This window comes from Roseomonas sp. E05, assembly GCF_030063475.1.
Lineage (GTDB): Bacteria > Pseudomonadota > Alphaproteobacteria > Acetobacterales > Acetobacteraceae > Pseudoroseomonas.
Genome location: NZ_JASIRT010000040.1, coordinates 1 through 44,930 on the forward strand (window position 1 = coordinate 1; position 44,930 = coordinate 44,930).

General features: G+C 70.9%; 36 protein-coding genes and 1 pseudogene. 25 read left to right on the top strand and 12 right to left on the bottom strand.

What is annotated here, in order from left to right; all coding sequences use genetic code 11:
- Positions 1 to 293: 293 nt before the first annotated feature.
- The 4 genes from QMO56_RS23730 to QMO56_RS23745 all read right to left on the bottom strand — a co-directional run bounded on the left by QMO56_RS23730 (position 294) and on the right by QMO56_RS23745 (position 3,467).
- Positions 294 to 1,454 carry a c-type cytochrome gene (locus QMO56_RS23730; protein ID WP_283529740.1) on the bottom strand — a complete coding sequence of 387 codons (1,161 nt, stop codon included), beginning with the start codon at positions 1,452 to 1,454 and terminating at the stop codon, positions 294 to 296.
- Positions 1,455 to 1,505: 51 nt separating this feature from the next.
- The gene (locus QMO56_RS23735; protein WP_283529742.1) at positions 1,506 to 2,300 is read right to left on the bottom strand and encodes a sulfite exporter TauE/SafE family protein; all 795 of its coding nucleotides are present in this window, start codon (positions 2,298 to 2,300) and stop codon (positions 1,506 to 1,508) included.
- A 127-nt stretch (positions 2,301 to 2,427) separates the two neighbouring features.
- On the bottom strand, positions 2,428 to 2,802 hold the full coding sequence (locus QMO56_RS23740) for a helix-turn-helix transcriptional regulator (protein WP_283529743.1): 375 nt from the start codon (positions 2,800 to 2,802) through the stop codon (positions 2,428 to 2,430).
- Positions 2,799 to 3,467 carry a peroxiredoxin gene (locus QMO56_RS23745; RefSeq protein ID WP_283529744.1) on the bottom strand — a complete coding sequence of 223 codons (669 nt, stop codon included), beginning with the start codon at positions 3,465 to 3,467 and terminating at the stop codon, positions 2,799 to 2,801. Before QMO56_RS23745 ends, QMO56_RS23740 begins: the two co-directional genes overlap by 4 nt.
- Before the next feature lie 242 nt (positions 3,468 to 3,709).
- On the opposite strand from QMO56_RS23745, the gene QMO56_RS23750 reads away from it, so the two are divergent.
- From QMO56_RS23750 to QMO56_RS23765, 4 genes are read left to right on the top strand one after another with little or no spacing between them, the layout of a single operon-like run.
- The gene (locus QMO56_RS23750) at positions 3,710 to 5,014 is read left to right on the top strand and encodes an FAD/NAD(P)-binding oxidoreductase (RefSeq protein WP_283529745.1); all 1,305 of its coding nucleotides are present in this window, start codon (positions 3,710 to 3,712) and stop codon (positions 5,012 to 5,014) included.
- On the top strand, positions 5,011 to 5,937 hold the full coding sequence (locus QMO56_RS23755) for an MBL fold metallo-hydrolase (protein WP_283529746.1): 927 nt from the start codon (positions 5,011 to 5,013) through the stop codon (positions 5,935 to 5,937). The genes QMO56_RS23750 and QMO56_RS23755 overlap by 4 nt, the downstream gene beginning before the upstream one ends.
- A gap of 31 nt (positions 5,938 to 5,968) precedes the next feature.
- Entirely contained in the window at positions 5,969 to 7,414 is a 1,446-nt protein-coding gene (locus QMO56_RS23760) for a bifunctional UDP-sugar hydrolase/5'-nucleotidase (RefSeq protein WP_283529747.1), read from the top strand.
- A 33-nt stretch (positions 7,415 to 7,447) separates the two neighbouring features.
- Entirely contained in the window at positions 7,448 to 8,233 is a 786-nt protein-coding gene (locus tag QMO56_RS23765) for a transcriptional initiation protein Tat (RefSeq protein ID WP_283529748.1), read from the top strand.
- A gap of 17 nt (positions 8,234 to 8,250) precedes the next feature.
- Here the strand turns inward: QMO56_RS23765 and QMO56_RS23770 are convergent, their stop codons facing one another.
- On the bottom strand, positions 8,251 to 9,030 hold the full coding sequence (locus QMO56_RS23770) for a TlpA disulfide reductase family protein (protein WP_283529749.1): 780 nt from the start codon (positions 9,028 to 9,030) through the stop codon (positions 8,251 to 8,253).
- Between the two features lie 255 nt (positions 9,031 to 9,285).
- Between QMO56_RS23770 and QMO56_RS23775 the strand changes: the two genes are divergently transcribed.
- The 6 genes from QMO56_RS23775 (at position 9,286) to QMO56_RS23800 (ending at position 16,497) form a co-directional block, all read left to right on the top strand.
- Complete coding sequence (locus QMO56_RS23775) at positions 9,286 to 9,951, top strand: response regulator (RefSeq protein WP_283529750.1); 666 nt, start codon at positions 9,286 to 9,288, stop codon at positions 9,949 to 9,951.
- Entirely contained in the window at positions 9,948 to 11,348 is a 1,401-nt protein-coding gene (locus QMO56_RS23780; protein ID WP_283529751.1) for an ATP-binding protein, read from the top strand. Before QMO56_RS23775 ends, QMO56_RS23780 begins: the two co-directional genes overlap by 4 nt.
- 116 nt (positions 11,349 to 11,464) lie before the next feature.
- Entirely contained in the window at positions 11,465 to 13,555 is a 2,091-nt protein-coding gene (locus QMO56_RS23785) for a protein-disulfide reductase DsbD (RefSeq protein ID WP_283529752.1), read from the top strand.
- 34 nt (positions 13,556 to 13,589) lie between these two features.
- Positions 13,590 to 14,261 carry a DsbA family protein gene (locus QMO56_RS23790; RefSeq protein ID WP_283529753.1) on the top strand — a complete coding sequence of 224 codons (672 nt, stop codon included), beginning with the start codon at positions 13,590 to 13,592 and terminating at the stop codon, positions 14,259 to 14,261.
- A gap of 242 nt (positions 14,262 to 14,503) precedes the next feature.
- Positions 14,504 to 14,911: a hypothetical protein gene (locus tag QMO56_RS23795; RefSeq protein WP_283529754.1), complete on the top strand. Its 408-nt coding sequence runs from the start codon at positions 14,504 to 14,506 to the stop codon at positions 14,909 to 14,911.
- Positions 14,912 to 15,264: 353 nt separating this feature from the next.
- Positions 15,265 to 16,497 (top strand): acyltransferase family protein, encoded by a 1,233-nt coding sequence (locus tag QMO56_RS23800; protein WP_283529755.1) that lies wholly within the window; start codon positions 15,265 to 15,267, stop codon positions 16,495 to 16,497.
- Positions 16,498 to 17,048: 551 nt separating this feature from the next.
- On the opposite strand, the gene QMO56_RS23805 is transcribed toward QMO56_RS23800, so the two are convergent.
- A complete protein-coding gene (locus QMO56_RS23805) occupies positions 17,049 to 17,498 on the bottom strand; it encodes a protein tyrosine phosphatase family protein (protein ID WP_283529756.1) in 450 nt (149 codons plus the stop codon).
- A 61-nt stretch (positions 17,499 to 17,559) separates the two neighbouring features.
- On the opposite strand from QMO56_RS23805, the gene QMO56_RS23810 reads away from it, so the two are divergent.
- From QMO56_RS23810 to QMO56_RS23840, 7 genes are all read left to right on the top strand, one after another.
- On the top strand, positions 17,560 to 17,919 hold the full coding sequence (locus QMO56_RS23810; protein ID WP_283529757.1) for a metalloregulator ArsR/SmtB family transcription factor: 360 nt from the start codon (positions 17,560 to 17,562) through the stop codon (positions 17,917 to 17,919).
- A 65-nt stretch (positions 17,920 to 17,984) separates the two neighbouring features.
- The gene (locus QMO56_RS23815) at positions 17,985 to 18,890 is read left to right on the top strand and encodes an MBL fold metallo-hydrolase (RefSeq protein WP_283529758.1); all 906 of its coding nucleotides are present in this window, start codon (positions 17,985 to 17,987) and stop codon (positions 18,888 to 18,890) included.
- Positions 18,891 to 18,896: 6 nt separating this feature from the next.
- Positions 18,897 to 19,319, top strand: coding sequence for a YeeE/YedE family protein (locus QMO56_RS23820; RefSeq protein ID WP_283529760.1), 423 nt, complete (start codon positions 18,897 to 18,899; stop codon positions 19,317 to 19,319).
- A 5-nt stretch (positions 19,320 to 19,324) separates the two neighbouring features.
- On the top strand, positions 19,325 to 19,762 hold the full coding sequence (locus tag QMO56_RS23825) for a DUF6691 family protein (protein WP_283529761.1): 438 nt from the start codon (positions 19,325 to 19,327) through the stop codon (positions 19,760 to 19,762).
- 274 nt (positions 19,763 to 20,036) lie between these two features.
- On the top strand, positions 20,037 to 20,822 hold the full coding sequence (locus tag QMO56_RS23830; RefSeq protein WP_283529762.1) for an IS5 family transposase: 786 nt from the start codon (positions 20,037 to 20,039) through the stop codon (positions 20,820 to 20,822).
- Positions 20,823 to 20,877: 55 nt separating this feature from the next.
- Positions 20,878 to 20,997, top strand: coding sequence for a DUF1264 domain-containing protein (locus QMO56_RS23835; RefSeq protein WP_283529763.1), 120 nt, complete (start codon positions 20,878 to 20,880; stop codon positions 20,995 to 20,997).
- 323 nt (positions 20,998 to 21,320) lie between these two features.
- The gene (locus QMO56_RS23840) at positions 21,321 to 21,938 is read left to right on the top strand and encodes a YajG family lipoprotein (protein ID WP_283529764.1); all 618 of its coding nucleotides are present in this window, start codon (positions 21,321 to 21,323) and stop codon (positions 21,936 to 21,938) included.
- A gap of 110 nt (positions 21,939 to 22,048) precedes the next feature.
- Here the strand turns inward: QMO56_RS23840 and QMO56_RS23845 are convergent, their stop codons facing one another.
- Positions 22,049 to 22,564: a thermonuclease family protein gene (locus QMO56_RS23845; protein ID WP_283529765.1), complete on the bottom strand. Its 516-nt coding sequence runs from the start codon at positions 22,562 to 22,564 to the stop codon at positions 22,049 to 22,051.
- A gap of 47 nt (positions 22,565 to 22,611) precedes the next feature.
- Between QMO56_RS23845 and QMO56_RS23850 the strand changes: the two genes are divergently transcribed.
- The 5 genes from QMO56_RS23850 (at position 22,612) to QMO56_RS23870 (ending at position 35,517) form a co-directional block, all read left to right on the top strand.
- Positions 22,612 to 23,691, top strand: coding sequence for a hypothetical protein (locus QMO56_RS23850; protein ID WP_283529766.1), 1,080 nt, complete (start codon positions 22,612 to 22,614; stop codon positions 23,689 to 23,691).
- Positions 23,688 to 24,344: an RES family NAD+ phosphorylase gene (locus tag QMO56_RS23855; RefSeq protein ID WP_283529768.1), complete on the top strand. Its 657-nt coding sequence runs from the start codon at positions 23,688 to 23,690 to the stop codon at positions 24,342 to 24,344. Before QMO56_RS23850 ends, QMO56_RS23855 begins: the two co-directional genes overlap by 4 nt.
- Positions 24,345 to 25,238: 894 nt before the next feature.
- Entirely contained in the window at positions 25,239 to 29,432 is a 4,194-nt protein-coding gene (locus QMO56_RS23860; protein WP_283529769.1) for a sigma factor-like helix-turn-helix DNA-binding protein, read from the top strand.
- 12 nt (positions 29,433 to 29,444) lie between these two features.
- Complete coding sequence (locus QMO56_RS23865) at positions 29,445 to 34,712, top strand: DEAD/DEAH box helicase (RefSeq protein WP_283529770.1); 5,268 nt, start codon at positions 29,445 to 29,447, stop codon at positions 34,710 to 34,712.
- 124 nt (positions 34,713 to 34,836) lie between these two features.
- Positions 34,837 to 35,517: a bifunctional 2-polyprenyl-6-hydroxyphenol methylase/3-demethylubiquinol 3-O-methyltransferase UbiG gene (locus tag QMO56_RS23870; protein ID WP_283529771.1), complete on the top strand. Its 681-nt coding sequence runs from the start codon at positions 34,837 to 34,839 to the stop codon at positions 35,515 to 35,517.
- 35 nt (positions 35,518 to 35,552) lie between these two features.
- Here QMO56_RS23870 and QMO56_RS23875 read toward each other — a convergent pair whose 3' ends face one another.
- From QMO56_RS23875 to QMO56_RS23895, 5 genes and pseudogenes are all read right to left on the bottom strand, one after another.
- The gene (locus QMO56_RS23875) at positions 35,553 to 36,152 is read right to left on the bottom strand and encodes a plasmid pRiA4b ORF-3 family protein (protein WP_283529772.1); all 600 of its coding nucleotides are present in this window, start codon (positions 36,150 to 36,152) and stop codon (positions 35,553 to 35,555) included.
- Positions 36,109 to 37,737 (bottom strand): annotated as a pseudogene (gene tnpC, locus QMO56_RS23880) (IS66 family transposase). The gene QMO56_RS23875 and the pseudogene tnpC overlap by 44 nt, the downstream one beginning before the upstream one ends.
- Positions 37,738 to 37,797: 60 nt before the next feature.
- The gene (gene tnpB, locus QMO56_RS23885; RefSeq protein ID WP_283529773.1) at positions 37,798 to 38,145 is read right to left on the bottom strand and encodes an IS66 family insertion sequence element accessory protein TnpB; all 348 of its coding nucleotides are present in this window, start codon (positions 38,143 to 38,145) and stop codon (positions 37,798 to 37,800) included.
- Positions 38,142 to 38,540 carry an IS66-like element accessory protein TnpA gene (gene tnpA, locus QMO56_RS23890; protein ID WP_283529775.1) on the bottom strand — a complete coding sequence of 133 codons (399 nt, stop codon included), beginning with the start codon at positions 38,538 to 38,540 and terminating at the stop codon, positions 38,142 to 38,144. Before tnpA ends, tnpB begins: the two co-directional genes overlap by 4 nt.
- Positions 38,541 to 38,591: 51 nt before the next feature.
- Complete coding sequence (locus QMO56_RS23895) at positions 38,592 to 39,209, bottom strand: ABC transporter transmembrane domain-containing protein (RefSeq protein ID WP_283529776.1); 618 nt, start codon at positions 39,207 to 39,209, stop codon at positions 38,592 to 38,594.
- Between the two features lie 1,088 nt (positions 39,210 to 40,297).
- Between QMO56_RS23895 and QMO56_RS23900 the strand changes: the two genes are divergently transcribed.
- The 3 genes from QMO56_RS23900 to QMO56_RS23910 all read left to right on the top strand — a co-directional run bounded on the left by QMO56_RS23900 (position 40,298) and on the right by QMO56_RS23910 (position 44,833).
- Positions 40,298 to 42,130, top strand: a complete 1,833-nt coding sequence (locus QMO56_RS23900; RefSeq protein WP_283529777.1) for an Eco57I restriction-modification methylase domain-containing protein — start codon at positions 40,298 to 40,300, stop codon at positions 42,128 to 42,130.
- A gap of 2 nt (positions 42,131 to 42,132) precedes the next feature.
- Positions 42,133 to 44,526 (top strand): hypothetical protein, encoded by a 2,394-nt coding sequence (locus QMO56_RS23905; RefSeq protein WP_283529778.1) that lies wholly within the window; start codon positions 42,133 to 42,135, stop codon positions 44,524 to 44,526.
- Positions 44,527 to 44,593: 67 nt separating this feature from the next.
- Entirely contained in the window at positions 44,594 to 44,833 is a 240-nt protein-coding gene (locus tag QMO56_RS23910; RefSeq protein WP_283529780.1) for a hypothetical protein, read from the top strand.
- Positions 44,834 to 44,930 lie beyond the last annotated feature (97 nt).

A 44,930-nucleotide genomic window follows, 5' to 3' on the forward strand; every position in this document is an offset into this window, starting at 1 on the left:
ACGCCAGGCGCCTCCACTCGGCGCTTGGCTACCGGTCACCCGAAGAGTTCGAACACCAACTGGTCCGGCAGGTGGCTTAGTTCTGACCCATCGTGGTCCAGCCTCAGGGGTTCACTCCATTCCCGGGTCAGGTCTCAGCGAAAATCAACAGTGCGACGCGGCAGAGGAGGCGTGGCGCCGCAGTTCCCGCTGTCAGGACGCAAGCATGCAAAGGGGCCGGGGTGCAGACGGCGGTGACATCATTCCCGCGGGAGGTGTTCGCATCCACACCTGTGCGTAGCCACCGGATGCCGTCAGGGTCCTGCCGCCCGCACCTGGTCCGCGTTGGCCTTTAGCCAATCCTGGATCGGCTTCCACGGCCCGAGCTTGTGCTGCTCGGGCGAGAACGGCCCGACGAAGGGCGCGTATCCCGCGTCGACCGGCTTCTTCGAACGGTCCGGGTAGTCGGCCTCCAGATTTGCGCGATGCGGCCGCGGCTGCGCGTTCACGAAGGCCATGACGTCGTAGGCGTCCTCGGCCGAGATCTGCGGCTGCTCCCAGGTGGTGCCGAGGGGCATGTTGGCGTGCACGAAGCGCGCCGCCGTCATGGTGCGCCCCATGCCGGCGCCGTCGTTGTAGCTGTCCGGTCCCCAGAGCGGCGGGAACTGGTAGCGCCTGCCCTGTTCCGCGGCGTCGGCCGCTTCAAGCCGCTGGCCCTGCCCGTCGGCGCCATGGCAGACCGCACAGGTCTCGGCGAAGACTTTCCGGCCGCGCTCCGGGTCGGCGGCGCGGTCCAGCAGCGGCAGGGCAGGCGCGCCGCGCCCCTGCAAGGACTTACCGACCTGCTGCGGTCCGCTGATGTAGCGGATGTAGGTGATGATCGCCTTCATCTCCGGCCCGTCCGCCGGCAGCGCATGGCCGTTCATGCTGCGCTCCATGCAGCCGTTGACGCGCTCCTCCAGGGTGCGGACCTCGTTCTCGCGGCCGATATACTGCGGGAAGACGCCCCAGACCCCGGCCAGCGGCAGGCCGTACTGCTGCGTGCCCGCCTGCAGGTGGCAGGACTGGCAGGTGAGCCCGTTCCCGGCGAAGCGCATCGCGGGGTCCGGCGCATCCGGCCCGATGAGGGACGAGGTCTTCGCGATCAGATCGCGGCCGCGGCGCACCGTCTGGGCGAAGATGTCGTCGGCGGGCAACGTGTCCGGATCGGGGACCGCCCAGGCGGACGCCGCGGGCGGGGTGACCGGCGCGAGGGGCCGGGCTGCCGTCTGGGCGCGCGGCTGGGCCTGGGTGCGCGGCGCAGCCGGGGTTGCCGCCGGGGAGGGCGCCGGGGAGGGTGCCGGGGAGGGCGCCCCCTGGCGCAGGGCGCTCGGCACCTCGATGTGCCGCCCGGGCGTCGGCGGGCGAACGGCAAGCACGGCCGCGCCAGCGACGATGGCGCCGACGGAGATCGTGATGAGGGAAGGCGTGCGCATCGGGTGTTTCCTCGGCTTCTGAGTCCGTGCGGGCGGATGCCCGATTGCGCCTCAGGGGGCGAACCCGAAGGCGGAGGCGTTGCGGTAGAGCATGTAGGCGGCGACGACGAAGACCAGTGCGGCGAAGATCCGGTTCAACGCGGCCTTGCGGGAGCCGAGACGGCAGGCCAGCTGCATGCCGAGATAGCCGCCCGCGAGGCCCCCGGCGATGTACTCCGCCGCGACGACCCAATCGACCAGCCCGGAGAAGGCGTAGCTGACCGCCGTGGTCAGGCCGAAGGCGCCAACCGCGAGCAGGGAGGAGCCGACGGCGGAGAGCATCGGCATGCCCGTCGAGAACAGCAGCCCCGGCACGATCAGGAAGCCGCCGCCGATGCCGAAGAAGCCGGAGAGCAGGCCGACGCCGAGCGCGCTGGCCACGACAAGCGCCGCCCGGCGCCCCGCGCCCTGGCCTTCCTGCGCGCCGGATGAGGCAGGCCTCCCGTGCCCCCGGCGGAGCATCAGCACGCCGACGGCGACCATCAGCACGGCAAACAGAAAAAGCAGGCGCTGGCCATCGAAGCTCTTGCCGAACCAGGCGCCGACCGCGGCCCCCGCCACGCCGACGGCGGCGAACAGGACGGCGTCGCGCCAGCGGACATTGCCGGCGCGCGCGTGGCCCGCGAAATTGATGAAGGCGTTGGCCGACACCGCGAGCGCGCCGGTGCCGATGGCCATGTGGGGCTGCAACCCGACGACATAGAGCAGCAGCGGCGTCGCCATGATGGAGCCGCCGCCGCCGATCAGGCCGAGGGTGAAGCCCACCAGGCTGCCGGAGAGCACGGCCAGGACGGATTGCAGCAGCATGGTCAGGCTCCAGTGGCCGCCCGAGGCGCGGCTGGCTCTATGAGGATGCGCGGCCGCTTCCCCGCACCCGCCGCGGCGCCAGGCGAGGGCGCGGCCAGCGGCCCAGGGAAGCGGGTGGGCCGGGCGCTCATCGCGCCACCCGGACCACGGCGAAGCTGGCCGCCGCCACGGGGTGACGGGGCGGCCGCGGCGCCGGGGGCACAGGCGCCGGGGCGGCGCCGCCCAGACCGTGCAGGAGGCTCGCCAGCAGGTGCCGCGGCCGCCCCGGCGCGACCTGGTAGAACACCGCGCGGGATTCCCGGCGCGCGACAAGCAGCCCGGCATCCCGCAATTCGCCAAGATGCTGCGAGAGGTTGGGCTGCTTGAGCTCCAGCTCCTCCTCGAGCTGCCCGACCGAGCGCTCCCCGCCGAGCAGGTGGAGGGCGATGCGCAGACGGGCCGGGTTGGCGAGCACCCGCAGCAGGGCGGCGGCCTCGGCGATGCCGGTGGTGTCGGGGATCATCGGCCGCGCCCCCTCGCCTTCTTCGGCAGCGGCCCTGTCCGGAAGTACCAGTCGCCCCCCTGCTCCTGGGGGCCGAAGGCTGCCTCGGGGGTCAGCTCGGTCGGCAGGATGACGTCGTCGCCCGGCTGCCAGCCCTCGGGCGTCGAGACGTCATGCGCGTCCGTGGTCTGCAGCGCCGCCACCAGGCGCAGAAGCTCCGCCACGTTCCGCCCCGTGGTCATCGGATACCAGCTGATGGCGCGGATGGTGCCGGCGGGGTCGATCACGAAGGCGGCGCGCACCATCGCGGCGTCGGGCGCCTGCGGGGCGATCATGCCGTAGGCACGGGCGATCGCCATCGAGGGGTCCTCGACGATCGGGAACGGCACCTTGACGCCGAACTGCGCGTGGATGCTGCGGATCCAGGCGAAATGGGAGAACAGGCTGTCGACGGACAGGGCCAGCAGCGCGCAGCCCAGCGCCTCGAAGCGGTCGGCGGCGCGGGAGAAGGCGATGAATTCGCTGGTGCAGACCGGCGTGAAGTCGGCCGGATGGGAGAACAGCAGCAGCCAGCCGCCGCGATAATCGGCCAGGCTGCGATCGCCCATGGTGGTGCGCGCATGGAAGTCCGGCGCAGGGTCGTGGAGCAGCGGCGGTCCGGCATGCTGTGGAATTGACTCGCTCATGTCCTGTCCTTGGCCTGGAGGAAGGCGGGAGCGACCGGCAGCCCGCCGCACCCCAGACACAACCTTTCCCCGCGCACCTCAAGCCCGGCGGCCCCGCCCCCGGCGGCAGCGTGCCGGGGCGTCGCACCGTCAGGGGCGCCACCAGATAATAAGTCAGTTAAGCTATATAACAAGTATTGAACTCCTAACTATTGCCTCCAGGTAAGCGCCCGGCATTGCCCGCAACGGACCAGGAGGACGGCATGGACACCATCCAGGGGCTGGAAGCCCGCTCCGGCGCGAATGGAAGCCCGTCAGGCGCGACGGAGAGAGCCGCTGCCGTGCTGATCGTCGGCGGCGGCGCTGCCGGGATCACCGTGGCCGCCGCGTTGCGCCGCCACCGCCCCCAGCTGCCGGTGACGCTCGTCGAGCCCTCCGGCACCCATGCCTATCAGCCGGGCTGGACCCTGGTGGGCGCGGGCGTGTTCAGCCTGGCCCAGACGCTCCGGCGCGAGGAAACGCTGATCCCGAAGGGCATCACCTGGATCAGGGCGGCCGTGGCCGCCTTCCATCCGGACGAGAACCAGGTGGAGTTCGCGGACGGACGCCGCCTCGCCTACCGCCATCTGGTCGTCTGCCCTGGCCTGCAGCTCGACTGGGACAAGGTCGAGGGGCTGCGCGCGACGCTCGGCAGCCACGGCGTGTGCAGCAACTATTCCGCCGCCTCGGCCGAATACACCTGGAAGTGCCTCCAGGAGTTCCGCGGCGGGACTGCCCTGTTCACGCAGCCGCCCATGCCCATCAAGTGCGCGGGCGCGCCGCAGAAGATCATGTACCTCGCCGCCGACCGCTGGCGCCGCCACGGCCTCCCGCGCCCGGCCGAGATCGAGTTCTGCCTGGCGGGGGATGCCCTATTCGGCGTGCCGTTCTTCGTGCCGCCCCTGCAGCGGGCGGTCGACGACTACGGCATCGGGCTTCGCTACCGCCACACGCTCAAGGCGGTGCACGGCCCCAGCCGGACGGCCCATTTCACGCTGACCGACGCCGAAGGGAGGACGCGCGAGGTCGAGAAGCGCTTCGACCTGATGCACGTGACCCCGCCGCAGAGCGCGCCGGACTTCGTCAAGGCAAGCCCGCTGGCGAACGGCGCCGGCTGGGTCGAGGTGGACCCGGCGACGCTGCGGCACGCGCGCTACGCGAACGTGTTCTCCCTCGGCGACGCAGCCGGAACCTCCAATGCCAAGACGGCGGCCGCGGTGCGCCTGCAGGCGCCTGTCGTCGTGCGGAACCTGCTCGCGGCGATCGACGGCAGGCCGCCCGAGGCGTCCTACGACGGCTACGGCTCCTGCCCTCTCATCACCGGCTATGGCAAGGTGGTGCTGGCCGAGTTCACCTACGGCGGCGAGGTCACGCCGAGCTTCCCGCTCGACCCGCGCAAGCCGCGCCGCAGCGCCTGGCTGCTGAAGACGAAGCTCCTGCCCTTCCTGTACTGGAACATGATGCTGCGCGGCAGCGAGTTCGGCGTGAAGCACCGAGCGCGGCGCTTCGCGGAGGCACACCCGGCATGAGGGACGCGCCCGCAAGCCCAGCCACCGGCCAGGCGGCCGCGGCTCCCGGCAGGCCGGAGGTGACCGCCTTCTTCGACAGCCGCACCTTCAGCCTGCAATATGTCGTGGCCGACCCGCGGACCGGCGCCTGCGCCGTCGTGGACCCCGTGCTGGACTTCGACGAGAAGTCCGGCGCCACCGCGACGCGCTCGGCGGACGCCATCCTCGCCTTCATCCAGGAGCGCGGCCTCAGCCTGGAGTGGATCCTCGACACCCACCCGCACGCCGACCACTTCTCGGCGGCGGGCTACCTCAAGGACGTGACGGGGGTGCCGACGGCGATCGGCGAGCACGTCGTCAAGGTCCAGCGGCTCTGGAAGGCGCTCTACAACCTCCCCGACAGCTTCCAGGCCGACGGCTCCCAGTGGGACCGCCTGTTCGCGGACGGCGACCGGTTCCGGATCGGCGCGCTGGACGCCGCGGTGATGTTCTCGCCGGGGCACACCATGGCCTCGGTCACCTACCTCGTCGGCGACGCCGCCTTCGTCCACGACACCCTCTTCATGCCGGACAGCGGCAGCGCGCGGGCCGACTTCCCCGGCGGCGACGCCCACACCCTGTGGCGCAGCATCCAACGCATCCTTTCGCTCCCCGAGGCAACGCGGCTCTTCACCGGGCACGACTACCAGCCGGGCGGGCGCCCAGTCGCATGGGAGAGCACCGTCGCCCGGCAGAAGGCGGAGAACGCCCATGCCCGCGGCCAGGACGAGGCGGCCTTCGTGAAGCTCCGCACGGAGCGGGACCGGACACTGCCGATGCCCAGGCTGATCCTCCAGTCGCTCCAGGTGAACATCGCGGGCGGCAGACTCCCGGGACCCGAGGACAACGGGCGCCGCTACCTCAAGATCCCGCTGGACGCCCTGGGCGATGCGCCCTGGGACTGACCGCGACATCAACGACGACACAGAGAAAGCCATGGCCTCCGGAAGCGTCACCCTCCTCCAGCTCAACGACGTCCACGGCTATCTGGAACCGCATCCCGAGCTGGTCTGGCAGGGCGACGCGGCCACCTTCCCGCGCCTCGGCGGCTATGCCCGCATCGCCACGCTCCTGCGCCGCCTCCGCGAGGAGCGCCCAGGGGCGGTCGTCGCGCTGGACAACGGCGACACTTTCCACGGAACCTATCCCGTGGTCCTGAGCAAGGGGCAGGCCCTCGTCCCCATCCTGAACGCCCTCGGGCTGGACGGCATGACCGCGCACTGGGACTTCGCCTACGGGCCACAACGGCTCAAGGCCCTGGCTGGGCAACTCTCCTATCCGCTCCTCGCCATCAACTGCTTCGACGAGGCGACGGGGGAGTTGGCGTTCCAGCCGACGCGGATGGTCGAGCGCGGCGGGCTGCGGGTCGGCATCGTCGGCATCGCGGCGACCATCGTCGACAAGACCATGCCGCCGCACTTCAGCACGGGCGTCCGGCTGACGCTGGGCCAGGACGAGCTGCCCGGCCACATCGCCCGCCTGCGCCAGCAGGAAGGGGCGGACCTCGTCGTTGTCCTGTCCCATCTCGGCTTCCCGCAGGACATGAAGCTGGCGGCCGCCGTGCCCGGCATCGATGCGCTGCTGAGCGGGCACACCCACAATCGCATGGAGCGCCCGGCCTGGGTGAACGGCACACCCGTCATCCAGTCCGGCTGCCACGGCGCCTTCGCCGGGCGGCTCGACCTCCAGGTCGTGGACGGGAAGGTCACCGAGGTGGAGCACCGGCTCGTCGCCCTCGACGACACGCTTCCCGAGGACCCCGCGGTGAAGGCGCTGGTGGACGCGGCCCTGGCCCCGCACCGCGCCTTGCTGGACGAGGTGGTTGGCCACACCGAGGAGGCCCTGCACCGCGCCACGATGTTCCGCACGCCAATGGACGACCTGCTGCTGGACGCCATTGCCGAGGCAGCGGGAACGGACCTCGCCTTCTCGAACGGCTGGCGCTACGGCGCCGCCGTGCCGCCCGGCCCCATCACGGTCGGCGACCTCTGGAACATCATCCCGCCCAACCCACCGGTTTCCGTGGTCGAACTCACCGGTGCGGAACTCCTCGCGATCCTGGAAGAGAACCTCGAGCGCACCTTCGCCGCCGATCCCTACGCGCAGATGGGCGGCTACGTGAAGCGCTGCCGCGGCCTGCTGCTCCACGCGAAGCTGGAGAACCCGGCCGGGCAGCGGGTGGAGCGGCTCTTCGTGGGCGGTGAGCCGGTCGATCCCGGGCGGACCTACACCGCCGCCTTCGTCACCGCACAGGGCGTCCCGGGGAAGTACGGCCGCGGGCGGCGGAACCTCGGCATCCACGCCGTCGAGGCACTGCGCCGCCACCTCGGCGCCCGCGCCTCCATCGCGCCGGGCGGCAGGCAAAGCGTCATTCCGGTCTGACGGCGCCCGGCGCACGGCATCAGGAGAAACACGATGAACAGCACACAGACCCGCCGCCACGTCCTGGCCGGGATCGGGTTCGCCGCCGCCGCGGCGGCTGCCCCGTCCTTCGGCGCGCGAGCCGAGGCGCCGTCCGCGCGCTGGCTCCCGGACGGGGCCGGGGCGCTGCGGGAATTGACGGAGCGCCTCGCCTCACTTCCGCGGCGACGCGACTTCCGCTCAGTGCCCATGATCCTCGACGATCCCTCGCAATGGGACCACGAGGCGCTGCAGGCGGTGATCGCCTACCGAGGCGGACCGAAGCAGGCCTGGGACAACACCGATCTCGGCGGCGCCTGGCTGAACCTGATGCGCAACGCGCTGAACGCGCAGGTCTGGTCCTTCCGGCACCCGGACTTCCTCGCCGTCTCGGTCACCCACGGCAGCGCGGACCTCGCCCTGCTGGACCAGGCGATGTGGGACAAGTACCAGCTCGCCAAGCTGGCGGGCGGCGGGTTCCAGTCGAACACGCTCATCGCCGAGCCGCAGGGGCCCGCGCCGGACCTCCGCGACCACCAGAACCCGCAGGGCGCATATTCGAGCCGCTTCACCTCGATCCCCGCACTGCAGCGCCGGGGCGTGGTGTTCATGGCCTGCCACAACGCGCTCTGGGAAACCGCCTCCAAGCTGGCCACCATGGGGACGAACCCCGACACGGCCGACGTGCCGGCCTTGGCCGCGGAACTCACCAATCACCTGGTGCCAGGAGTCATCCTGACGCCGGGTGCCGTCGGCACGCTGCCGGAACTGCAGCAGGCGGGGTTCCACTACGCCAAGTAGGAGCTGGGACGGCCGCTTCAGGGCTCCTGCAGGATCGAGGCGGTGTAGCCGGCGAGGAGTTCCCGCGAGACCTCGCCCAGGTGCAGGTGACGCATGCGGCCGTCGCCGCCGAAGAACAGCGTGACCGGGATGCCGCGCACCTCGAAGTGACGGGAGACCTCGGAGGTGGAGTCCAGCACCACGTGCCGCAGGTCCAGCTTGGCGCTCGCGAGATATTCGCTGATCCTGTCGCGGGCCTCCCCCTGGTTGACGAAGAGGAAGTCCACGCCCGGCGTCGCGCGCGCGGTCTCCGCCAGCAGCGGCATCTCGCGGCGGCAGGGCGGGCACCAGGTGGCCCAGAGGTTCAGGACGCGTGGCCTCCCGTTGGTGGCGGAGAGCACGATGGGAGGCCCGCCGAGTTGCTCCAGGGTGAGCGCTGGCAGGGGGCGCGCATCCCCGGCGCTGGCATTGGCGAGTTGCAGCGTCACCGTCCAGACAAGAAGCCCGATGGCGGCCGGCAGCACCGCCCAGCCCCTGTCGCTGACGCCCGGCAGCCGCCGCAGGGTGAGCGCGACGACGACAGGGATGGCCCAGAGGAAGGAGAACCCGCCCTGCCAGGCGGCGAAGGCGCGCAAGGGTTCCTGCGCGAAGCTGCCGAGATGCTCGATGACATGCCCGAGCCGCGCGGCGGCAACCCCGCCCAATGCGGAGGCGCCGGCCCAGGCGGCGATATGCTCGCCTTTGCGCCTCGCGATGACCGAGGCCACCAGCAGGAAGGCGCCGATCCCTAGGAGGGCGGCAAACCGGTCTGCCGCCATGACGAGGGGCCCAAGGGAAACGATCCCCATCCCTCAGCTCCCCTGCATCCGGTGCCGGATGGCTGCGGCTTTCCCATCCGCGCGCAGGAATGCCCTGGCGCAAGCGTCACGCAGAAACTGCCGCAAGCCTTGATCCTCCGATGCCATCCGCGCGCCACGTCCGCCATGGCCCGCCGCCCGGCAAGTGGGGGGCCGACCTTAAGGTGGCCTTAAGCCAAGCCCCCCATCCACCCCCCAACGAGAGAGGACCCGACCGTGCGCATCCTGCTGGTCGAAGACGACGAGCTGTTGCTGGACGGCATCAAGGCCGGATTGTCGCTGCATGGCCTTGAGGCCGAGGCGGTCGGCACCTGCGAGGATGCGCGCGCCGCGCTGCGCGCCAGCCGCTTCGAGGCCGTGGTCCTTGACCTGATGCTGCCGGACGGCTCGGGCCTTTCGGTCCTGCGCGAGATGCGCGGGCGCGGCGACACCACCCCCGTGCTCCTGCTGACCGCGCGGGACGCCGTGGACGACCGGATCGCCGGGCTCGACACCGGCGCGGACGACTATCTCGGTAAGCCTTTCGATCTCGACGAAGTCGCCGCGCGGCTGCGCGCCATCACTCGCCGTGCCCAGGGGCGTTCCACCCCCCTGCTCACCTGGCGCGATCTCACGCTCGACCCAGCCCGCCGCTCGCTGGAGCGGGAGGGCCGGCCCGTCGCTCTCTCCCGCCGGGAGTTCGCCATCCTGGAGGCGCTGATGGAACGTCCCGGCGTTATCCTGTCCAAGGACCGGCTGCAGGAACGGCTCTATGGCTGGCAGGAGGAGGTGGAGAGCAATGCTCTGGAGGTGCACGTCCACAACCTCCGCGCCAAGGTTGGGCGGGACGTCGTCCAGACCGTGCGCGGCCTCGGCTACCGGCTTGGGGGCGAAGTCCTGTGAGCTCGATCAGGGCTCGGCTCTTCCTGCTCCTCACCGCGGCGACCGGCCTGGTCTGGCTGTTGGCGGCGGCCTGGATCTTCATCAGCACGCAACGGGAACTCGGGCGCACGCTCGACGCCCGCCTGGTCGAGGCGGGTCGCATGGTCGCCTCCCTTGTGGCGGGGCAGCAGATCGATCCCGGCACCGCGGCGCAGGTCTCGCCGCCGCCGCAGAGCGGCTACGCGCGGCAGCTCTCCTGCCAGATCTGGTCGCTCGACGGCCGCCTGCTCGGGCGCTCCTCGGGCGCCCCGGACGCGGAGCTCACGACCTCCGGTAGCGGCCTTTCCGAGACCGTCATCGACGGCGAACGCTGGCGGGTCTTCGCGGTCGAGGATCCGGCGCAGCGCGTGCGGATCCTGGTGGGCGACAACCTCAAGGTCCGCGACCGCCTGGTCCGCGACGTGATCCTCGGCCTGCTGCTTCCCGCCGCGCTGGTTCTCCCGGTGCTCGCCGGTCTGATCTGGCTCGGCGTTGGCCGTGGCTTGGCGCCCCTGCGCCGCCTCGCGGACGCCCTGGGCAGCCGCGACGCCGAGGACTTCGGCCCCGTCCGGGTCGCCGCGGACGCTCCCGAGATCCGTCCCGTGCTGCACGCGCTGGACGGGCTCTTCGGGCGGGTGACGGAGGCGCGGGAGCGGGAGCGGCAGTTCATCGCCTTCGCCGCCCACGAACTGCGGACGCCACTCGCAGGGCTGCGGACGCAGGCGCAGGTCGCCCTGGCCGCGCGGGACGAGGCCATGCGGACGCAGGCCCTCCGGCAGATCCTGGTGGCGGTGGACCGGACCTCCCGACTGGTGCGGCAACTGCTCGACCTCTCACGGCTCGAAGCCGAGAGCACGACCCCGCCGGCCGAATGGGTGGATCTCGGCGCGCTTCTGGCCGCGCTCGGCCAGGAGCTGGCGTCCCCGTGCAAGGTTCGCGACGTCACGCTGGCGATGGAGCCGGACCTGGGCGGCGTGCAGGTGCTGGCGAACGAGGCGCTGCTCTTCACCGCGCTGCGCAATCTCGCGGAGAACGCCGTGCAGCACAGCCCCTCCGGGGGGCGCGTGACCTGGTCGCTGCGCGTGGAAGGAGCGGAGGCCGCGCTCGCGATCGAGGACGAGGGACCGGGCATCCCCGCCGACGAGCTTGAGATGGTGCGGCGGCGCTTCTTCCGGGGACGGCAGCGCAACGGGACGGGCACCGGCCTGGGCCTCTCCATCGCGGAGCTCGCGCTGCGGCGCTGCGGGGCGGCGTTGCGGCTGCGCAACCGCCCGGGAGGCGGGTTGCGGGCGGAGGTCGTGATCGAGGCGGCGCGCCTGCAACTGTCCGCAGTGGCACCGGAGCCGGAGAAATCCATCAAAGGTTGGCAGGAATCATGAAGCTTCTATCTGGCGCCGGTAGGCCGCCCGCCACGCGACCCGCCCCGGGGCGCCGCGAAGGCCGCGTTTGGCCCTCATGGGCCGTTGCGCTGGCGCTGTCCGCCCTGCTGGGCTGCGTGTCCTCCCTCGTGCCGCAAGCCGCCACAGCCGCCGAGCCGGTGGTTTCGCCGGGCGCCACGGTCCGACTGCTTGAGGGCGGGGCGGACACGTCCGGCACGGCGCGGTTTGGCCTGGAGATCGACCTTGAGCCGGGCTGGAAGACCTATTGGCGCTCGCCCGGCGAGGGCGGCTTCCCTCCCGAGATCGACTTCACTGGATCGACAAACCTGACCGACGCAACGGTGCTGTGGCCCGCGCCCCACCGACAGACCTTCCTTGGTTTCGAGACGATCGGCTACGGCGGCAAGCTCGTCCTGCCCATCGACGCCCGCCTTGCTGACCCGGCCGCCCCCGCCCGCCTGGACCTGAAGGGCGCACTCTACGTCTGCAGCGACATCTGCACCCGCGTGGACATCGCCTTCGACGCCGTCGTCCGGGCAGGCGTGGCGGGTGAGCCAAGCGCCGCAGAGCGCATCGCGGCGTTCCGCAGCAAGGTGCCGGATGACGGCGCCGCCAGTGGGATGGCCATCGCGGGAGCGGGTTTCGTGCAGACCCCTGCCGGACCGGCGCTCCAGGCCGTGGCGACAGCGCGGGACGCCTTCAGGGCGCCGGACCTCCTCGTGGAAACCGACCCGCCGCTGGCCTTCGGCGCGCCCCAGGCGCGCTTCGCGGATGACCGGCGCCGCGTCGAGCTCACCCTGCTCCTGGCGCAGCCGCTTCCGGCCGGAGCGACACTGGCCGGGACGTCCGCCCGCCTGACGCTCCTCGACGGCGAGCGGGCCATGGAAGCGAGGGAACCCATCTCCGACGGGCCGATGGTCGGAGGCGATGCGGGAGGCTGGCAGCCGGAGGGGGGGCCTGGCCTCGTGGCTCTGGCCGGCATGCTGGCCACCGCGCTGCTCGGCGGCCTGATCCTGAACCTCATGCCCTGCGTGCTGCCGGTCCTGTCGCTCAAGCTGATCTCCGTCGCGCGGCACGGCGGGACGGCGCCGCGCGAGGTCCGCCTCGGCTTCCTCGCCTCAGCGGCGGGAATCCTCGCCTCCTTCCTCGTCCTCGCCACGGCCATGGCGGGCCTGAAGGCGGCGGGCGCCGCCGTCGGCTGGGGCATCCAGTTCCAGCAGCCGCTGTTCCTTGTCCTATTGGTGCTGCTCCTCACACTGTTCGCGCTGAACCTGCTCGGGGCCTTCGAGATCCCTCTGCCCCGCCGTCTGGCGGACCTGATCGGCGGGCGGGGCTTTGGCGCAGGCGGATCGCTCGCCGGTCACTTCGCGACCGGCGCCTTCGCTACGCTCCTGGCGACGCCCTGCTCGGCTCCCTTCCTCGGCACCGCCGTGGGCTTCGCTCTGGCCCGGGGACCGGTGGAGATCTACGCGGTCTTCGCCGCCCTCGGCCTGGGGCTCGCCCTGCCCTACCTGCTGGTCGCCGCCCTTCCCCGCCTGGCCGCGCGGCTGCCGAAGCCCGGCCGATGGATGCTGGCCCTGCGCAGGCTCCTCTCCGTTCCGCTGGCGCTCACGGCGGCCTGGCTGCTTTCGGTCCTCGCCGCGCAGGTCGGGTCTGCCGCGGCTTTCCTTGTCGTGGCGCTGATGGTGGCACTGGCCCTGACCCTCTGGGGCGCGGGCGGCGGCCAGGCGCGGAGCGGCCGCCTCGCCGCCCTGACGGTGGCCGCCCTCGCCGCGGCCGCCTTCCTGACCCCGCTCGCAGCCAGCCGCGGCCCTGCCGCCGCCGACGCGGCGCCGCGGGCCGCCGCGGGGTTAGACTGGGTCCGCTTCGACACGGGCGAGATCGGCCGCCGGGTCGGGGCGGGCGAGGTGGTGTTCGTGGACGTCACCGCGGACTGGTGCATCACCTGCAAGGTCAACGAGCGCGTCGTCCTCGCCGACGCGGCGGTGGGCCGCCGCCTCGCGGCCGGGGATGTCACCCCCATGCTCGCCGACTGGACCCGGCCGGACCCCGCGATCACCGCCTACCTCCAGGGCTTCGGCCGCTACGGCATCCCGTTCACCGCCGTGTACGGGCCAGCGGCGCCGGACGGCATCGTCCTGCCGGAGCTGCTGACGAAGGAGCGCGTCCTCGAGGCACTGGATGCCGCCGCTGGCCGCCCGTCCTGATTCCATCACCACCGACAACAGGAGGACGCACCGCATGAAGCGTCGCACCATCGTCTCCACCGCCCTGGGCGGCACCGCGCTCCTCGGCGCATCGGCCGCCTGGCTTTTCAGCCGCCCCGGGGCGCCCGCCGCCGAGGCGGCCACGCCCCCGCCGCAGGGCGGGGAGATGGGCCTGGGGGACCTGGTCCGCGGCCCGGGCGCCGTCGTGCTCGGCAATCCGGCGGGGGACGTCACCATCATCGAGTTCTTCGACTACCGCTGCCCCTACTGCCGCCGGATGCATCCCATGCTCAAGCGCCTCCTTGCGGAGGATCACGGCATCCGCTTCGTCGCGAAGGAATGGCCGGTCTTCGGCGGGCCGTCGGTGACCGCCGCGAAGATCGCCTTAGCGGCGGATTGGCAGGGCAACTACGCGGCGGTGCACCAGGCGCTGATGGAGCATGAGGGCACGCTCGACGAGGCGAAGGTGCGGGCGCTGGCGGAACAGGCGGGCGCGGACATGGCGCGGATGGATGCCGACCTGTCCGGGCGCGGCGCCGAGCTGGACGCCATGCTCGGGCAGGTGGCGGCGCAGGCGCATGCCCTGGGCCTGCGGGGGACGCCCTCCTTCATCATCGGCACCTACCTGGTGCCGGGCGCGCTGGCCTACGACGACCTCGTGCAGGTCGTCGGCGAGGCACGGACGAAGGCGCCGTCGCGGGGGTAAGAGGGGGGTGGCCCCGGGATGCCGGGGCCCGTGGGCGCGGCCGCAGGCCGCCCCTCCTCCCAGGCTGTCATGGCGAGGCCTCCCGTGGTGGCCTTCTTGGGGATTCCTTTGATGCGATCCGTAGCTTACGAGCGCGGCGAAGGACCGCCCTCCCTGAGATCCTGGCGCGGAATGCCGTGCCCGATGTACGGAGCCAAGCAGCGCTGTACGGCCAAGATGGTTGTGAAGCAGGCGTGCCGAACTTGTCGCGTAAAACCGCCAACTCCTATAGACCAGCCATGGGCATGACCCTTCTCCGGCGCCTGCTGCTCGTGCTGACCGCCCTGGCCTTCGTGCTGGGAGTGGCGCTGCCGGGCGTTGCGCTGGCGGTACCTGAAAAGGTCGCGGCGGGTGGCCTGACATCGGCCGGAAGCGCTGCTCAGCCTCACGATCCCTGTTGCGGCGAGGCTCCCTCCGGTCCGGCCGGGAGCAAGATGATGTCCTGCGGCGGCGCGGCCTACGCGGGCGCCATGGCTGACGTCGCCTTCCCGCCGCTCCCCGACCGCCGGTCCTTTGCCGTGCTTGAGTATCCGACACAGGCCTATCCGGGCTTGGCGGGCCTGATTCTTCCGCCAGATCCGTTCCCACCCCGGCTGAACATCCTCGTCTAACCGCACCCGACTGAGCGGGCGCGGCAGGATTTCCATGCCCGCAGGCGCCGTCCTTGGCCTGCCACGCGGGCACGACGAGGACGGATCATGCCTACAATTCCCTCCCCTGCGCTGCGCCGCCGGGACCCCCTCACCGCGGGCGGCACGTTCGCCGTCGTGACGCCCCTTCGGCGCACGAAGGCCGCGGCACCTACTGATACCCTCCAACCGAAGCCCACGCCGGGCTGCGCGGCTGCCCTTGGCGGCGGTGCTTCCGGGACGGTGGTCGGGACTGATGCGGCGACGGCTCCCGCCCTCGCGTTCCGCGCCGCGGTGCGGAACAGCCTGGACCAGGACGTGAGGAGGCATGTCCGATGAAGGGATGGGCTGCCGAGCCGGAGCGACCTTCCGGCACCGTCGCGGTCGCGTCCCAAGAACCGGGTAGCCGGAGATGGGACGACCTGGACCAGCTTCGGGCCATCCTGATGCTGGCGGGCATCCCGTACCATGTGGGTCTCGTCTACGCGTCCCACGCCACCTGGATCGTTGATTCGCCGGACGAATCGCAGGCCATGACCTGGCTCGTCCAGTTCAGCCACACTTTCCGGATGCCCGCCTTCTTCCTGCTCGCGGGCCTCTTCGCCATGCTGCTCGTCCGCCGCCGTGGCCCGGGGCCATGGCTCGCGGGCCGCATGAAGCGGATCGGCATTCCGCTGGCCACGTCCCTGGTGCTGGTCAGCCCCCTCATGGTCATGGCGAGCGCCGTCTCCCAGGGAGGCTTCGGGAACGCCGTTCCCGCTCTCCTGGCAGAACTCCGAAACCCCTCGGCCAACTGGACCGTCCACCTCTGGTTCCTGATCTACCTGCTGCCTTACTGCGGCCTGTTCGCGGGCCTCTACGCGCTCACCGGTCCCGCGCGGGTCGAGCGGGCCACGGCCGCCATCCACAGTGTCCTGGCCCGGCGCCCGCTGCTGGCCTGGGCGGCGCTCATCGGCATGGGCCTGGCAACCGTCGCGGCCGCGGCCGCCGCGAAGCTCGTGGATGCCGCCTACCTGATGGGCGGCATCGTCGTCCCGGCCCAGTTTGTCGCCTGTGGGCTGATGTTCCTCGCGGGCGCCCTGATCGCATCGCGTCCGGCCTGGCTGGAGAGCTTCAGGCAGCCGAACTGGAGCGTCTGGGCTCTGGCCTTCGCCTCGGCAGCCACCATGGCGGCATTCCAGGACGATGACGGTGACCTCGGCCGGGCGGCCACCTACTTCCTCATGCCGATTGTCGGCGTCCTGTTCTCGCACGTGCTGCTCTCCGCTGCCCGCCGATGGCTCGACCGCCGGACGCGCTTCTCACGCGCCATGGTGGACGTCGCCATGACCATGTACCTCGTCCACGTCGCCTTCGTACTCTGGCTATCGGTGGCCTTCCTGGCGGTGCCATGGCCTGCCGAGGTCGAGATCGTGCTGATCATCCTGCTCTCGGCGGGAGGCTCCTACGGCTTTTGCCGTGTGGTCGCCGCCAGCCCGCTCCTGACCTACCTGTTCAATGGCACCACGCCCGGCAGCGGCAATGACCAGCCAATCGTCGGTGCGGGTGCTTCTCCTCTCCTCCGCTGAGCCGGGAGGCCGATGCGGGCACCAGCACGGGCAGGGCCCGGCATGCAGAGTGTGCCGGACCCTGCCTTGCGGATCAGGCTGCCAGGCGCTCGCTCTTCCAGCCCGCCTCGCGGAGGGCACGGTCCAGAGTGTCAGCGTCGGGGGTCTTGCCCTCCACGGCGACCTCACGTAGGTCACCTGCTGGCGCTGAATCACCCTGGCCGATCAACAGGACCGAGCCCAGGTCGGTCGGTGCGCCGCTACCATCAAGGACGCATCCGGCGAGAGGGTCGACCTTGCCTGTGGCGACCAGGGCTGCACGGGCGAGGAACCGGCCGAGGCCTGCGGCATGGCCCTGCATGCCGTCCGTACGCCGGAGGCCAGGCGCAGTTTCGTCGTCCTGCCCCGTAGGCGGGGAGTGGAGCGTGGCTTCGCCTGGGCCACCCACTTCCGGCGCCTCGCCCGCGCCTACGAACGGCTGCCCCTGACCGTCGCAGGCCTGCACTTCGTCGCCTTCGTCACCCTCATGCTCGCAAGGCCATCGCTACCTTCGACCTGGTCCACAACACGCTCTAGGCGCGGCGGTCCAGCTGGCGCTGCACGAAGCCCTCCAGTTCGGGGCTCTGCCAGTCGAAGCCGAGCGCCCGCGCCTTGGCGAGAGCCTCCTCCCCCGACAGCCCTTGCTCGCGGGCGGCATGCAGGATCGCGAAGGCACCGGAGCGCTTCCCGGAGGCGCAGTGAACGAGTACCGGCCCCGGCAACTCGGTCAGCTTCTGCTGGAAGGCGTCCACCTGCTCGGGCTGCGGACCCGTGGGAGCGACCGGGATGTGGGCGTAGTCCAGGCCCGCCGCGCGGGCGACCTCCCCTTCAGCCTCGGGCGGCAGGGGCTGGTTCTGCTCTCCGGCGGTCCGCAGGTTGACCACCGCCCTGAACCCCTCCTGCGAGAGGCGCTCCAACTCCCCCCGGGTCGGCTGTCCGGTGTCCACCGTCAGGCCGTCGCTGATCCTGATTCGCTGCGCCATGAGCGCCTTCCTTCTGTCGTTGAGCCTTGAAGACATATTCGTGCTCTATATATAAATGAACATGAATATATCGGAGATGCGCAGCCGGGCGGCGGAAGCGGAACGCTTCCTGAAGTCCATCGGCAACGGCCACCGGCTGCTGATCCTCTGCTCCCTGGTCGAGGGCGAGAAATCGGTCGGGGAACTCGAACGGGCTCTGGAGATGCGGCAGCCCCACCTGTCGCAGCACCTGACCCGGCTGCGCGAGGACGGCCTAGTGAAGACCCGCCGTGTCTCGCGAACAGTGTTCTACAGCCTGGGCAGCAAGCCCGCGGAGCGGACGATCGGCCTCCTCTACGAGTTGTTTTGCGCCAAGGACGAGACATCCGTTCCGGAGACGGGGGAACCCGCTCCGACAGAGGCCACAGCGCCGGAGGCCTGACAGCCCCTGACCAGGGGCGACCCGCCCGCTCCCAACAACGCGGCCAGACCTGAAAGGAAACAGCGATGTCCAGAAATCACCCGGTGGTCACCGGCTTCTACCACGAGGACACCAACAGCATTGCCTACGTCGTGGCGGACCTGGCAACGAGGCGCTGCGCCATCATCGACCCGGTGCTCGACTTCGACCGCGCCTGCCGCGGCACCCACACCACCTTCGCCGACCGGATGGCAACCTTTGTGCGAGAGCAGGGGCTGACGGTGGAGTGGATTCTCGACACCCATCCGCACGCCGACCATTTCTCCGCCGCGCCCTATCTCAAGGAGGTGTTCGGCGCACCGGCGGCGATCGGCGAGCAGGTCATCCGGGTGCAGAAGATCTGGAAGGAGATCTACAACCTCCCGGACTTCCCCGCCGACGGCTCGCAATGGGACCGCCTGTTCAAGGACGGCGAGCGCTTCCGCGTCGGCGCGCTGGAGGCGGAGGTTCTCTTCTCGCCCGGCCACACCGCGGCTTCCATCACCTACGTCATCGGCGACGCCGCCTTCGTGCACGACACGCTGTTCATGCCGGACGGCGGCACCGCGCGGGCCGACTTCCCCGGCGGTGACGCCCGCGCGCTCTACCGCAGCATCCAGCGCATCCTCGCGCTGCCGCCGGAGACGCGCGTCTTCACCGGCCACGACTACCAGCCGGGCGGGCGCGAGCCGCGGTGGGAGTCCACCGTCGCCGAGCAGCGCGCGCACAACACCCATCTGCGGGATGGCGTGACCGAGGGAGCCTTCGTCCAGGCGCGCGAGGCGCGTGACCGCACGCTGCCCTTCCCGGCCCTGCTGCTCGATGCGCTGCAGGTCAACATCCGGGGCGGGCGGCTGCCCGAGCCGGAGGCGAACGGCGTCGCCTACCTGAAGATCCCGCTGAACCAGTTCCGCGAGACCGGCTGCACCGCCGTCCGCGCATCGAAGGGCTGAGTTGCCGTGGAGAACTTCACCCCTGTCTCCGCCGCGCTGGGCGGCGCACTGATCGGCCTGTCCGTGCTGATCCTCTGGCTCGGCAACGGCCGCATCGCCGGGATCAGCGGCGCGGTCGGCGGTCTCATCAAGCCGCAGGCGGGCGAGGTCGCCTGGCGCGTCGCCTTCCTGGCGGGGCTCATCGGCGCTCCCCTCGCCTACACGCTGCTCCTCGGCGCGCCGGAGGTCACCATCCGCTCCACCTATCCCACCCTGGTGGTGGCCGGGCTGCTCGTCGGCTTCGGCAGCCGTCTCGGCAGCGGCTGCACCAGCGGGCACGGGGTCGCGGGCATCGCCCGGCTGTCGCGCCGTTCCATCACGGCCACCGGCCTGTTCATGCTCGCCGCCGCCGTGACCGTCTTCATCGCCCGCCACGTTGTCGGAGGCTGACCGCCATGGGCCGCATTCTCGTCTCGCTCGCCTCGGGCTTGATCTTCGGCCTGGGACTGGTCGTCTCGCAGATGATCAACCCGCAGAAGGTGCTCGCCTTCCTCGACGTCGCCGGGGACTGGGACCCGAGCCTGGCCTTCGTCATGGGGGCCGCCATCCCGGTGGCCGCCCTGGGCTTCGCCCTCGCCAAGCGACGGCGGGCGCCGCTCTGCGCTGCCTCCTTCTCCGGCCCGACCAAGACGGCGGTGGACAGCCGCCTGGTCGTCGGCTCGCTCATCTTCGGCGCCGGCTGGGGCCTGGCCGGATTCTGCCCCGGCCCCGTGCTGGCCGCCGCCCTCCTGGCCGGTGCGCCCGCACTCGTGTTCCTGGCGGCGATGCTGGTGGGTATGGGGGCCTTCACACTGACTGACCGACGCCTGTCCAGACGCGCCCAGCTGGCCTGAGGGAGAACGCCTCCGGGCCCCGCCGCGACCGTCGGTTGGAGCGCTCTGCCCATGGCGGGCAGCGCAAGTGGCGCTGCGGGCGGTCGTTGCCTGATGCCGCATGGTTGCGCGGCTCCCGCGGTACCCACGATGGCACAGGAGTGGCTGGGCCACTTCGACTGCTCGGGGCGCTGCGGGGCCGCCGCCTGCTAGAGCGTGTTGCGGACCTTGTGCGTCCCCAGATGAGAGGGGAGGATCTCCTGATCCCCACTGCTACCGTTATCCGACCGACAGCATGGAGGAGGAGTGGGCGTTCGCCGCGCCCTACTTGACGCTGCTGCCGGAGGATGCCGGACAGCGCCGTCATGCGTTGCGCGCCTCCTACGATGCGCTGCGCTGGATTATCCGCGCTGGGGCGGCCTGGCGGATGCTGCCGGGTGACTTTCCGCCCTGGCACATGGTCTACGATCAGGCGCGGCACTGGCTGGCGGCGGACTGCTTCGAGGCCATGGCGCACGACCTGTGGGCCTTGCTGCGGCTGGCCGAGGGGCGCGCCGCCGCGCCAAGTGCCACCATCCTCGACAGCCGGACGCTGCGGTCCACGCCCGAGAGCGGTTCCCGGGCCGGGTATGACGGCGCCAAACGGCAGAAGGGCTCCAAGCTGCACGCCGCCGTCGACACCTTGGGCCATCTGCTGGCGCTGCACGTCACCCCGGCCGACCAGCAGGACCGTGCCCAGGTTGGCCAGCTCGCCGCCGCCATTCAGGAAGTCACCGGCGAGACGGTCGAGCTCGCCTATGTCGAGCAGGGCTACACGGGAGAGAAACCGGCCAAGGCCGCCCAGGCCTGCCGCATGGCCCTGCATGTCGTCCGCACCCCGGAGGCCAAGCGCGGCTTCGTCCTTCTGCCCCGCAGGTGGGTCGTCGAACGGAGCTTCGCCTGGGCGGCCCGTTTCCGGCGCCTCGCCCGTGACTACGAGCGACTGCCCCAGACCGTCGCAGGCCTGCACTTCGTCGCCTTCGCCACCCTCATGCTCACAAAAGCCATCGCCGCCTTCGACTTGGTCCGCAACACGCTCTAGCCGTTTCTGACGCGTTGCAGCTGCCCCTTCCTCCTCCATGACCGGAAACCGGAGCATGACCAAGACGCGCGAGCGCATGGAAGCCCACCACTACTGCAAGCAGGTCAACTCGGATTTCCTGCAGTGCGCGTCGTTCGACGGCAACACCGAGAATGCCAATTTGATCGGGATCTAGTACATCATCTCCGAGAAGCTGTTCGAGAGCCTGCCGGAGGACGAAAAGGGTGCTTTGCGGATAGAATTTCTGCAACTGGGTGCTTCTCTCCGCGGCAGAGATGGAGGGCGGGCCACCGTTGAGGCGCACGATCTGGACTGGAAGTTCAGGCCGGGGGCGAGCACTCGCGTCACCATCCTGCCCTGACCCGCAGCCTGGGCGGCGCTCGTCAGAACACTGGCCGTGATGCACTCCAGCAGCTGAGAGGCAGTCACCTTTCTGCCTGAAAGTCTACTATTTGGTTTTTCTGCCTGTTACGGTTTCATCCTCCCAAGGAGAAACCGATGCGGATTCTTGCTATTTTGGCGCTTCTCACCCTCGCGAACTGCGCCTTCACAACGGACTATATAGACGTCACCTACGGCGCAGCTCGGTCTCAGCCGCAGCTTCCGGGCGCGTCGGCAGTGGGTCTTACCGTCACGGCGGAGGATGCTCGGACCGACCATCGGGACCGCGTCTCCAGCAAGCGGAACGGCTTCGGCATGGACACGGCCCCCATCCTGTCCACTACCGACGTGGTCGCCGAAACCAGCCGCGCGATCGGCGCGGAACTGATGGCCAAGGGCTTCCGGCTCGGCGGCAATGATGCACGAGTCGAAGTGGACGTCCTTCGGTTCTACAATGAGTTCCGAATGGGCTTTTTCGCCGGGGATGCTGTGTCCGAGATCACACTGAACGTCCAGGTGCTCGACCGGCTTGGACGGCCGGTCTACTCGCGCATCTACTCGGCCAAGGGGCTAGAGCCCAATATCCAGGTCATGGTCGGGCACAACGCCGAGGCATCTCTGAATAATGCCCTAAAGAAGGTCGTCCCCCTGGTGGTGGACGATCCTGCGTTCCTGAACGTGCTGCTATCGCAAGGCGCCTATTCGATACCCGGTTCAATCTCACCGACCAGCTGATCAGACCTGCGCCTCCTCAAACCGGAACGTGGTCTCGCCGAAGGCTGGTGCGCGGGCAGCGATCTGGGAGTGACTGCTCCTAAACCTGCAGAGAGGGGCCGTTCAGCGGATCAGCCTCCCTGAGCCGCCTGCCGCTTCCGGTGCTGCTGCCGGCGCCAGTCCCAGGGCGGCACGCGCTCGGCCTCGGGCAGCGCCCAGAGCCCCCGCCGATCGTTCCGCGCCGCCTGCTCCAGTACCAACAGTGCCGGGTCATGCGCGTACTGCCGGTACACCCAGGCGGCGCCCTGCCGCACCAGCGCGGCGTTGACGTCCGTCCGGCCGACGAACACGCGGCCGATCGTGCGGCCGTAGCGGTCGGTGTCCACCACCACCACGCGGGCTTCCTGGCGGAAGGCCATCTCGGCCAGCGCCTGCCGGGCGCGGGTGCCGTAGGGCTGCCGGCTTTCCGGGGTGTCGATCTCGGCCAGGCGGACCCTCACCTGGCGCTTCTCCGGCGTCAGCAGGGTCAGGGTGTCGCCGTCGTGCACGCCGACCACCCGGCCGCGCAACTCGGCGGCGAGGGCGGGGTGGACGAAGAGGGAGAGGGCGAGGAGGAGCGGCGCGAGCAGCCGGCGGGAAAGACGCATGCGGCAGGATAGGCCGCGGCGGCGATTGCCGCTATGCGAGCAAGACCATGGCGTATTTCCTTGTCGCGGATCTCACCACCCTCTGGGGCTGGGGTCGCACGCTGCAGGCCGCGGAGGCGCTGGCCTGGTGGAACGCTGAGGCGATGGACATGCTCCACGAGGGGCCGCGCCTGAGCCTGTCCGATCACCGGGTGCCCCGCTCCGTCTGGGCCGACCAAGTCGACCTCTATGAGGGCACCGAAGCGCTGTACCGGCTGGCCCTCGCGCAGGGCCACGCGGCGCCCTTCCGGCTGCTCACCAACGGCCGGCTGGGAGAGGTCGCCGCGCCGCAGGAGGGGAGGAGTTCTGAGCGGCACGGTCGCCGAGTTGACGAACTTGACGAAATCGCGGCGGCAGGCGAGATTGGGGGCATGCCGCCCGCCGCCCGCTCCTCCACGCCCCGCAAGCCGACCGGAACCGGCGCCTCCCGCCCGCGCGCCGCACGCCCGGCCCAGGTCAAGGTGCCGCCTGGCCTCTCGGCCGAGGAGGCGCGGCGGGCCCTGGCGGCCGTCGCCCAGGGCGCCGCGGCCGTGCAGCGGACCCACCGGGGGGTGACGCTGGGCCTGGAGCCCACCTCGGGCCGCAGCGCCAGCCGCTTCCGGATCGTCCGGCTGCCGCAGCGCGCGCCTGTAGCGCCCCCGGACAGTGCCGAGGCAGCGGAACTGCCCCCCGAGGCCGCGCGCGCCGCCCTGCAGCGCGCCTATGCTCGTGGCGCCGAGGCCGCCGCCGGGCTGCTGGCGGGACCGGACATGCTTTCCTCCGATGCGCTGGCGGCGCGGCTCCACCTGTCGCGCGAGGCGGTCCACCAGAAGCGCCGCCGCGGCGAGTTGCTCGGGCTCGAGGGCGCCAAGCGGGGCGTCCGCTTCCCGGCCTGGCAGCTGGATGCCGACGGCCGGCCGCTGGCCGCGCTGCCGGCGCTGCACGCGGTGCTGGGCGAGCCCTGGGCGGTGTTCCGCTTCCTCCGCCAGCGTCATCCGGAACTCGGCCTGCGCACGGGCCTGGAGGCCGCCAGCGATCCGCGGCAAGCCGCCGCGGCGGTTGCGCTCGCGCGTCGCGTCGGCGGCGCCTTCAGCCCGGCGGGGGCGTGACCGACCGGCGGGCTCGGGCCCATCCGCCGCGCCGCACGACCGACCTGCGCCCGGCCACGGCAACCATTGCGCCGGGCGCACGCTGGGTCCGGCTGGTGCGGGCAGCGCACCCGGAGGCGCTCGGGGTGGGGCCCGGCCCTTCGCGCTTCTCCGATCCGCGGCTCGCTCGGAGACGTCCGCCCCGCTGGCTGCCGCTCTACCTCGGCCAGTCCTTCACCCTCTGCCTACAGGAAGCGCTGCTGCGCGACCGCGCCAATGCCGCGCCGCCCGGCCCCTTTCTGGTCGCGGAGACAGAACTGGCGCTTTGGGACTGGGCCGCGATCGAGGTGGTGCGGCCGCTGCGGGTGGTCGATCTCCGGGGCGCGGCCCTTGCCCGCTCGCGGGTGCCGACCGACGTGGTGGGGGCGGCCGATCATCGCCTCGCCCGCGCCTGGGCGGCCGCCTTCCACCGGCATCCAGCCGGCTTTGACGGCATCGCCTTTCCCTCGCGCTTCCGCACCGGTGACAACCTGGCGCTCTTCCATGACCGTGTGGTGGATGCGCTGCGGGTCGTCTCACGTCGGCCCGTGCTCGACAGCCCGGTCGAGCTGGGCCGTGCCTGTGAGGCGCTCGATCTGGCCATTGTCGCAAGACCGTCCAATCCTGACGCCTGAGGCCGAAATCATCGTCACGGCCGCCGCGGCGATGCTGCTCATCCGGCCTTGGCCCAACCTGCGGAACGGCTTGGGACCCCACCGCCGCTCCACCAGGGCCGCCCGCTCATACCGGCGAGCGGAAGTTCTGACACATCGCCATAGGCTCAGCCCGTGGCACCTTCGGTAGGAGCCGGTTACCCACACCCCAGGTAGACGGGTCAGTATCTCGGCTCGCTGGTATGACCTCAACTTGGCCTGGGTTGCGAGCCCACCCTAGCCAAGCGAGGGCCGGGGCGGTGCTGGCGGAGGCCTGAGCAAGGCCTCTGGCTTGCTGCGGGCGAAGTTCAGCGGTAAAATCAACCGAGAGGGGAGAGACTGAACAGGCATCTCAGATCATTCGTGCCGTTGCTCGCCCTGCAGGCCAGCTGAATGGCGCATCGCTTGCCGGGTAGTCAGGTGTCTCAGTTACAATCCTTGCCCAAAGCTGGCCTCTTTCGCCGTGCGGCATCCCTCCTTGGACGCCTTGTAAGACGGAAAAGCACCCCTGAGGCGCCAGCAGCGGAAGCGCCTCCGGCTTCTCCACCAGAACTCGGACGCCAGCACCCCGTCAGTCCGGTCAAAGCTCCACTTGCGACCGCAGCGTCCCTTAAAGCGGCACCCCGGGAAGCCCCACTGGCCGCAACGTCGCCCAGTCCAACGTCAAGGCTCCCCGAGGCCACGCCGCCCGCCCCTCTAGCGGCAGACCTGGCCCAGGCTGCCTCGCCCAGCGGCACCGCCGATCCTGACGCCATCATCGCCGGGCCCGCAGACAATGGCGGTCCGGAGGAGCCCGCCCAACCCCATGAGCGGCAACGACACGTCACCGAGCCAACCTGCCCTGCTCCAGCCGACTGCACCCCGGCTGACCTCGTCGTGGAGGCGGTGGCCCAGGAGCAGCCGCGTTGGCCGGAGATGGTCGGCCTCGACGTGCTGGGCGGGCTCGACGCCGATGCGACCCCTGATGCCATTGCGGGCGAGCCGGGCGGCGAGGAGTTGCCGCTTCGCCTGGTAGAGGATGTCTGGGCCGAGCCTACCGCCCGCAAGCTGCTCCGACCTCTGCTCGTCGGGCGTCTGGCCCCGGCTGGCACGCCGGATCTGGGCATCCACAGGGCCGGGCTGATGGCGGCGGTGCCGAGCTTGGCTCCTGACACCCGGTCCATCCTCTGGACCGTCGAGGTACCGCAGCCCGAGTTCGACGACTGGCGGCGCACCACGCCCCATGCCGAACCGGCGCTGCGGGCCATCGGCCGCTGGCTGCTCGACGGCGGCAAGAGCCTGGGTGCCGCCTACGCAGCGGAGTTCACGGCCGAGGCGCTCATGGATGTCTTCCTCGCCCGGTTCGAGGGGCGCCAGAAGCAGCTCCTTCTCGCGCGGGCGGACGGACGGACGCTGCAGGAGCTTGCCGACAAGCAGGGAGTGACACGCGAGCGCATCCGCCAGATCAGCACCAAGACGCTGCGCATCCTGGCGGCCGATCTGGCGAGGGCACAGGGGGTCTTCATGCCCGCCGTCCAGGCGCTGGCCCACCACGCCGAGGCGCTGGCGGGGCGGGTTCTCACCGCCGCGTCCGAGGCGGAGAGCATCCTTCGGTCAGGCACGGAGCGCCGCTGGATCTGTCGCGCGCTGCCGCCGTCGGAGGCGCGGGTTCTGCTGATCCTGGACGATGCCGCGGCGGAGATGCCGCCCGAGGAGGCCGCCGCCTTCGATCCCCTGTCTCGGATCGGCCGCCCGCTTGCCGGGGGCAGGACATCGCTCCCCTGGTCGGACGACGACATCGCGCGGTTGCGGGACGCCTTTGCCTCGGCCTGCGGCGAGCGGCGGTTCTCCTCCCTTTCGGATGTCGCGCACGAGGCTGCATTGCCGGAGGCCGCCGTCAGGGATCTCGCGGCGCTGGCGGGGCTCAGCATTCACGGTCCCGCCGTCCTCGACTCCAACTGGAAGGCTGCGGACCTCCGCGGCGCCTTCGCGGCATCCGTCCTGGCGAAGGCGGGCCGCCCGCTGCACCAAGCCGAGATTTTCATGGCGGGCCTCGGGGACACCGCCTTCCCGGAGTGGTCGTACCGTGGCCTGATCCAGGCCCTGCAAGCGGCGCCGGAGGCGTTCCGCTCGGACGGCAGCAGCCTGTGGGCTCTCCGGGAAGGCCTTGAAGGCGGCGCCGACGTCGTGGACCTGCGTCCGGATTGCCCGCGCATGCGGGCTGGACCGGATGCGCGCACTCCGCCTTTCAGCCCCCGGCAGCGCCTGCTGGCAGGCCTCGACCCGGCCGGCCCCGCGTTCGTCGCGGAGGCGGCGGCTCGCATCGGCGCCGCGCTGCGGCACCTGCCGGGCGACGGCCCCCGCTCGCTCGCGGAGGTGGTCGGCGATCCGGCCGATCTGGACACCCTGCTCGCCTGGCTTCACGCTCCATGGCCGCAGGGTGGCAGCATCGACAGTGCCCCGGTGGGCCTCTGCCTCCTAGCGGCTTCGGTCGCCGCGACCCGGCGGACGGCGACCGAAGGCTGGGGAACATGGGAGACCCTGCGGAACGCGTGCGGCATGGATGCCCGTCGCGCCCTCTTCAACACCCAGGATGCCCCGGAGCACCGCACGCTCTCGGCCATCCTGCGCGCGGTCGCCACCCACCGGCTCCGCCACGCGCTGGACCATCAGGGCGATCCCTGGGTCACGCTGCTGAGGCTCCAGTGGGGGTTCCGGCGCGCCGACCTCGCCTCCCTGCCACACTGGCTGCGCGACAATGAGGAGCCCCCTCCAGCCATCCGCCACCTTGCCGCCGCCCCGGAGACCGGCGTGGCGGAACTCTGGTCGGCGCTGAAGGCGGCGGCCTCGGGCAGGCCCAACGCCGAGGCGCTGATGGCAGCCGAGACCCTGCCCTGGTGGCCGGACTGGTCCGTGCGGGAGGTTCTTGACCGGCTGGCCGACCCGGCTCCGGTGCGCCCGCGCGGTGGCAGATGCCCGGATGACGCGACGCCGGGCGACGACCGCGCCGCCACGGGCGAGGGCACGCTCAAGCAGGCGCTGCCACAGCTTGCGACACGCCTCAGCGAGGCGGGGGATCGCTTCGAGGTCCACCTCCCGCCCCGTCTCTCCCTGCCGCCGGGCCCTGTCGTCGCTTCCGGGGAGGGCTTTCGCGTGGGCGGCGTCGTCGGAGCGACCGGGGAAGTCGCCTGGCACCACGGAACCGGCTGGCTCGCCTTGCCGCTGCGCGGCCCAGGCGCGCGCGACCTTCGGATCGAGGCGGCCGCGGCGGATGATCCGCTGTTGCTGCACGTCCGCCTCTGGGACCCGGAGGCGTTCCTGGCTGTCTTCGACCTCGCTCGGGCGGGCCGGACCGCGCTCGACCCCTATGCCGCGAATCTCTCCCCGGCAGGACCCCATGCCCTGCTGCTGCACGAGGGCCTCGCCGCCTCGGCGGCGGCCGACGAGGAGGCGGCGCTGGATGGCGGCTACCGCCTGCTCGTCTACCGCAAGGGCCTGCCGGACAGGTTCGAGGTCGCCTGCGACGGCCAGGCGGTCTGGCAGTCCCAGCGGCAGGAGGCGCGACCCGTCCTCGACATGCCCCCGGCCACGCTCTCCGGCGACGGCGGCAAGCTCGGCTGGGGGCAGACCTGCGCCATCGAGGCGAGCGGCCTGCCGGACGGCTTCGTGCCGTCCAGGGCCCATGTCGGCGGCCAGACGCTGCGGCCGAGCGGCGGCGGACCGCCCTGGAAGTTCGAGGGGTACGTCCTGCTCCCTGGCGCCGATCCGGCACACCTGAAAGCACGCATCGAGGGCAGGCTGGACGGCGTGCGCGCAGCCGTGCCCGCCGTGGTCCATGTCCGGCGCCCGGAACGTGGCGCGGCGCTTCGGCGCGACGGCACCGTCAGGCACCTCCTGTCCTCCTCGGTCGTGGACCGGACGCGTGATGCGGGCAGCCGCCTCTGGGTGTCGCGGCCTGCCGACGAGGCTTCGGCAGATTATGTGGTGCTGGAGGGCGTTCGTCCCGCCGCGCGCCACGGATATCACGGCGCCCTGCTCTCCGGCGTGCTGGTCGCGCTCGGTGAGCCTCTGACGGTCGCGCCGGGCAGCTTCAACCGGAACGGCCGCTCCTTCCCGGTCGCCGCGGCGGTCCTGGACCGGGTCGTGATCGCCTCCGCGTCACCAGAGGGCGGCACGCTGCGGCTGACCTTCTCCGCCCCGCTGTCCTGGAGCGAGGGCCACCGCGTGCATGGATGGGGACGCTGGGGCTCCGCCGAACTGGCTGTCGGGAGGGCCTCGCCGGACGGGATGCACCTGGATGTCGAGCCGCCCCGGGACGACTTGGCCGGGATCGTGGTCTCGCACGGGAGCGCGTGGCTGGGCTCCGCCTATCTGCGTCCTGACCCGATTGCCGAAACGGCGGAATTCCTTGCCGACGGCGACCTCGAGGAGCGTCTGGGCTTTGCGCTCTCGGCCAGGCTGCCCCTGCTCGGCGGGGCGGCCTTGAAGGCCGCAGGCCAAAGATTGCTCGGCGCGGACCGGGCCACCCTTGCCGTCCTCCTGCGCGGCATCCCTGACACGCAACGGGAGTACGTCGCGGGCCGCCTCCTCGCGCGGTGGGTCCACCGCAGCGACGAGGCAGCAGCCCTCGTGCGCGATTTCGAATCTGCGCTCGAGCATTCGCGTCCCGCAGCGCCCCTTCTGGAACGCCTGGTCCGGGCTGCCCCCTGCGCGGCCGCACGCATCCTCCGCGACGGCATGGAGGGCATGGCGCGCGCCCGGCAGAAGCGTCTGCTCACCGCACTCATGATCCGGACCTGGCCCCCGGGCCTCCCGGACGGCTGCGGGATGCCCTCGCCCGGCGATCCCGACCGCTGCGCCGCCGAGGCGGACGCCACGCTGCTCGAGGTGGCGTGCCGCGCGACGCGGACCGACCGCCAGTTCCTCGCCTCGCGCGCCGAGGCGAGCATCGCGTCCCTTGCCTGGGCGGCGTCTCAGCAGGTCCAGCCTCAGGAACAGCCCGAAAACCTCGCGACGGCGCTGGCGCTGCCGCCCGTCCGCCGCTGGATCGCCGCGCACCTCCTGGCGCGGCTGATCCTGACCGGCCGCTGAAGGAGCCCCTGCGTGGAAGCCGAAAAGTCGCTCCAGATCGACGCCATCCGCACGCGCGGGTTCATGCAGGAGCGGCTCGTGGAGAGCGCCGCGTCCACCGCCTTCCTCCGCGACCCCGACCTCCAGGCGCGCGTGCGGGACATCTGGCTCGGCTCCGACGAGGACGGCGGCTGCGCCAGCGAGCTCTTCGTCGAGGGCACCTTCCCGGCGGAGGACGGAGGTGCCAGCGTGGACGACCTCGTCGCCGCAGGTACCTTCTCAGGCGCGCTGCGCGACCAGCTCGCCCGCTCGGGCCGCTTCCCGACATCCCGACCGCTCTACAGGCACCAGCGCGAGGCGGTCGAGATCGGGAACCGCCGCGACGGCCCCCGGCCGGTGATCGTGGTCAGCGCGGGCACCGGCATGGGCAAGACTGAGGCCTTCCTGCTGCCGCTGCTGAACGAGCTGCACTCGCGACCGCCATCGCGGCCGCGGGACGGCGTCCGCGCCATCGTGCTCTACCCGATGAACGCCCTGGTGAACGACCAGGTCGAGCGCCTGCACGGCTGGCTGAAGGGCCAGTCCGACTGCCGCCTCTTCCACTTCACGGGCGAGACCCCCGAGGACGACCGGGCGGCCGACAAGGCGAACTACCCGAGGTTCGACGACGGCTCCCGCCTGCGGACCCGGCAGGAGGCGCGGGCGAACCCGCCGGACGTGCTGATCACGAACTACTCCATGCTGGAGTACATGCTGATCCGGCCGCAGGACGCCCCGTTCTTCGGGAAGGATCTCAGCGTCTTCGTCCTCGACGAGATGCATCTCTACTCGGGGACGCTCGCCGCCGAGATCGCCCTGCTGCTCCGGCGCGTGCTGCTGCGTTGCGGGCGCAGGCCGGAGGAGGTGCTCTTCCTCGGCGCCTCGGCGACGCTGGGCGGCAGGCTCGAGGATTTCAGCGCGGCGCTGTTCTCGCGGTCGGCCGAAGATGTCCGCGTCATCGAGGGCAGGCGCGCCAGGCCCACGCTCCTGCCGCCCGATCCGCCCATCGCGCCGGTCGCGGCGGAGGACGTTCCCGACCCGCTGCCGGACACCCCGTTCCTGGATCAGGATGGGCTGGTGGACGACCCGGAGACGGCAGCGGCGGTCGCGGCTGAGTGCGCCCGGCTGGCGGGCGCGGCGGCCCAGGAGGCCGCCGCGCGCCACCGGCGCCCCGCGCAGGCGCTCGCCGAGATCCTCAGCCGCGCGCCCCTCATGCGCCGGGTTCAGGATCTGCTGTGGGACGCGACATCGCGCCGTGACATCCTGCCGCTCGACAGGATGTCGCGGGACCTCTGGGGACGGGCCGACCAGGCCGCCCGGCGTGCCACGGAGCGGGTCCTCCGCCTCGGCGCCCGGGCCCGCTGGCGCTGGGACGAGCTGCCGCTGTTCCCGCACAAGATCCATTTCCTTGTCCGCAGCCCGGTCGCGCCGATGGCCTGCGTGAACCCCGACTGCTCCCACGCGTCCGGCCACCGCCTGCCCGGCGCGGGCCCGGTGCTGTCGGGCAGCCGGGAAACCTGCCCGGCCTGCGCGTCGCAGACCCTGCCGCTGGCCCGATGCCGGTCCTGCGGCGAGTGGTTCCTTGCGGCCACCCACAGCGGCAAGGACAACCGATTCCGACCACTGCGGGACTGGGACGAACGGGACCAGCCGGAGGACGACGAAGAACGCGCGGGCGATCTGAGGTCGCGCCTGTTCCTGCGCCCCGCGGCACCGGACGCCGAGAGCTGGGTGCCCTACCAACTCTCGGACGGCAGGCGCGAGATCCTGGGGCCGCATGTTCGCCTTGCGGATCACAGCGCCTGTCCTTGCTGCGGCGAGGCCGAGTTCGGCCTCGTCCAGTTCGCCGACGAGCAGGGCATCGGGCTTGCCGCGGAGACGATGCTCGCCGCCATGCCGCCCTGGCCGGACGGCGGGCGGGCCTGTCGCCCGGCCGCCGGGCGGCGCCTCATCGCCTTCAGCGACACCCGGCAGTCCGCCGCACGGCTCGGCCCGTCGCTGACGGCGACGCATGAGGCGCAGATGTGCCGCGCCATGATCGCGGACTGCCTTCGCGAGGGCGCGGTCAACGAGGCGCGCCTGCGGCGGCTCCGTCGGCAGGAGGCGTCGCTCGCGGCGGAGCTCGAGGAGGCCGAGGGCGACGAGCGCGAGGCCATCCGCATCGACCTGGAGCGCTGCCGCGCCGACCTGCGGGCGGCGCTCTCGGGCGGCGACATGGGCTTCTGGCTGGAGCGCCTCAGGTCGCACCCCCTCGTGGCCGAGCTGTTCGACCGCGAGCGCGGCCAGAGCCACAAGGCCGAGGAGTGGGGGGACGAGGCGTGGGACGCGAACCGCGAGGGCGCGAAGCGGCGCCTCAGCGCCGTCCTGGCCCGCGAGTTCGCCGTGCCCTTCCCGACGGGCCTCGGCCTGGAGACCGTCGGACTCGCCGAGATCGTCTATCCCGGGCTCGACGAGCTCCGGCTGCCCGACGCCGTTGCCGGGCGCCTGCCCTCGGCCGGGGCCCGGGCTTCCCTCGCGGAAGCCTGGCCGGGGGTCCTGGTGGGGCTGCTCGACACGGTCCGTCTGAACCGCTGCGTGACCTTCGGGGACGAGGAGCTCGACCGCTCGGCGGCGAACTACCCGGTCGGCCGGTGGATGTCGCTGTCCGCCACCGCGCCCAACCTCAGCTCGTTCCTCCCGTCGCGGAGCGGGGGCTCGCGCCGGACCCTGTTCGTCGCGGACATCCTCCGCGCGGCGGGATGCGGCGAGGGCGAGGCGGCGGCGCTCGAGGCGCCCCTTCTCGAGGCCGCCTTCGGGCAGCTGCTTGGCGCGGCGAGGAACCGCACCCTCGCCTGGCTCGAGCTTGGCGACCGCCAGGCGGAAGGACGGGCGACCGTCGAGGCGCTGCGCATCCGGTTCTTCGGGCTGTCGCTGCGCGCGCCGCTCCAGGTCTTCCGTTGCCCCCGGACAGGCAACATCTGGCCGAGGACGGTCCTCGGCTGCGCCCCCATCCGGGGCTCGCGGGGCGGCCTCGAGCCCATCTCCCAGGAGGATCTCGACCGGCATCCCCGGGTCGCCCGCGCGCGGCGCGCCTACCGGGAGGAGGGCGCGCTTCGCATCGGCCTCTGGGCCGACGAGCACTCGGCGCAGCTCTCGGCCGAGGAGAACCGCAGGCTCCAGGAACTCTTCGTCAGGGGCGCGCGGAACATCCTGAGTGCCACGACGACGATGGAGGTCGGCATCGACATCGGCGGCCTCTGCGGCGTGCTGATGGCGAACATGCCGCCCGGCCTCGCGAACTACCTGCAGCGGGGCGGGCGCGCGGGGCGGCGCACCGACGGCTCATCCATCGTCTGCACCTTCGCCCGACGCCAGCCCTACGACCAGGCGGCGTTCGACGACTTCCAGTCCTTCTTCACGCGCAGGCTCCGCCAGGCCAACGTCATGCTGGAGCGCCCGGGCATCGCCCGCAGGCACCTCCAGGCCTTCCTGCTCGGCGAGTTCTTCCAGGCCATCCGCCCCCTGCAGGCGCGGTCGGGGGCGATGGACGCCTTCGGGCGCATCGGCGCCTTCTGCGGCGTGCGGCGCCTGCCCTACGCCCGGGAAGACTATGTCGGGACGCTCGAGCCCGAGCAGCCCATCGCCCTCGATGTCGGCGTCCGGCGGCCACGGCCCTGGTGGCAGGACGGGGCCGAGCCCGACCTTGCCGCGCAGTTCATGGCCTTTCTCGACCACGCGGCCGCCGAGCCCGGGGGGATCGACCGCATGGCGCGCATCCTCGTCGCCGGAACTGGCTTCGCGGACGAGGCGGCCAACTGGGCACCGTGCCTGCTCGGCGTGCGCGAGCGCCTCCGCGACGCCGTCGGCAAGTGGCGCGACGGCCACGCCAGGATCCTGGAGGCGTGGCTGGAGGAGAGCCGGTCCGGTGCCCGCGGGCAGCGGTCGCGCATGAACGCGCTTTCTCGGCAGGACCGCGAGATGCGCAAGACCACCGTCGTGGAGGAACTCGGCAACCGCAAGTTCCTGCCGCGCTACGGCTTCCCCATCGGCCTGCACACCCTTCTCGTGAACACCGAGAAGGACGACGCCGGGCGCTACAAGCTCCAGCGCGACGGCGCCATCGCCATCTCCGAATACGTGCCGGGCTCCGTCATCGTGGTCGGCGGCCAGTACGTCCGCTCCCGCGGCGTGCAGCGGGGCTTTGGCAACAGCCGCGAGGACACGGTCGGCATGACGCGCTGGCGCTTCCAGTGCGACGACGGGCACTCCCACTGCCTGCCTGTCATGGACGCCCCCGAGCGCCGGTGCGGGGTCGAAGGGTGCGTCGCCAGGATCAAAGCCAAGCCCGAGCGCTTCCTCGTCCCGCGGTTCGGCTTCGCCAGCGCGGCGTCCGACCCGCCGTCCTGGCACGGCCAGCGCCAGCGCGTCGGAACCGTGGACCTCGTGATCAACCACCGGGAGGGCGCCCGCAAGCGCGGCGAGATGGACTTCGGCCGCCTGACCGGGCTCCGGGCCGACTTCGTGGAGAACGTGGAGCTCCTCGCCGCCAATGCGGGCGCGGCCGGGTTCGGCTTTGCGGTCTGCACGGCCTGCGGGTACGCCGAGTCCGAGTCGAATGCGGGTGCCCAGGGCGCGGTGGACCTGCCGCCGGGCTTCTCGCGCCACCTCCCGCTGTTCCGTGCCTCCGGCCAGCTCTGCCCGGGCGCGACCAGCAAGGCGGCCGTGCTCCGGAACGTGAGCTTCGCGGCGAACCAGTTCACCGATCTCGTCCGCTTCGACTTCACCTCGGTTCCCGGCGTGGACGAGACGGCGCTCGTGACGCTCGGCCATGCCCTGGCGCTTGGTGCGGCCGAGGTGCTCGAGCTGGACCAGCGGGAGATCCGCATGGCCGCGGACCCTCTGGTGGACGATCGCCGGGTGGCGCGGGTGTTCGATGCCGTCGGGCATGGCGGGGGACACATGGCCGAGCTGTTCAGCCGGGCCGACGAGTGGCTCGACGCGGCGAGGACGGTGCTGTGGCGCTCCGACGCGCACCACGCCAAGTGCCGGACGGCATGCATCAGCTGCGTCCTGTCGTCGGCCAGCCAAACCGATGCCAAGAACGGCAGGCTCGACCGACGCCTCGCCCTCAATGTGCTGCAAGGGATGCGTGTGGGCGTCGGGGAAGGACCGCAACGGGAGGCGACCCGGCCCGCACCTTTCTCTGCAGCGCAAGGAGATATGCTGCAGGCACTCCTTGGAAGAAAACAGGCAGCCTCGTCGCGGCGCCCGGCAGGCCGATGACGCAGGCAAACGGGGAGTCGTCTGGCTCTTGGCTTGTCCGCATGCTTGCCGCCTGCGAGCGCAGCCACGTTCTTCAGGTCCGCCTGCGTCAACTTCGTACCGTGCGCCGCCATGGTGCCGGGTTATGCAGGTGAACGAGGCCCATGTCCTGGGACTGTACGAAGCGAACGCTGGCGCGGTTGTACCGCAATACGAGTCGGTCAGTCCCGCGACCCTGCACCTCTGGCTCCGGGACCTGCTGCCGGGGAGACCTGCAGCGGTGCTCGACGTGGGTGCGGGCACCGGGCGCGATGCTGCCTGGCTGGCCTCGCTCGGTCATGAGGTGGTCGCCGCCGAGCCTGCTGCCGCCATGCGTCGCGAGGCGGCCCGCCTCCATCCGGATCCGCGGATCCGATGGACCGAGGACGCCCTACCCGATCTCTCCGGCGTGCTGCGCTGCGGCCTGAGTTTCGACTTTGTGCTGGCGAGCGCGGTTTGGCAGCACGTTCATCCCTCGCAGCGCGCCCGTGCCTTCCGCAAGATGGTCTCTGTCCTGAAGCCGGGTGGTGTCCTTGCAGTCACCCTCCGGCATGGTCCTGGCACGGACGGGCGCGGCATGCACGCCGTATCCGCGGCGCGTAACTGGGCACCGAGTCCTGGCAAACGATTCTTGCTCATGCGGCAAACGATTCCTTCGCATCGACCAGGGGCGATCCGGCACCCGCGCGTCCCTGCTATACAGGCGCCGGACCGTATCCATACGGCCAAGGCCGCGGATGCCGAGGTCAGGTGGTGGGCGGCATTCGCCGCTACCGGTCAGGGCTGAGCTCCTCGGGGGTGCCGATCCTGGGAGGGCCTTGATCAGCTTGCTGGCTTGCGCCTGGTGGCTGGCTTGCGCGACCACGCCTTGGCGAGGTCTTCGACGGCCTTTGCATGCTCATCGAGATCGATTGTGTTGGGATCAAAAGGCGCCCCGACCCATTGGACCATCTCGGTATGGCTCTCGTGCTTCGGGTCGCCGATCGCCGCGAGGAGCTCGGCGTAGCCCCAAGGTCCGCCGACATCCTCGGGCGGGCAGCGCCCGGTGGCGTCGATCAGGAACGGGTATATGAGGCCGGGCATGGAATCGGTGATACGCTCGACCTTGACGGTGTGTTCCCAGCCGTCGCCGAAGTCGTAGAGGTACTTCAGCGTCTTCGCGCCGGTGTCCTCGAGGACGTCGAGGAGACGCGTCTTGCGCGCATCGAGCGGGCCGTCTCCCCAGTCCGGGTCGGGCACGCCCCAGCCCACGTCGCGGGCTCGGATCTCGTAGAGATGGCTGTTGGTCCAGCCCATGGCGGCCTGGAGCACCAGGTGCAGGCGATCGAGCCGGATGGTCAGCGGCACCTCGACGCGGCGCACCACTGCGGGCTTGACGTCATCGAGGGTGATCTTGAGCCGGGCGATGCTGGTGCTGGTCATGCGGCCGCCTTTCCCTCCCTTGCCTGGGCCCAGTCCAGGGCAGCAGCTCGTGCAGCCGCGAGGCGGGGTGGTCGGCGATGCGGGCCAGGACATCAGCCAGCCAGGTGCGCGGATCGACGTCGTTCAGCTTGGCGGTGTAGATGAGTGAGACCATCGCCGCGGCCCGGTCGCCGCCGCGGTCGCTACCCGCGAACAGCCACGATTTTCTTCCGAGGGCGATACCACGCAGCGCCCGCTCGGCCGCGTTGTTCGTCAGGCAGATCCGGCCGTCGCCGAGGAACCGGGCGAAGGCCGACCAGCGCGTCAGCATGTAGTCCATCGCCTTGGCGACCGGGTTGTGACGGGACAGCTTGCCGCGGTTCTCGCGCATCCAGGCCTCGAGTTCGGTGACCAGCGACGCGAGATGCTGCTGGCGAACGGCCAGGCGCTCTGCGGCAGGCAGGCCGTTGATGGCGCGCTCGGCATCAAAGATGGCGTCGATCCGCCGCACCGCCTCGATGGCGAGCGGCGCCCGCGACAACTCGGCCAGTTCGAATAGTTTGCGCCTGCCATGCGCCCAACACGCGGCCTCAGTGATCGGCCCCGGTTGTCGGTCGGCCTCGTAGAGCGCGTTGTATCCGGCATAGGCATCCGCCTGCAGGATGCCGGCATAGCCGGCCGGGTGCCGGTTCGGATGCTCAGCCGTTCGGTCGCGCGAGTAGCGGAACATCGCCGCCGGGGGTGCCCGGCCGCCAAAGGGCCGGTCGTCGCGGACATAGGTCCAGACCCGGCCGGTGATTGTCTTGCCCCGGGCCAGCACCGGGACGGTGGTGTCGTCGCCATGCAGTCGCTCGGCAGCGAGGACATGGCCGTCGATGAGCGTCATGAGCGGGGCGAGGTTAGCAGTGCAGGCGCCGACCTAGTCGGCGATGGTGGAGACGCTGAGCTCGATGCCCTGAAAGGCATAGGCCTCGCTCTGGCGGTTCAGCGGCAGGTGCTGACCGAACTTGGCCTCGAGGATCATGGCCAGCAGATTGGGGCCGGCCCGGCCGCGGGCGATGGGGTGGAAGGGTGCCGGCGGCTGGGTGACGGTCTCGCAGGAGCGGCAGGAGAACCGCTCGCGGACGGTCTGGACCACCTTCCACCGGATCGGCTCGACCTCAAGCGTCTCCGTCACGTCCTCGCCCAGCTTGGACAGCTTGCCACCGCAGCAGGGGCAGGCGGTCGGGCCCGGGATGACGACCCGCTCGCGCGGCAGGTGGGCCGGCAGGGGCGCCCGCACTGGCTGGCCGCGGGGCGGGCTGTCGGGGCGGCGGGTGCGGCCCTCCTTGTCGGTGGCCTTCTCCAGCTTGGTGGCGTCCTCGCCGGCAGCCGCCACCAGCTCGCCGAGTTCGAGCTCCAGCTGGTCGATCAGCTTGCGGCCGCGCTCGGAGGAGGCGCCGTACTTGTCCCGCTTCAGCCGGGCGATGAGCAGCTTGAGATGCGCCACCATCGCCTCGGCGCCGGAGGCGCGTGCCTCGGCCTCGCGCCGCGCCAGCTGCTCGGCCGCGAGTGCGGCACGCAGTGCGGCGATATCGTCGGGCAGGTTGTCCGGCGCGGCTGTCACGCCGGCGATGGAATCACACCTGCCCTACGGTGAGTAGCGCCGATCTGCCCGTGCGGCGCATTATCCTGCCAGTTCAGGCCGCCAAGTTCGTTGCGGATTCCTCCAATCGATTCCGTCGAGCATGTAAGCCAGTTGCGAACCCGAGATCTGCAGGCAGCCGTCGGCCGGCGAGGGCCAGATGAAGCGCCCTTTCTCCAACCTTTTGGTGTAAAGGGACATGCCAATCCCGTCGTGCCAGATGATCTTGACCATGTCCGCACGACGGCCACGGAAGACGTAGAGATCACCGCAATGCGGGTCACGGCCCAGCGCCTGCTGCACCTGCAGCGCCAGGCTGTTCATGCCGCGCCGCATGTCCGTATGGCCGACCGCCAGCCAGACCCGGACGCCAGACGGTGTCGGGATCATCCGCGCAGCGCCGCCAGCACGCGTCGCAGAGCGGCGGCGCTGATCGCCTGGGTGACCCGCACCGCGGTGCCGTCGGGCAGCACAATCTCGATCCGACCAGCCGGCTCGTCCTCCGGATCGGAAGTGGGTATGGATGCCGTCGGACCTGACCGTCCCTGCGATTCCGGCGCCGACAGTTCGGGCACGACCCGCACCGGCACGAAGCCTGGCGCCTCGGCGAGGAGCTTGCCGCGCCGCTGCGCGTCCCGCCATTGCCAGAGCAGGCCGCGGCTCACGTCGTGGCGGCGCGCCACCTCGCTGAACTTGACCCCGGGCTCGTCGAGCTCAGCCAGGATCCGCAGCTTCTCCTCGTCCCGCCAGCAGCGTCGCCGCTCAACCCCGGTGATGATCTCCATCCTGCATCCCGCCCTCTGTCCTTACCGGCGCTCGAAAGAACGCCCGTAAGATCAGAAGACAGATCCAGCACGGGACTGGTAGGCGGCCTCCACCGGATGGACACCCTTCTCACGCCGGCCGAACAGGATCAGCCGCGTCACCACCAGGGGCACGACGAGAAGGACAATTCCGGCCAACTTGACGCTGGTGGCGATTAGCAGGAGGAAGGCACCGGCCGCCATAAGGGCGCTGCGCAGCCCCTGGGAGACCGCGCTGCCGATCAGCGACTGCAGCACGCCGATGTCGGCGGTGAGGCGGGAGAGGATGTCGCCCGTGCGCGCCGTCTCAAAGAAGGCGGGGGAGAGGGTCAGGGCGTGGTCGAACACTGCGCGGCGGAGATCGGCCGCGACGCGCTCGCCAAGGGAGGAGACCAGAAAGAAGCGCAGCGCGGTGACCCCGGCGAGCGCCGCGACCACGGCGAACATGCCCAGTGCCGCGGTGTCCAGTGCCCCCACACCCTCGCCGCCGAAGCCAGAGTCGATCAGGTGCCGCAAGCCCTGGCCGAGCCCCAGCGTCAGGCCGGCCGCCGCCAGCATCGCGCCCGCTGCTGCTCCGGTCCGCCAGCAGTAGGGCTGCACGTAGGGCAGCAACAGCCGCAGCGAGGTCAGGCGGGCGGGCGGGCGCGGCACGCCGTCACGAGACCGGCGAATGGGGCACCTGTGTCGGGTCCAGAGTCTGCCACCGTGGGACCACAGCCATTCCCAGCGCCAAAGCCCTTTCCGGCACTCCGCTGCCGCATGGAGGCTCATGGGTCGGCATCATGTCGATCTCCTCCTGAAGAGCCGTTCGCACCCTGGCTCAAGAATGACCCTGCCGTCGAAGCGGTCGCGCAGGACCGACCCGGCCGCGCGGTTCCCCTGCGGCGGGAGATCCTCTGACTCGATCCGTGGATCAACCCGGCCGCCGATCAGTAGGCCGGTGACAGGGCGGACGGCCGGCTGGGCCAGGGAGCGGTGCAGCGGGTGGATCTCGGTGGGGCGGATCGCGGCCTTCTTGAGATCGGGCAGGACGATTCGGTCGGCGCCCTCCACCACGAGGTCCGGGATGTTCCGCCCGGCACGGAGGAAAGCGCCGTCCGCGGCATGCTGCCCAGGACGTTCTGCGTATCCGAGAGCGACGGCGCCACAATCCGCGCCGCCTTCCTGGAAGGGAGATGAGACAAGGTGGCGGCACTCCGTTGTTCAGGCGCTGCACCGGCAAAATGCGACGAGTATGAGAAGTTCCGCCGAAAATCCCCCTCCTTCTCCCCGCTTTGTCTCATTCGCCTTGTGCAGGGGCGCCTTCAGAAGCCGTCAACAGACAGGGGCCGAGCAGGCGCCGTCGCATCACGGGCGCGGAAACGGGCAGGATTCTGTGACGGCCTATTCTGAAGCTTTCCGCCGCTGACCGCACCGGCTGCGGAACGGCGCCTCCGGTCTTCGAGCGGTACGGCGGTCCTGCAGCCGCGGAGCTCTGGCAGCACCACCAGCAGCACGGCCTTCGGCAACGCCATGACGCTTCCCTGGGCATCAGGGAAGCAAAATCCTTCCCGCATTCCGGCATGGTAAGACAATGCAGGACAATACCTCAGTCAAATATAGGAAAAGGAAATTTCCTTTTCCCCTAGGATACTTCCTATATAGGAAATTTCCTCTAAAAATTTCTATTTACGGACTATTCGTTAGCTGCTTACAGGGCATGGTTCATTGATTTCTTCTCGGATAACATGCACAGATCCTTGTATTTACGCTCCACCTCGCCGCAACGCTCCCGTGACGAACGGGATTCGGCCGAGACGGCCGCAGCGGCCCTGGCGGAGGCTCCGGCCCGGGCGCGCGGCGCGATCTTCACCCAGCCCGCCGTGGCGGGGCTTCTGCTCGATCTGACCGGCTATACGACCGACCGGCCGCTGCACCGGATGCGGCTGCTGGAGCCCGGCTTCGGCGCGGGCGATTTCCTGCTGCCGGTGATCGACCGGCTGCTGGCGGCGTGGCGCGCCTCGGGCGACCGCACGGACCATCCCGTGGCCAGCTTGGCGGGCTGCCTGCGCGCGGTTGAGCTGCACGCAGCGAGCTTCGTGCAGACCCGGCAGGCGGTCCTGGCGCGGCTGCGCCAACAGGGGCTCACGGCGGAGGCGGCCACCATCCTGGCCGAGTGCTGGCTGATCGAAGGCGATTTCCTGCAGGTCGCCCTGCCGCAGGACTTCGACATCGTCCTCGGCAACCCGCCCTATCTGCGCCAGGAGCGCATCCCCCCTGCCCTTCTGGCGGAGTACCGCCGCCGTTACCCGACGATTGCCGGCCGCGCCGATCTCTACATCCCCTTCCTCGAACGGGGGCTGCGGCTCCTCAGCGAAGGGGGCCAGCTCGGCTTTCTCTGCCCCGACCGCTGGATGAAGAACAGCTACGGCGCCCTGCTCCGCCAGTTCGTGGCCACGCAGTTCCACCTCAAGACTTACGTCGACCTGGTCGGCACGGCGGCGTTCCAGAGCCCGGTGACCGCCTATCCGGCCATCACCGTCATCGCGCGGCCGCCGACCGGCGGGGCGGCCGCGGCGGCGCGACTGACCCGCGTCGCCCGTCCGCCCGACCTCACCCGGGCCAGCCTGACCCGGCTCGCTGCCACACTCACGGCGGTCGCGCTGCCTCCGGGCAGCAGCCCCGTGCAGGAGATCGGGGGTGTGGCGGCCGGCAGGGCGCCCTGGATCCTGGAGGCTTCGGACCAGATCGCCCTGCTGCGCCGCCTGGAGGCGGACTTTCCCGCGCTGGAGGCGGCGGGTTGCAGCGTCGGGATCGGCGTGGCCACCGGTGCTGATCGGGCTTTCATCGGCCCCTACGCGGCACTGGACGTCGAGCCCGATCGCAAGCTGCCCCTGGTGATGCGGCAGGACCTGGCGGCCGGCATGGTGCAGTGGCGCGGCCTCGGCGTCATCAACCCCTTTGGTCCCGCGGGCGAGCTGGTCCGGCTCGACGACTATCCGCGGCTCCGCCGCTATCTCGACGCGCGGCGCGACGCGATCGCCGGCCGGCACATCGCCCGCCAAGCGCCGGACCGCTGGTACCGCACGATCGACCGGATCGATCCCGCCCTCCAGGTCCGGCCGAAACTGCTGATCCCCGACATCCAGTGCGAGGCGGCGATCGTCTACGAGCCGGGCGGGCTCTACCCGCACCACAATCTCTACGTCGTCACCTCCGACAGCTGGGATCTGCAGCTGCTCGGGGCCGTGCTGCGCGCCGGCATCGCCCGGCTCTTTGTCGCGGCCTACGCCACCCGGCTGCGCGGCGGTGCCCTGCGCTTTCAGGCACAGTATCTCCGTCGCATTCGCCTGCCGCCGTGGTCCGCGGTGCCGGAGACGAGCCGGCGCGCGCTCATCACGGCGGTCGCGCAGCATGACCGAGCGGCTGTCAGCCAGGCTGTGGCAGAGCTCTATGGCCTGAGCGCCGGAGAACGGGAGGTCCTGGAGCAGGTGGCGCCAGACAGCCTGCCGCACAGCCAGCGCGGGCCGGCCGCACCGCTAGACGGCCAGGCCCCGTCCGTCCTGGCCTGCCTCGCGCAATCGGAGCGGTGACTGTGGCGCCGAGGGACCCACAAATCGCGGCAGCCATCCAGCGACGGCTGCGGCGTTCCTCCATCCAACCGCACTATTCGCTGCCGGTCTTCTCGGCGGAGGAGGCCCGCGCCGAGATCTGGCGCGAGATCGCCGGCTTCTATGCCCGTGCCCTGGACTGGCACACCTTGCCGGCGGAGGAGCGCGCGGAGGCGGAGCATTCCGGCCTTGCCGTGGAAGTGGGTGCGGGCAAAACGACCTTTGCCTGTGCCGGACTGGCCTCCGAGGCGAGGAGGCAAGCAGCCGGCTTCATCGCTACGGCCAAGGCACGCGCCCTGCCGCACCGCGTCCTCTACACCGTGCCTTATCACAAGCTTGGCCAAGAAGTTTGCGCTCGCATGACCGGCCTCGGTCTGCAGGTCGCGATGTGGCGCGGGCGCGGTGCGGAGGACCCGAACGCGCCGGGCCAGCCCATGTGCCGGAATGGTGCGGCGGTGAAAGACGCTCTGGCCGCCGGGGATGACGTAGAGGCGGCGGTCTGCGGCCGGGCTGGCGGTGCTCGCTGTCCGTTCTTCGACACCTGCGCCTATCAGCGACAGAAGCTGGCCACTCAGAGGGCGGATGTGGTGGTGGCCGCGCATGAGGTGATGCTGGGTGGAATGCCGGCCGGGATCGGCAACGGCTTCGGCCTGGTGGTGGCGGATGAAAGCTGGTGGCAGGACGGCATCGGCCGGACGCAGGTCGGCGTCGAGACGTTGGCTGCCGGACCAGGGGCACACTGGGTGCCACGCCAGGATGACCCGGAGCGCATGGACGAGGGCGCGACGAATGACCTGCACGCCCTGCGGGCGCGGCTGGCCGCGGCGGTGCAAGCCTCGCCGGACGGCTATCTGACCCGCGCGGCGTTGCTCACGGCCCGCCTTGATGCGAAGGGCTGCGGCATGGCGCATCGGCTGGAGTGGCGCCGGAAGGTGTCGGGCCTGCTGCACCCCGGCCTGCCCGAGGAAGCCCGGCAGGACGCGCTCCGGCGTTGCCGAGGCAATGCGGCCATTCCTGCCCTAGCCGCCGTCTGGAAGGCGGCAGAGGAACTGCTGGACGGCGGGGGCGAGGCCACTGGGCGCGTGGAGCTAGCCACGGTGGAGGGCAGCCAAGGTCGGCGCCGCGTCCTGCGGCTCAACACCATCCAAGCGGTGGCGGAGAAGGTCTTAGGCTTGCCGTTACTGCTGCTGGACGCCACCCTCCCAGCAGAGCTGCTGCGCCATCGCCTGCCGCGCCTGCGCGTCCTGGCGAAGGTTCGGGCCCAAGCGCCGCATATGCAGGTGCATCAGGTGCTCGGCGGCTTCGGAAAGACATCTCTCACCCCGAATCCGGCCACGCACCCAGCGGAGAACGCGCGTCGGGGAAACCGTATCGCGGAGCTGCGCGACTTCATTGTCCTGCGGACGGGCTGCGCGCGCGCCTTGGTCATCACCTATCAGCAGCTAGAGGCGCATTTCGCGGGCCTCCCCAGGGTAGAGACGGCCCATTTCAACGCAGTGGCTGGGCGGGACGAATGGCGCGACGTGCGGCACCTGTTCGTCATCGGCCGGCCAATGCCGGCGGCGGGGGACACGCGCCGGCTGGCCGCCGCTTTGAGCGGCCGCCCCGTGCCGGTGGCCCTGCCGCCGCCGGTGACCTGCGGTGCCACGATGCGAGACGGCACCGCCGCCCCGGTGCTGGTGCACGCTTATGCGGATCCGGATCTGGAGGCAGTCCGCGAGGCTATCATGGAGGTGGAGCTGGTGCAGGGCATCGGCCGTGGACGCGGTATCAACCGGACGGCAGAGAACCCGCTGGACGTGTGGGTACTGGCCGGCGACGTCGTGCTGCCCTTGCCATTGGATAGCCTCTGCTCCTGGCAGGACGTGGCGCCCGGCCCGCTGGAGCGTATGGCGGCGCGAGGTGTGATCCTCACCAGCCCGCGCGATGCGGCGCGAGCCTATTCGGATCTGTTCCCAACCGTGGAGGCGGCGAAAAAGGCTCTGCAGCGGGACCAAGGAGCCAGAGATTTCGGGGATATTCCCCTATGGAAGCTTTCTATAGGGGAATGTCCCCGAAATAGCGGCTTCATCCGGGTGACTTACCGGCCCTCCGGCCGGGGGCAGCAGACCCGCACCGCCTGGGCACGGTTGGATCGCCTGCCAAAGTTGCGCGCATGGCTGGAGACCGTCACAGGCGCGACGCTGGTGCTGTTCGAGCCGGATAACCCGTCGCCGCCCCCTCCTTCACCACCGGAGCCGCCGCTGCCTGACCTGCAGGATCAGGTGAGCCTGCCGCCTGCTGTCCTCGACCTCCGCCGCGGCGGCTCTGGCAGTGGCACCATGCCTCTGGTCGGGGCGTGGCAATCCGCTTGCCTGCCGCGAGGTGGGTGGCGTTGAAGGGTTGAATGGCACGGCCGCTCGCTGATCCTGCCGGTCGGCCGCCGCAAACCTGACGAGCGGGCGCATGTCCAATCCCGGCCTCGCTCTCTTTCCTGATGGCCGCGAGTTCTTCCGCGTCCTCATCAAGGCCGAGAAGGACGACATGGACGTCGACCTCGCCGAGCAGGACATGGTCGAAGCCGCCCAGCGCCTCGTCGCCCGTCACCCGGAGGTCGGCGCCATCGTGCTGGAATGCGCGAACATGCCGCCTTACACCGCCGCCGTGCAGCGCACCACTGGCGGTGTAGCACGTCGATTGGGATGAGCGCTGGGCGTCAACTATGATGAGCGCCGCGGATGCGGTGGTGAAGGTTGTCCAGATGTCGCGCTGCGACAAGAGGGGACGGTAATTGACGTTGCGC

Coding starts and splice junctions, on each gene's coding strand:
- QMO56_RS23805 (WP_283529756.1), bottom strand. CDS start 17,498: ATGGCGCAGCGAATCAGGATCAGCGACGGCCTGACGGTGGACACCGGA.
- tnpB (WP_283529773.1), bottom strand. CDS start 38,145: ATGATCCCGACACCGTCTGGCGTCCGGGTCTGGCTGGCGGTCGGCCAT.
- QMO56_RS23750 (WP_283529745.1), top strand. CDS start 3,710: ATGGACACCATCCAGGGGCTGGAAGCCCGCTCCGGCGCGAATGGAAGC.
- QMO56_RS23910 (WP_283529780.1), top strand. CDS start 44,594: ATGTCCAATCCCGGCCTCGCTCTCTTTCCTGATGGCCGCGAGTTCTTC.
- QMO56_RS23875 (WP_283529772.1), bottom strand. CDS start 36,152: ATGACCAGCACCAGCATCGCCCGGCTCAAGATCACCCTCGATGACGTC.
- QMO56_RS23740 (WP_283529743.1), bottom strand. CDS start 2,802: ATGATCCCCGACACCACCGGCATCGCCGAGGCCGCCGCCCTGCTGCGG.
- QMO56_RS23830 (WP_283529762.1), top strand. CDS start 20,037: ATGGAGGAGGAGTGGGCGTTCGCCGCGCCCTACTTGACGCTGCTGCCG.
- QMO56_RS23825 (WP_283529761.1), top strand. CDS start 19,325: ATGGGCCGCATTCTCGTCTCGCTCGCCTCGGGCTTGATCTTCGGCCTG.
- QMO56_RS23745 (WP_283529744.1), bottom strand. CDS start 3,467: ATGAGCGAGTCAATTCCACAGCATGCCGGACCGCCGCTGCTCCACGAC.
- QMO56_RS23845 (WP_283529765.1), bottom strand. CDS start 22,564: ATGCGTCTTTCCCGCCGGCTGCTCGCGCCGCTCCTCCTCGCCCTCTCC.
- QMO56_RS23770 (WP_283529749.1), bottom strand. CDS start 9,030: ATGGCGGCAGACCGGTTTGCCGCCCTCCTAGGGATCGGCGCCTTCCTG.
- QMO56_RS23840 (WP_283529764.1), top strand. CDS start 21,321: ATGCGGATTCTTGCTATTTTGGCGCTTCTCACCCTCGCGAACTGCGCC.
- QMO56_RS23730 (WP_283529740.1), bottom strand. CDS start 1,454: ATGCGCACGCCTTCCCTCATCACGATCTCCGTCGGCGCCATCGTCGCT.
- QMO56_RS23755 (WP_283529746.1), top strand. CDS start 5,011: ATGAGGGACGCGCCCGCAAGCCCAGCCACCGGCCAGGCGGCCGCGGCT.
- QMO56_RS23850 (WP_283529766.1), top strand. CDS start 22,612: ATGGCGTATTTCCTTGTCGCGGATCTCACCACCCTCTGGGGCTGGGGT.
- QMO56_RS23765 (WP_283529748.1), top strand. CDS start 7,448: ATGAACAGCACACAGACCCGCCGCCACGTCCTGGCCGGGATCGGGTTC.
- QMO56_RS23735 (WP_283529742.1), bottom strand. CDS start 2,300: ATGCTGCTGCAATCCGTCCTGGCCGTGCTCTCCGGCAGCCTGGTGGGC.
- QMO56_RS23870 (WP_283529771.1), top strand. CDS start 34,837: ATGCAGGTGAACGAGGCCCATGTCCTGGGACTGTACGAAGCGAACGCT.
- QMO56_RS23790 (WP_283529753.1), top strand. CDS start 13,590: ATGAAGCGTCGCACCATCGTCTCCACCGCCCTGGGCGGCACCGCGCTC.
- QMO56_RS23800 (WP_283529755.1), top strand. CDS start 15,265: ATGAAGGGATGGGCTGCCGAGCCGGAGCGACCTTCCGGCACCGTCGCG.
- QMO56_RS23815 (WP_283529758.1), top strand. CDS start 17,985: ATGTCCAGAAATCACCCGGTGGTCACCGGCTTCTACCACGAGGACACC.
- tnpA (WP_283529775.1), bottom strand. CDS start 38,540: ATGGAGATCATCACCGGGGTTGAGCGGCGACGCTGCTGGCGGGACGAG.
- QMO56_RS23835 (WP_283529763.1), top strand. CDS start 20,878: ATGACCAAGACGCGCGAGCGCATGGAAGCCCACCACTACTGCAAGCAG.
- QMO56_RS23760 (WP_283529747.1), top strand. CDS start 5,969: ATGGCCTCCGGAAGCGTCACCCTCCTCCAGCTCAACGACGTCCACGGC.
- QMO56_RS23810 (WP_283529757.1), top strand. CDS start 17,560: ATGAATATATCGGAGATGCGCAGCCGGGCGGCGGAAGCGGAACGCTTC.